The organism is Paenibacillus sp. GCM10027628 (assembly GCF_042676385.1).
In the GTDB taxonomy this organism is placed as follows: domain Bacteria; phylum Bacillota; class Bacilli; order Paenibacillales; family NBRC-103111; genus Paenibacillus_E.
In genome coordinates this window covers 230,686-288,356 of sequence record NZ_JBHTHA010000033.1, presented here as the reverse complement: position 1 = coordinate 288,356, position 57,671 = coordinate 230,686, and the positions used below count along the sequence as shown (strand labels likewise).

General features: G+C 46.1%; 52 protein-coding genes (2 of these 52 only partly in view). 17 read left to right on the top strand and 35 right to left on the bottom strand.

The window, feature by feature from the left end; genetic code table 11:
• Window positions 1-442: the 5' portion of an amino acid ABC transporter substrate-binding protein gene (locus ACFQZT_RS22210; protein ID WP_379303165.1), read on the bottom strand. Its footprint begins 362 nt before the window's first position; only the first 442 of its 804 coding nucleotides appear in the window; its start codon is at window positions 440-442; its stop codon lies off the left edge, out of view.
• Window positions 443-550: 108 nt separating this feature from the next.
• Here ACFQZT_RS22210 and ACFQZT_RS22205 point away from each other — a divergent pair, with 108 nt between their 5' ends.
• Window positions 551-724, top strand: a complete 174-nt coding sequence (locus tag ACFQZT_RS22205; RefSeq protein ID WP_379303163.1) for a hypothetical protein — start codon at window positions 551-553, stop codon at window positions 722-724.
• A 68-nt stretch (window positions 725-792) separates the two neighbouring features.
• On the opposite strand, the gene ACFQZT_RS22200 is transcribed toward ACFQZT_RS22205, so the two are convergent.
• The 3 genes from ACFQZT_RS22200 to ACFQZT_RS22190 all read right to left on the bottom strand — a co-directional run bounded on the left by ACFQZT_RS22200 (window position 793) and on the right by ACFQZT_RS22190 (window position 3,010).
• Window positions 793-987 carry a hypothetical protein gene (locus tag ACFQZT_RS22200; RefSeq protein ID WP_379303161.1) on the bottom strand — a complete coding sequence of 65 codons (195 nt, stop codon included), beginning with the start codon at window positions 985-987 and terminating at the stop codon, window positions 793-795.
• 343 nt (window positions 988-1,330) lie between these two features.
• Window positions 1,331-2,548, bottom strand: coding sequence for an MFS transporter (locus tag ACFQZT_RS22195; protein WP_379303159.1), 1,218 nt, complete (start codon window positions 2,546-2,548; stop codon window positions 1,331-1,333).
• Between the two features lie 12 nt (window positions 2,549-2,560).
• Window positions 2,561-3,010 (bottom strand): MarR family winged helix-turn-helix transcriptional regulator, encoded by a 450-nt coding sequence (locus ACFQZT_RS22190; protein WP_379303157.1) that lies wholly within the window; start codon window positions 3,008-3,010, stop codon window positions 2,561-2,563.
• A 159-nt stretch (window positions 3,011-3,169) separates the two neighbouring features.
• Between ACFQZT_RS22190 and ACFQZT_RS22185 the strand changes: the two genes are divergently transcribed.
• Complete coding sequence (locus tag ACFQZT_RS22185; protein WP_379303155.1) at window positions 3,170-3,895, top strand: polysaccharide deacetylase family protein; 726 nt, start codon at window positions 3,170-3,172, stop codon at window positions 3,893-3,895.
• 278 nt (window positions 3,896-4,173) lie between these two features.
• Window positions 4,174-7,626 (top strand): CBM96 family carbohydrate-binding protein, encoded by a 3,453-nt coding sequence (locus tag ACFQZT_RS22180; RefSeq protein ID WP_379303153.1) that lies wholly within the window; start codon window positions 4,174-4,176, stop codon window positions 7,624-7,626.
• A 99-nt stretch (window positions 7,627-7,725) separates the two neighbouring features.
• Here the strand turns inward: ACFQZT_RS22180 and ACFQZT_RS22175 are convergent, their stop codons facing one another.
• The 6 genes from ACFQZT_RS22175 to ACFQZT_RS22150 all read right to left on the bottom strand — a co-directional run bounded on the left by ACFQZT_RS22175 (window position 7,726) and on the right by ACFQZT_RS22150 (window position 15,052).
• A complete protein-coding gene (locus ACFQZT_RS22175) occupies window positions 7,726-9,219 on the bottom strand; it encodes a response regulator transcription factor (RefSeq protein WP_379303151.1) in 1,494 nt (497 codons plus the stop codon).
• A gap of 4 nt (window positions 9,220-9,223) precedes the next feature.
• Complete coding sequence (locus tag ACFQZT_RS22170; protein ID WP_379303149.1) at window positions 9,224-10,960, bottom strand: cache domain-containing sensor histidine kinase; 1,737 nt, start codon at window positions 10,958-10,960, stop codon at window positions 9,224-9,226.
• Window positions 10,961-11,032: 72 nt separating this feature from the next.
• On the bottom strand, window positions 11,033-11,848 hold the full coding sequence (locus tag ACFQZT_RS22165; protein ID WP_379303147.1) for a carbohydrate ABC transporter permease: 816 nt from the start codon (window positions 11,846-11,848) through the stop codon (window positions 11,033-11,035).
• A complete protein-coding gene (locus tag ACFQZT_RS22160; RefSeq protein ID WP_379303145.1) occupies window positions 11,845-12,792 on the bottom strand; it encodes a carbohydrate ABC transporter permease in 948 nt (315 codons plus the stop codon). The genes ACFQZT_RS22165 and ACFQZT_RS22160 overlap by 4 nt, the downstream gene beginning before the upstream one ends.
• Window positions 12,793-12,872: 80 nt before the next feature.
• The gene (locus ACFQZT_RS22155; RefSeq protein WP_379303142.1) at window positions 12,873-14,195 is read right to left on the bottom strand and encodes an ABC transporter substrate-binding protein; all 1,323 of its coding nucleotides are present in this window, start codon (window positions 14,193-14,195) and stop codon (window positions 12,873-12,875) included.
• Window positions 14,196-14,383: 188 nt separating this feature from the next.
• Window positions 14,384-15,052, bottom strand: a complete 669-nt coding sequence (locus ACFQZT_RS22150; RefSeq protein ID WP_379303140.1) for a CBO0543 family protein — start codon at window positions 15,050-15,052, stop codon at window positions 14,384-14,386.
• Between the two features lie 162 nt (window positions 15,053-15,214).
• Between ACFQZT_RS22150 and ACFQZT_RS22145 the strand changes: the two genes are divergently transcribed.
• The 7 genes from ACFQZT_RS22145 to ACFQZT_RS22115 all read left to right on the top strand — a co-directional run bounded on the left by ACFQZT_RS22145 (window position 15,215) and on the right by ACFQZT_RS22115 (window position 22,960).
• Window positions 15,215-15,826: a DUF2238 domain-containing protein gene (locus ACFQZT_RS22145; RefSeq protein ID WP_379303138.1), complete on the top strand. Its 612-nt coding sequence runs from the start codon at window positions 15,215-15,217 to the stop codon at window positions 15,824-15,826.
• Between the two features lie 172 nt (window positions 15,827-15,998).
• Window positions 15,999-16,199 carry a PspC domain-containing protein gene (locus ACFQZT_RS22140; RefSeq protein WP_379303136.1) on the top strand — a complete coding sequence of 67 codons (201 nt, stop codon included), beginning with the start codon at window positions 15,999-16,001 and terminating at the stop codon, window positions 16,197-16,199.
• Between the two features lie 72 nt (window positions 16,200-16,271).
• On the top strand, window positions 16,272-16,871 hold the full coding sequence (locus ACFQZT_RS22135; protein ID WP_379303134.1) for a C40 family peptidase: 600 nt from the start codon (window positions 16,272-16,274) through the stop codon (window positions 16,869-16,871).
• Window positions 16,872-17,054: 183 nt separating this feature from the next.
• Window positions 17,055-18,179 carry an amidase domain-containing protein gene (locus ACFQZT_RS22130; RefSeq protein WP_379303131.1) on the top strand — a complete coding sequence of 375 codons (1,125 nt, stop codon included), beginning with the start codon at window positions 17,055-17,057 and terminating at the stop codon, window positions 18,177-18,179.
• A gap of 83 nt (window positions 18,180-18,262) precedes the next feature.
• Window positions 18,263-19,774, top strand: a complete 1,512-nt coding sequence (locus ACFQZT_RS22125; RefSeq protein ID WP_379303129.1) for an oligosaccharide flippase family protein — start codon at window positions 18,263-18,265, stop codon at window positions 19,772-19,774.
• A gap of 78 nt (window positions 19,775-19,852) precedes the next feature.
• On the top strand, window positions 19,853-20,776 hold the full coding sequence (locus ACFQZT_RS22120) for a S66 peptidase family protein (protein ID WP_379303127.1): 924 nt from the start codon (window positions 19,853-19,855) through the stop codon (window positions 20,774-20,776).
• Window positions 20,777-20,986: 210 nt separating this feature from the next.
• Window positions 20,987-22,960 carry an N-acetylmuramoyl-L-alanine amidase gene (locus tag ACFQZT_RS22115; RefSeq protein WP_379303125.1) on the top strand — a complete coding sequence of 658 codons (1,974 nt, stop codon included), beginning with the start codon at window positions 20,987-20,989 and terminating at the stop codon, window positions 22,958-22,960.
• A gap of 171 nt (window positions 22,961-23,131) precedes the next feature.
• Here ACFQZT_RS22115 and ACFQZT_RS22110 read toward each other — a convergent pair whose 3' ends face one another.
• From ACFQZT_RS22110 to ACFQZT_RS22100, 3 genes are read right to left on the bottom strand one after another with little or no spacing between them, the layout of a single operon-like run.
• Complete coding sequence (locus ACFQZT_RS22110; protein ID WP_379303123.1) at window positions 23,132-23,776, bottom strand: DUF2306 domain-containing protein; 645 nt, start codon at window positions 23,774-23,776, stop codon at window positions 23,132-23,134.
• 1 nt (window position 23,777) lies between these two features.
• The gene (locus ACFQZT_RS22105) at window positions 23,778-25,301 is read right to left on the bottom strand and encodes an MDR family MFS transporter (RefSeq protein ID WP_379303121.1); all 1,524 of its coding nucleotides are present in this window, start codon (window positions 25,299-25,301) and stop codon (window positions 23,778-23,780) included.
• Entirely contained in the window at window positions 25,298-25,684 is a 387-nt protein-coding gene (locus ACFQZT_RS22100) for a DUF6220 domain-containing protein (RefSeq protein ID WP_379303119.1), read from the bottom strand. The genes ACFQZT_RS22105 and ACFQZT_RS22100 overlap by 4 nt, the downstream gene beginning before the upstream one ends.
• Window positions 25,685-25,867: 183 nt before the next feature.
• Here ACFQZT_RS22100 and ACFQZT_RS22095 point away from each other — a divergent pair, with 183 nt between their 5' ends.
• Window positions 25,868-26,560, top strand: coding sequence for a response regulator transcription factor (locus ACFQZT_RS22095; RefSeq protein WP_379303117.1), 693 nt, complete (start codon window positions 25,868-25,870; stop codon window positions 26,558-26,560).
• Window positions 26,557-27,876 (top strand): sensor histidine kinase, encoded by a 1,320-nt coding sequence (locus tag ACFQZT_RS22090; protein WP_379303115.1) that lies wholly within the window; start codon window positions 26,557-26,559, stop codon window positions 27,874-27,876. Before ACFQZT_RS22095 ends, ACFQZT_RS22090 begins: the two co-directional genes overlap by 4 nt.
• Here the strand turns inward: ACFQZT_RS22090 and ACFQZT_RS22085 are convergent.
• From ACFQZT_RS22085 to ACFQZT_RS22075, 3 genes are all read right to left on the bottom strand, one after another.
• A complete protein-coding gene (locus ACFQZT_RS22085; RefSeq protein WP_379303113.1) occupies window positions 27,835-28,197 on the bottom strand; it encodes a winged helix-turn-helix transcriptional regulator in 363 nt (120 codons plus the stop codon). The genes ACFQZT_RS22090 and ACFQZT_RS22085 overlap by 42 nt on opposite strands.
• A gap of 569 nt (window positions 28,198-28,766) precedes the next feature.
• Window positions 28,767-29,198, bottom strand: coding sequence for a hypothetical protein (locus ACFQZT_RS22080; protein WP_379303111.1), 432 nt, complete (start codon window positions 29,196-29,198; stop codon window positions 28,767-28,769).
• A gap of 83 nt (window positions 29,199-29,281) precedes the next feature.
• On the bottom strand, window positions 29,282-31,939 hold the full coding sequence (locus ACFQZT_RS22075) for a family 78 glycoside hydrolase catalytic domain (RefSeq protein WP_379303109.1): 2,658 nt from the start codon (window positions 31,937-31,939) through the stop codon (window positions 29,282-29,284).
• Between the two features lie 136 nt (window positions 31,940-32,075).
• On the opposite strand from ACFQZT_RS22075, the gene ACFQZT_RS22070 reads away from it, so the two are divergent.
• Window positions 32,076-32,951 (top strand): helix-turn-helix domain-containing protein, encoded by an 876-nt coding sequence (locus ACFQZT_RS22070; protein ID WP_379303107.1) that lies wholly within the window; start codon window positions 32,076-32,078, stop codon window positions 32,949-32,951.
• Between the two features lie 13 nt (window positions 32,952-32,964).
• A complete protein-coding gene (locus ACFQZT_RS22065; RefSeq protein ID WP_379303105.1) occupies window positions 32,965-33,915 on the top strand; it encodes a stalk domain-containing protein in 951 nt (316 codons plus the stop codon).
• A 250-nt stretch (window positions 33,916-34,165) separates the two neighbouring features.
• Here the strand turns inward: ACFQZT_RS22065 and ACFQZT_RS22060 are convergent, their stop codons facing one another.
• From ACFQZT_RS22060 to ACFQZT_RS22020, 9 genes are all read right to left on the bottom strand, one after another.
• Window positions 34,166-35,533, bottom strand: coding sequence for a PDZ domain-containing protein (locus ACFQZT_RS22060; RefSeq protein ID WP_379303103.1), 1,368 nt, complete (start codon window positions 35,531-35,533; stop codon window positions 34,166-34,168).
• A 206-nt stretch (window positions 35,534-35,739) separates the two neighbouring features.
• Complete coding sequence (rpmG, locus tag ACFQZT_RS22055; protein WP_379303101.1) at window positions 35,740-35,889, bottom strand: 50S ribosomal protein L33; 150 nt, start codon at window positions 35,887-35,889, stop codon at window positions 35,740-35,742.
• A gap of 35 nt (window positions 35,890-35,924) precedes the next feature.
• Window positions 35,925-37,133 carry a GTP-binding protein gene (locus tag ACFQZT_RS22050; RefSeq protein ID WP_379303099.1) on the bottom strand — a complete coding sequence of 403 codons (1,209 nt, stop codon included), beginning with the start codon at window positions 37,131-37,133 and terminating at the stop codon, window positions 35,925-35,927.
• A gap of 59 nt (window positions 37,134-37,192) precedes the next feature.
• Window positions 37,193-38,212 (bottom strand): metal ABC transporter substrate-binding protein, encoded by a 1,020-nt coding sequence (locus ACFQZT_RS22045; protein WP_379303097.1) that lies wholly within the window; start codon window positions 38,210-38,212, stop codon window positions 37,193-37,195.
• Window positions 38,213-38,231: 19 nt separating this feature from the next.
• Window positions 38,232-39,128, bottom strand: a complete 897-nt coding sequence (locus ACFQZT_RS22040; RefSeq protein WP_379303095.1) for a metal ABC transporter permease — start codon at window positions 39,126-39,128, stop codon at window positions 38,232-38,234.
• On the bottom strand, window positions 39,074-39,781 hold the full coding sequence (locus tag ACFQZT_RS22035; RefSeq protein WP_379303213.1) for a metal ABC transporter ATP-binding protein: 708 nt from the start codon (window positions 39,779-39,781) through the stop codon (window positions 39,074-39,076). Before ACFQZT_RS22035 ends, ACFQZT_RS22040 begins: the two co-directional genes overlap by 55 nt.
• Before the next feature lie 365 nt (window positions 39,782-40,146).
• Window positions 40,147-40,398 carry a hypothetical protein gene (locus ACFQZT_RS22030; RefSeq protein ID WP_379303093.1) on the bottom strand — a complete coding sequence of 84 codons (252 nt, stop codon included), beginning with the start codon at window positions 40,396-40,398 and terminating at the stop codon, window positions 40,147-40,149.
• Window positions 40,385-40,828: a Fur family transcriptional regulator gene (locus ACFQZT_RS22025; protein WP_379303091.1), complete on the bottom strand. Its 444-nt coding sequence runs from the start codon at window positions 40,826-40,828 to the stop codon at window positions 40,385-40,387. The genes ACFQZT_RS22030 and ACFQZT_RS22025 overlap by 14 nt, the downstream gene beginning before the upstream one ends.
• A gap of 83 nt (window positions 40,829-40,911) precedes the next feature.
• Window positions 40,912-41,286, bottom strand: coding sequence for a (2Fe-2S) ferredoxin domain-containing protein (locus ACFQZT_RS22020; RefSeq protein WP_379303089.1), 375 nt, complete (start codon window positions 41,284-41,286; stop codon window positions 40,912-40,914).
• Window positions 41,287-41,486: 200 nt separating this feature from the next.
• On the opposite strand from ACFQZT_RS22020, the gene ACFQZT_RS22015 reads away from it, so the two are divergent.
• Window positions 41,487-42,494, top strand: coding sequence for a CobW family GTP-binding protein (locus ACFQZT_RS22015; protein ID WP_379303087.1), 1,008 nt, complete (start codon window positions 41,487-41,489; stop codon window positions 42,492-42,494).
• A gap of 6 nt (window positions 42,495-42,500) precedes the next feature.
• On the opposite strand, the gene ACFQZT_RS22010 is transcribed toward ACFQZT_RS22015, so the two are convergent.
• On the bottom strand, window positions 42,501-43,418 hold the full coding sequence (locus ACFQZT_RS22010; RefSeq protein ID WP_379303085.1) for a DNA-3-methyladenine glycosylase family protein: 918 nt from the start codon (window positions 43,416-43,418) through the stop codon (window positions 42,501-42,503).
• Window positions 43,419-43,634: 216 nt separating this feature from the next.
• Here ACFQZT_RS22010 and ACFQZT_RS22005 point away from each other — a divergent pair, with 216 nt between their 5' ends.
• Window positions 43,635-43,916 (top strand): hypothetical protein, encoded by a 282-nt coding sequence (locus ACFQZT_RS22005; protein ID WP_379303083.1) that lies wholly within the window; start codon window positions 43,635-43,637, stop codon window positions 43,914-43,916.
• A 49-nt stretch (window positions 43,917-43,965) separates the two neighbouring features.
• On the opposite strand, the gene ACFQZT_RS22000 is transcribed toward ACFQZT_RS22005, so the two are convergent.
• Window positions 43,966-44,145, bottom strand: a complete 180-nt coding sequence (locus ACFQZT_RS22000; protein ID WP_379303081.1) for a Spo0E family sporulation regulatory protein-aspartic acid phosphatase — start codon at window positions 44,143-44,145, stop codon at window positions 43,966-43,968.
• A gap of 110 nt (window positions 44,146-44,255) precedes the next feature.
• Complete coding sequence (locus ACFQZT_RS21995; RefSeq protein WP_379303079.1) at window positions 44,256-46,133, bottom strand: beta-L-arabinofuranosidase domain-containing protein; 1,878 nt, start codon at window positions 46,131-46,133, stop codon at window positions 44,256-44,258.
• A 196-nt stretch (window positions 46,134-46,329) separates the two neighbouring features.
• Between ACFQZT_RS21995 and ACFQZT_RS21990 the strand changes: the two genes are divergently transcribed.
• Entirely contained in the window at window positions 46,330-47,187 is an 858-nt protein-coding gene (locus tag ACFQZT_RS21990) for a helix-turn-helix transcriptional regulator (protein WP_379303077.1), read from the top strand.
• Window positions 47,188-47,205: 18 nt separating this feature from the next.
• Here the strand turns inward: ACFQZT_RS21990 and ACFQZT_RS21985 are convergent, their stop codons facing one another.
• From ACFQZT_RS21985 to ACFQZT_RS21955, 7 genes are all read right to left on the bottom strand, one after another.
• Entirely contained in the window at window positions 47,206-48,171 is a 966-nt protein-coding gene (locus ACFQZT_RS21985; protein ID WP_379303075.1) for a proline dehydrogenase family protein, read from the bottom strand.
• 229 nt (window positions 48,172-48,400) lie between these two features.
• Window positions 48,401-49,408: an AraC family transcriptional regulator gene (locus tag ACFQZT_RS21980; protein WP_379303073.1), complete on the bottom strand. Its 1,008-nt coding sequence runs from the start codon at window positions 49,406-49,408 to the stop codon at window positions 48,401-48,403.
• A gap of 220 nt (window positions 49,409-49,628) precedes the next feature.
• Window positions 49,629-51,377 carry an ABC transporter ATP-binding protein gene (locus ACFQZT_RS21975; protein WP_379303071.1) on the bottom strand — a complete coding sequence of 583 codons (1,749 nt, stop codon included), beginning with the start codon at window positions 51,375-51,377 and terminating at the stop codon, window positions 49,629-49,631.
• 19 nt (window positions 51,378-51,396) lie between these two features.
• Window positions 51,397-53,139 carry an ABC transporter ATP-binding protein gene (locus ACFQZT_RS21970; RefSeq protein WP_379303069.1) on the bottom strand — a complete coding sequence of 581 codons (1,743 nt, stop codon included), beginning with the start codon at window positions 53,137-53,139 and terminating at the stop codon, window positions 51,397-51,399.
• 713 nt (window positions 53,140-53,852) lie between these two features.
• The gene (locus tag ACFQZT_RS21965) at window positions 53,853-55,511 is read right to left on the bottom strand and encodes a DUF4091 domain-containing protein (RefSeq protein ID WP_379303067.1); all 1,659 of its coding nucleotides are present in this window, start codon (window positions 55,509-55,511) and stop codon (window positions 53,853-53,855) included.
• A gap of 130 nt (window positions 55,512-55,641) precedes the next feature.
• Window positions 55,642-57,336, bottom strand: a complete 1,695-nt coding sequence (locus ACFQZT_RS21960) for an ABC transporter substrate-binding protein (protein WP_379303065.1) — start codon at window positions 57,334-57,336, stop codon at window positions 55,642-55,644.
• Between the two features lie 126 nt (window positions 57,337-57,462).
• Window positions 57,463-57,671: the 3' end of a carbohydrate ABC transporter permease gene (locus ACFQZT_RS21955; RefSeq protein WP_379303063.1), read on the bottom strand. The gene runs 688 nt beyond the window's last position; the window shows 209 of its 897 coding nt (coding positions 689-897); its start codon lies beyond the right edge, outside the window; it ends in the stop codon at window positions 57,463-57,465.

Sequence of the window (57,671 nt, the reverse complement as noted above, 5' to 3'; positions counted from 1 at the left end):
CATCCAGTGTTTTTATTGCCGTGTTATCGGCCTTTACGACAAGAACAGCGCGAGAGACAATGTAAGGGTCGGACATATCATATTTCTCCAGACGATCCGGTCGAACCGCCACTTCATTCGCTACCATGTCATAGCGTTTGGCGTCCAGCCCGGCGATCATTCCATCCCATTTCGTTTCAATAAAACGGGGTGTGCGATTGATTCGTTTACACACTTCTTGGGCCATTTCAACGTCAAATCCAGTTAATGTTCCCCCTTTGTCGTGAAACGTGAATGGCGAATACGTACCTTCCGTCCCGATCGTTATTTCGCCTTGGCCTTGAGTTTGACCGGTTGGCGCCGGGGCGGTGCTTTCAGCCGCTTTCTGCCCTTTATTCGTACTGCAGCCTGCGGCCGCCAGGATCAATACACAAATCAGGGATGCTGCAATTCTTGGTTTCATGTGATTACCCCCATATAGGATTGATCTTTTCTTATCTCCTACTATTTTTTCTTTAAATGGTTAATGCTATTCACCTGAAGGCTACTTCAATGAGAGGACGGTGATAAGGTGACCGATAGCAAACCGAAGGGGCATGTAGAGTTTCATCAACCAGCGGTGAAACTTGCAGCGGATATACTTGGAGACGCAATCATGCGGGAGCATCTGGAGGAAATGATAGAGAATGACGGATATCCGGGCAGCTGCTCCATCATCAATACCAAGCAACCGGATAACGAATAAATGCCCGGAAAACAAAACAAGAGCGATAACGGAACTATCCGTTATTGCTCTTGTTTGTATGCGCCATATTAAACGACTACAAATTGATTGACCGATCTTAGCAGTTGTTTTTCTTCGATCGTAACTTGAATCGTACCGTATGCACGAATTTTCCCTGGTCCAAAAACCCTCAAATTCGCTTGTCTTGCCTCGATGTTGCATCCTTGATTTCGCGCTTTCTCAAAATCAATATCCTCAACGAGAATAGTTCCTGGTGTCAGCATATGATTACCTCCAAGTTTATTTACCTTCTATATCTTATCAAAAGATGCTTGATAAATAAAATGGTAGCTTTTCATATACTAAAACTTTTGCGGAAATTGCTTAATTATCCCTTCAGATAAGGTATCCGCCAGTTTAATAATATGGTCTACACCGTGATCATAGGCTGAAATATCTGCGTCCCAATCCTTTTTAAGTCTAGCCTCGACAGCATCGATGGTCATTTTCAAATGTGTATATAACAAATCTTTCAATACGGGTTTCGACCAATTCGGATTGGCGCTGCTTAAGAATTGGGCAATATCGTCGGCATTTCAGTGCCATTCGGCATCATACTTTTTAAGTCTACATATTTGTAAGATTGCCTATCTTTACGTATTTTTTTCCGTGTTGGACCCGAACCAGTTGAACCCATGCATAGATAACAAGGAACAACAGCATAAAACCAGCCGAATAACGATACATCATCGCGTAACCTGTTACGGAAGATATCGCTCCGAGCAATAGAGCTCCTATAGCTACGCCAAGATCCGTGGAATTGTAAAACATGCTATTAGCCATGCCATGCTGCTCTTTGGGGCTTAACCTGAGCATCCAGGCCTGCAAGGTCGGTTGTATGGAACCGAAACCCAGACCATATAGAAGCGCGGAAAGAATGAGCATCGGCAATGCAGTCGTAAATGAGAGTAAAGTCAAGCTCGCTAGCACGCAAATCGCCGCAGGAATAAGAACAGCTGCATGCCCTTTTTTATCAAACAATTTACCTGAAATGGGTCTGATCAGAATGATCGTGAACGCATTAAACAAGAAAAATAACCCTACTTGCTCCAGATGCACCGCTTCTCCAAACAAGGCAATAAAACTAAGCAGACCGCTATAGGTTACAGAAAGAAGGACATTCAACAGCGCGGGAAACAATAGTTTGGTATTAAAGGGTTGCTTGTTGGAATTTTGACTACCGGCAGTTTGCCCTTGCTTGGAATCTTGCGGAATCGACCGCGACAGAATAAGAATTGGAAAAATCAAGAGGGCGGTTGCCGTTCCAATCATGGACAACGTACCGAATCCGTAATGCCTCATCACATTCAGACCGATCATCGGTCCCATTGACATGGCTAGACTGGTTGAAAGGCCGAAGTATCCAATACCTTCCCCCATCCTTTTACCCGGAATAATTTGTGAAACCAAGGTGGGAATGATCGTGCTCGACATCCCGAATCCAATTCCATACCCAACCCGCATAACCAGCAGCGAGCCTATGGAATCCGCCCAGACATAAACGGCAGTAATAATTGTGGCTACAGCCAGCCCGATCAGCAAAATAACCTTTCGCTGAAACTTCCGTATCAGCGCCGCAGTCAAAAATCGTGTCGCTATTGCGGATAACGCGAACACACTTGTTACAAGACTGACCGTTAAATCCCCGGCTAAAAATTTGCCTTTCACATAGGCGGGAAACGAGGACAGCAGCATTTGCAAATTTAAAAATAATAAGAATGAGCAAATTGTCAAACAAATAAACGCTTTGGTCCAAAGCTTGTGTGATTGTTCGGGATTATTCATGATGTCATGCTCCTATTCACCCTCTGACAGTTCGTTCACATGATTGTTGATCCGCTGAAGCAGCTCCAGCAGCATATCGTATTCGGAATCCGACATACATCGTTTCACATCGTTCACGACTTTCAGTTCGATCGGAAGCGTTTGTTCAATCAGTGATTTGCCTTTGTCCGTGATATAGACTGCAAAAGAGCGGCGATCATTTTCACCGGTCTTCTTCGTAATGAAGCCCTTTCCCTCCAGTTGATCGAGAATTCGTGTAGTTGTCGGTTTGTCTTTGGCGGTACGTTCGGCAATCTCTTTTTGAATTAACCCGTTTCCACGTTCTACCTGATAAAGTACGGACCACTGCTCGGGTGTAATTTCATATTCCTTCAACCGATTCTGCAGTAGGTTCGATAATTTACGGTAGGCTACGCCCATATTAAAGCCGATGGATCGGTCCAACCCGCTATCTTTTATCATCAGCCACCCGTCCTTTTTTAATTAGTTGTTATAACAACTATAGTTAAAACAACTATGTTTTGTCAAGCAGATGCATCCAATTGATTATATATCCGCTGATTAGTTTTCGAGAAATGGAGGTAAAATAACCTACAGAAAAATGAACAATCAGGAGGCATTATGAGAATACTCGCAGCGTTAAGCATCTTTTTATTTTTGTTTCATTCTGTTGCTGTCGCGGCCCCTAGAAAAGACCGCGCGTATTATGAGAATCGCGGGGAAGTCGTCTGGGAAATAACAACCGATGAGAAAGTGATCGCACTTACATTTGACGATGGGCCTCATCCCGAGTACACCGCGCAAATTCTGGATTTATTAAAACAGTATGACGCTAAAGCGACTTTTTTCGTTGTTGGCAATAAAGTAAAACTATACCCCGACCTTTTAAAGCGGGAAGTCGATGAAGGTCATGAGCTTGCCAATCATACATACAGCCATGCCTATTTAAGCAAAAGAACGAACATGAAAAAAGAAATCAACAAGGCTGAAGAAATTATTTATGCCACGACAGGGCGGCATTGCCAATTATTTCGGCCGCCAGGCGGCTTTTTTAATGAAAGACTCGTCTCCACGGTCAGGCAAGAGGGATATAAAATGGTTATGTGGTCATGGCAATTGGATACGAAAGATTGGAATACGCCGGGGGTTAATCGAATTGTAAACAAAGTCCTGTCGAACGCCAGAAACGGGAATATTATTTTATTCCACGATTATATCGAAGGCCCCACACAGACCATCGAGGCTTTAAAAATCATTTTGCCGGAATTAAAAAATAGGGGCTACCGATTCACGACCGTTTCGGAAATGTTGAATTATCAGAAAGCAATTCCTGCGAAAATACGATGAATAAACAAGTGGAGCCTTTTTTAAGAGGGCTCCTCTTTCGATTTTGTTTGCCTTTCTTGCGGCATGTGGAATCATTTATTAAAAATAGTCTAAATCTTACACAACAATGTAAAAATTATTCCTGTGATTACTTGATATATATGGGTAGTATTTTGTTATCATCATCAAACTAATATGTAAGCGCTTTCCGATTAATTAAAGGAGGTGATTCTCAGTTAGGTTTTGATCCGACTTGAAAACAGTTTTAGCTCATCACTTTTTTTAGGAGGAATCGTTAGATGATTTTACGACCGAATGTAAACCGTATTTTTTCAATTACCGTCATTGCGCTTTTGCTTAACGGCCTTATTTTCGCCTGGCTCCCGAAGCCGGTCATGGCAGCAGGAACTACTTATTATATCGATTCGGTAAACGGTAACGACAGTTATAGCGGCAGCAGCGAGTCGCAAGCCTGGCAAACGTTGAACAAGGTCAACGGGACAACGTTCCAGCCCGGGGATCGCATTTTGTTCAAAGCGGGCAGCGTATGGACCGGTCAACTATGGCCGAAAGGCTCCGGAGCGGATGGAAAACCGATCGTCATCGACCGATACGGGACAGGCGGAAGGCCGATCATCCATGGCGGCGGGTCGAACTTCACGCAAACGGTGTATAACAGCACTGCGACTTACAACACAGGAACCGTACTGCTCAAAAATCAGGAGTACTGGGAAATCAATAACCTTGAAGTAACAAACGACGATGATTTCCAATCGGAAAATAACGACTCCAACGCGCTTCGGGCCGGCATTTTTTTCGTCATCGATTCGAATGAGAGCGATCGAATATACAACCATATCTACATAAGGAACACTTACGTTCACGACATTGACGGTTACAACAATGCGGGTGCCAAGGAAAACGGCGGGATTATCGGCGTTATCAAAGGAACCTACGCGACTTCGCAACCAACGGTAGCCAGGTTCAACGATGTGCGCATCGAAAATAATACGATCCGCAAAGTCGATCGGGTCGCGATCCGCGTTGCTGCGCATGCGAATTATGTTCAGGACGATTCGTTCTCGACTACAGGTGCCAGAAAATACGGCAATTGGAACACGAATTTTTACCTCGGTCATAACACAGTGGAGGACATCGGAGGCGACGGCATCATTCTGCGCGATACCGACGGCGCCATCGTCGAGAGCAACGTCTTAACCAAGTTCGGTACCAGGGTGGCGGGAAGCAATGCGATCGCCGGCATTTGGCTGACGGTCGGGAAAAATAATACGTTGCAATATAATGAAGTGTCCGGCGGACCGTTATACAACCAGGACGGCTGTGCCTTCGATTTTGATTATTATCTGGAAAATACGGTTTACCAATTCAATTACAGCCATGACAACCCGATGGGTACGATGCTGCTCATGGGCGGTAACATTAACGACGTGATGCGCTACAACGTCAGCCAAAACGACGGCGCTTTCATCCGTCACTTCGCTTCGGACGAAGCGACGCCCGCTTCCATTTATAACAACGTCTTTTACTATGACGGCGCCAAGTTTAAAGTCAGTCTCGATAGCGACGGTCAAGTGCAAAACGGGTATAACTTCTATAACAACATTTTCTATAACGCCAACCCTTCCGCTCCGACAAACTGGGGCACTGAAAACTGGGGACAGCTGAAATTCAGCAATAATGTCTTCTATGAAGCGGGCGGCACGCATCCGGCCAAGGAACCGTTCGACCCGAACAAAATAACGGCCGATCCGAAATTCGTCAAACCGGGCGGTGCGGGCGTAGGCTTACAGACGGCATACGCTTACGAGCTTAAGGCAGATTCTCCGGCGATTAATGCCGGTCTGGCTATGGACAATAACGGCGGCAAAGATTATAAGGGCAATCCATTGTATAACGGGCTGCCGGATATTGGATCGTTCGAATATCAGGGCGATACTTCAGCGGTCAATCATCAGCCATATGTCACCAATGCTGAGTACAACGTGAAGGAAGGCAAACAAGTAACCGGCAGGCTGTCCGCGAGCGATCCGGACGGTGATATCCTGCAATTTTCGATTGTGAACGGAGCAACAAAAGGTACTGTAAAGCTTGCGGACAGCAACACCGGCGATTTTGTATACACGCCGAATCCGGGCGTGTGGGGCAGCGATAGCTTTACGTTTAAAGTATCTGACGGAAAGCTCGAATCAGCGCTCGGTACCATAACCGTAGCGATTTCGCCGGCGCATTTAGTTCAAATCGGCGCTTCTGAAGATGCTTTTGTTCGCGACGGATCATACGCCAATACGAAATATGGAACCGGCAATACACTCGAAGTGAAGGCGGATGCCTCGAGTTATAACCGGCAAGCATACTTGAAATTTGATCTTTCCTCGTTCACCGGGGCAGTCGAGAGCGCTAAAGTTACGCTTGTTCCAGTTGCTGTAGGTACGTTAGGCGTTGCGAATGAAGCGTACCTCGTAAGCGATAACAGCTGGCGAGAAACAACCCTGACTTGGACCAACAAGCCTATAGCCGGTGCCCTCGTAGCCAGTTGGTCTGCTCCCGCGGTCGGGACACCCGTACAGTTTGATGTGACGGATCAAGTCAAATCGGCGATTGCAGCCGACAAGAAACTGTCGCTTCAGATAATAACTCCGCCATCCAGCAAAGGTTCAGGTTCTCTAGTTACTTATGCTTCTAAAGAGAACGAGACGGCCAACTACAGGCCATTCATCGAGATTAAGCTGGCAAACGACAAGCCTGTAGCAGTCGGATCAGAATGGAATACTTGGCAAGATACGGCTGTAAATGGGGTTTTGAACGCGAGCGATCCGAACGGAGATCCACTGTCGTATAGTATCGTAACAAACGGTACGAAAGGAACGGCAATGATCACGGATGCGACTACGGGAGCGTTTGTATATACGCCAAATCCGGGCGTGGTTGGTACTGATTCGTTTACGTTTAAAGCGAACGATGGCATAGCCGATTCGGAAACCGTTACGGTAACGGTAAGCATCAAGGATACGCTCCCTCCTGTGACGACGGATGACGCGAAGAGCGGCTGGCAGAAAACGGTGCAGACGATCCATCTATCGGCTATAGATGCGGGAAGCGGTGTAAAGTCGACGTTTTACAGTGTGGACGGCCAGCCGTTTACGGAAGGAAATACAGTAGCAGTGGACAGCGAAGGCTTACATGAGGTTAGGTATTACAGCGTGGATGCCGCAAATAATCAGGAGACGATCAAATCTGTAGAGGTTAAAGTCGACCTGACTGCACCTGTCGTGAGTCCGACTGTGTCGATGACGGTTTATCAAACGGATACGGCCAAGGTTGCCTTTGACATTACGGACGCTTTGAGCGGAGTAGCGGGAACCGTCATCACCTTGGACGGCGCGGAAATTACGCAACCGATTGTGCTCGAACCGCTTTCACTGCACATAGGCGAACACAACATCCGGGTGACGGCAGACGACCTTGCAGGAAATGTGACAGTTCGTGAATTTACGTTAAATGTAATTATGGATACCGCTCATTTGAAGCAGCTTCTGCAAATAGGGAGCGACAAAGGGTGGATCACGAACCAAGGCGTGCTGAACAGCCTGATGGCAAAAGCGAATCATAACAGCTTGAACGCTTTGGAGAATGAAGTGCAAGCGCAAGCCGGCAAAAAGATTGCAACCATGTTTGCGAATTTGCTCTTGACCGATATTGAGTATTTGAAAAAGCTTGATTCACAAAAATAGGTTGTCCTGTTCATAATCAGGCACATATGAAAAATAGCTCATTGGCGGAATATTATTACCGCAATGAGCTATTTTTCTCACACTATAGGATTTCGGCCGCTACATTTGAGATGTCATGCTTTTCTTAAAATCGGACGGGTAGACCCCAACGATTTCTGTAAACAGCTTGGTAAAATGCCGTGTGCTGTAATATCCTACCTGTTCAGCGATTTCTTGAATGTTCAGCTTGCTTTCCATTAGAAGTTCTTTGGCTTTCAGGATACGGATTCGCGTCAAATATTTCACAAAGGTCGTTCCCGTCTTTTTATGGAATATCGTGCTCAAATAGCTTTGAGTCACGTTGAGTTCACCGGCGATTTGTCCGATACCGATATTTTTCATATAATTGCGCTCCGTGTAAGCCAGAACATGATCGACAAGATCAAATGAATGCGCCTCGTGCTGCTTTTGCAGCAAGAGCTGATCCCCCATTTTGCGTAATTTGCGGAAGAAATCATCAGCTTCCTGCTCACTGCCCTCACCACCCGGAATTTGAAAAACGGTTTGCAGGTAAGGCCATAAGTCTTTCATCCTTAACGTTTCTTTTTGCCAAAGTAGTTCCAATTCTTCCAGTGTCGTCTGAAAGTTCATATACAACTTGTTCTTGTACGCTTGAGCCAGCTGGCACAATTTTTTACCTGCCATCAGGGATGCGCTTTCGGAAATGGCCGCATTTTGAAGCTCTTTAAGGAGCCATCCCCGGTTCATTCCCGCAATAATCCGATAGCATGATATCTCTTGGATTTGCCCGATTTGCCTATGAAAGCCCAAAAACCCGCCGATTTCTTCCGTATGTACGATCGTAATTGCAGTGGAATCAGAGCGAAACTGTCTCACCACCGCTTCAAGCGCATGAAAATACGCGCAAATACGCTTACGTGCTTCCGGTTTCAGCGGATCCCAGACGCCAACTGTAACCATCTCGCCTTTTGGCAAAGTGAACAAAGCGATATGGCCGCCGTAGACAACGTGCTGCTGAATACATCGCCTAGACGCTGCTATTAATTGTCCTTGTATGACTTCCAATTCCTTAGGAGAAGCTGAGCTATCGATATAGCATACAGATCCCTGAAACTTCCCATTCCGAAGCAAGCTGTCTTCCGATTCCGCCTCCAAAGGCACTAACCCATGGAAGAGCGCATAGAGCTGATTTTCAAATTGCTGATTCAACTGGTATAAATACTGCTTGTTGTCTCTGCTAATACTGGAGATCGCTTTTTCCAAATCAATCGGATTCACCGGTTTTAGCAAATATTCGGAAACACCAAGCCCTACAGCCTGTTTCGCGTATTGAAAATCCGAATAGCCCGTTAAAATGATCCACTTGGTCTGTGGCGCGCTTATCTTCGCCCTGCGAATCGCTTCAATTCCGTTCATTCCAGGCATCCGAATATCAACGATTGCCGCATCCGGCTGATATCTGGTCACGAGCTCCACCAGTTCCTCCCCATCCGCCGCCTCGCCCATAACCTCCCACGAAGTCTCCATTTCATGAATCATGCTGACTAACCCTAACCTCACCAAATGCTCGTCGTCTGCAATGACAATCTTCATCCATTTACACCTCCTGGCAAGGTATAAGAATCTCGGCGCTCGTCCCTTGATGAATGACGCTATGCAAATTGAATTGGGCAGCCGGCTGAAAGATCAGAAGTCTCTCTTGGACGTTGGTAATGCCTACGCTCTTCGCGGCCTTATCGGTATCGAAACCGACACCGTTGTCCACAATGGTGATTTGCAAGGTCAGGCTTTCACGGCCTTCGCTTTCCTCAAGCATTCGCACTTGAATCAAGAGACTCCCCTCCCTTTTCAATGGCTCGATTCCATGAATAATGGCATTTTCCACTAGCGGCTGAAGCAAAAGCTTGGGAAGTCGGATGGATTCCGTTCGCGGATCCACGTCTATCGTGACGGTTAGCTTCTCTCCGAAACGGATTCGTTGAAGATCGCCGTATTTTTGGAGAAAGGCAATCTCCTCTTTTACAGTTGCCATATCTTGATGCTCCAGCATATACCGCAGCATACTGCTGAGCGATAAAATCGCATTTTCCAACAGGCGACTCTGCCCGGAGCGGTTTAATCCGATAAATCCATTCAAGGTATTATATAGAAAATGAGGCTGAATTTGCGCCTGCAGGGCTCGGTACTCCGCATTTCTCTGCCCCAGCACGGCGCGATACTCGCGATCGATCATATCTTTCAGCTGTGTAATCATCATATTCAGCGTCATCCCCAGCTGCGCGGTCTCATCCTTGCCGCGTACGACAAGCTGGCGATCCCAATTGCCACGCTGCACGCTTTTCATCACATGCACCATATCCCGAAACGGTTTGATGATCCATTGCGTTAACGAGATGTTCAAGAACAGGGTCAATAGTGTTCCTCCGGCAGCGAAAATCGCTCCGATCAGATATATCCACGTTAATTGCGATTCAAATTCGCGGTTCGAAAATAATACGGCGATGCTCCATCCTGATTTCTCCATCGTCTTGATGACAACCCGGTAAGTGTCCCCGTCATCCGCGACGTTGACCTTGCCGTCAACTAATTGCAAACGCATTTGCTCCTTCAACGGATAGTTGGAATAGAGCGGCTGCTTATTCTCATCCAGAACGGCAATAATCGTCGTCACATTGAACTTCACGTCCCCAATGATCTTCTCCAGGACAATGTTGGCCGCGTCTGCCATGATCACGCCTAACGGCTTTCCGGAATCGGGATCCTTGATTAAGCGAGATATGGAGAAAACTTGTCTAGGGGGGTCCCGCTCCAAATAATCTTGCTTATGCTTGCTGATGTAGGCGACATTGCCGTCCTTTTCCAGCGCCTTCTGATACCATGATTGCTGCTTGTAAGCATAATTCGGGACAGGAATCGAACTGTCAACGGAAGTGACGACGTACACCGAGCCGTCTTCAGGCAGCAGGATCGTTCCCAAAATGTCCTGCCTCGGATTTGTAAACTGTTTCGGCAGCGTTTGCCGAAAAGCTTTTTCCGCCATATATTTGGAATATTCGCTGGCTTCCCCGTATCGGTCGCTGGCTTTCAGTTTCAATGCTGTCATCACATCATCGTTCAAATAAGGCGTAATCGTAAGCCGCTCCAAATCATCCAGATACATTTCCACATTGCGAGTCAACGATGTTAGAGTTCCTTCGGAAAGTAACGTCGTCTGCTTGACGAACAAATTTTTATAGTAGTAGGGCAGCACAAAAATGATAATGACAACGGGTATGATAACGGTTATCAAATACAAAATGATCAGCTTCGATCGAATTGACATTGTCTTTTTCATCTGGGTGTCTCCTCCTACTGGATCTATTTTCATATTAGCCTAGACAGATCAAGTAGGAAAGAGCGGGTTTGCTTATCCTTTAACGGCGCCGGATGATAGTCCGCTTATGAAGTATCTCTGCAGGAATAAATAAACGAGGGTAATCGGTATGGCGCCCATCAACGATCCGGCGGCTACCCAACCGATATTATTGTTGTATTGGCCGAAGAAACCGGACAGTGCGACAGTAATCGTCCTAATTTCGGGCTTTTGCAGAAAGAACAGGGATAGCTGGTAGTCGTTCCAAATTCTGAGGCAATTAAGGATGATAACCGTAGCCGTTATCGGCTTCAGCAGAGGCAAGAGGATCCGATAAAATAAAGCAAAGCGCCCGGCCCCATCAATCAGTGCGGCTTCATCAATTTCGAATGGAATGGAACTGATAAATCCGGTATAAAGAAAAATGGTCATCGGCAAACTGAAGGTAACATGAAGCAAAATGATCCCCCAGAAATGGTTCATGCCTCCGATATCCACCATGAACTTATAGAGAGGAACCAATGTCATTAAAGGCGGCACAATCAAGGCGGAGACGAAAAGCGTATACATGATTTTATTGATACGCGTTTGATGCCGTGCCAAAGGGTAAGAAGCAATGGAGCCAAGCAAAACAATAAGAACCCCTGCACATAAGGTAATGAACAAATTGTTGGTAAAGGCTGTTCCCAAGTGGGCTTCTTTCCATGCGTTAGTGAAATTATCTAAATATAAATATCCGGGAGAGATCCATTTGGAGGTTAGATCGTCGACAGCTTTAAAGGAAGTAGTAAGCAGAATATAAAAAGGAAGTATATGAATGAAACATACGGACAGGGCAACCATATCGAACCAAATGGAACGCTTTTTCATGATGCCCCTACCTCCCTGCGTCTTAAGTACAACAATATCACGATGCTGATGACGGATATAATCACAAACATGAGAATGCCAATTGCAGCCGCATAGCCGGCGTCCTCTCTGCCGAAATAGAGCAGATAAGTGAGTGTGGAAAGCGAGGCCGACGAATAACCTGGTCCGCTATTGGTCAACGCCGATATCACATCGAACAATTGCAAGCCTCCTATCACATTAAGCACAATACTAATCGTTACGGATGGAGCGAGCAAAGGCCAAGTGACATGGATAAATTTATAAAATGCGTTTGCGCCATCAATGGTCGCCGCCTCGTAATAATCCTTGGGGATGGTTTGAAGCCCGGCAAGATAAATGACCATGGCTATGCCTAAATACTGATAGGTGTTCACGAAAGTGATGAGCCACACGTTCAGATTGGGATTTCCCAATAAATTAATTGGCTGGTCTGTAAATAACAAAATGATATCGTTAATGGCTCCTCCCTTGAACTGAAAGAAGAAGTACCAGATGTATCCCATGATCAGCGGGCTAATAATTGCAGGCAAATAAACGATTGTTCTCGTTAATCCTTTTAGCCGTATCTTTTGGTTTAAAAACAGCGCGTAGGCGAGGCCGATGATATTTTGCAAGAACGCGCTCCCTAAACCGTAAATGAACGTATTCCGGATGACTTTAGCAATATCGGGATCGGATACCATGCGATGATAATTAGTAAAGCCCACCCATTTATAGGTCTGGGAATAACCGTTCCAATTCGTAAAGGAGATCTGTATCCCCTTGAAGAACGGATAAAAAATGAACATACAAAACAAGACGAAGGCCGGTATATATAAGATATTCAAAATGGATGCGGAACCCAATATTCTACTCAAACCGCTTTGTTTCTTCCGATTCACAGCAGCCGGTATATTTACTTGAATCGTTTCTTTTACCGACATGTTCACTCCTCCGATATTCGTTTAATCGTGTTCGTCAAGAGGGGGGACAATCGCCCCCCCGCCTTAAACATGGATCCCTGTTACTTGTTCCTTAAGCGCTCGACTTCTTGCTTCATTTTGTCCGAATATTGCTGTGGCGTTACTTGACCGGCCAATAGGGCAGATCCAGTCTTGCAAAGAACATCCCACATGCCATTGGGCAGGTACACCCGGTCAAAGTACGGGAATACACGTACATTTGCATATTTATCGTAATACTCCGTAAATTCATGCTGGGCCGTGACACCCTTCAGACCCGGAGGAAGCTTGGTCACATTAGCGAATTTCGCCATATTTTCAGGCTTTGCAAAGAAGGCGACCAATTTTTTTGCTTCATCCAAATTTTTGCTGTCTTTGAAAACACCCATCGTATATCTTTCCCCGCCGGAGAAGTTAGGCTCGTCTCCTGCTGCCATCGATGGAACCGGCATAAATCCGATTTTTACGTTCGGATTCACTTTATGCACTTCATCCGCAAAGGAAGGTCCTAGAAGGGTGAAAGCAACTTTTCCTTGTGCAAAAAGAGTCGACAGATCGCTATATTTGGCCGTCAAGACATCTTTATTCATATAACCTTTCTTCGACATCTCCAGGAATTTCTCCGGCAGCGGGTTCCATTTGTTCCAATCCACTTTATTATCGAGCAGGTTTTGTGCTTCATTTTGCTTCGGACTTACAAGAAGTGAGGTTGCAAAATAGTCGAAAAATTGTCCGATCATCCAGTCGTCGATGCCGGAGAAGTAAAATGGCGTCACCTCGCCGTTACTTTCCGCTTTCAGCTTTCCGGCAGCCGCCATCAATTCATCGAACGTTTTCGGCGGCTCGATATTGTATTTTTTCAAAAGATCGACATTGTAGGTTAAGCCGTCCTTCGCTTCGCTCAAGACTAGCGCATGGACTTTGCCGGCTTTATCCGTAACGACATCCTTAATCGTATCGGTCATTTGCGACGTCCACGGTTGATCCTTGAGATCGGCCAAATATTTGCCGTATCGGATGACGGCCCAGCCGTGAGTATCGAATATATCCGGTAAATCGTTAGCCGCCATTTTTACTTTCATCATATTTTCATACTCGCTGCCCGGGAATTCCAAATCAACATCGATATTCGGGTTATCCTTGATGTAATCGTTTGCAATTTGTTTATACACTTCTTGAACAGGCTTATCGTTCGTTGTACCGTAAACAGTAATTCTCTTCTTAATGCCACCACCTGCTGCTGCAGCTGTGCTTTTCGGCGACTCCGCCGGTTTCGTTGTATCTGCGGGCTTGGTTGATGCCGATTCCGGCCTTTGGGAACATCCTGTCAAAGCGATGGACAAGGATAGCGCCGAAAGTATCGCGGCACTTGCTAGTTTCTTCATCTTGTTTGAACCTCCCTAATTTTGTTTCAACATCTGTATATTGTTGATATCCTCATGCTATCAAATTTGATTGCGCTTACATATGCCATGGATATTAGATGCATGCGCTCATTTATTTACTCCCTCTAACTTAGCACAAAAAAAGGCTGACAACATGTTTCCCCTTGCTCGTTGTCAGCCGGATGATCTTATTTTGCTTTCTCTTTTTTAAACAACCTTTTAATACTGAACCTCTCACTATTCATGATTGTAGCTTCGATCGGATCAGCACCTCTGGCTTGATCGATTTGACGCATTTCTTTTTGAAAATGTATAAAAAGATTCGTTATCCATTTGGCGATTACAAAGACTATCACGTAAATCATAAATATGTAAAAATAATTCATCCCTTTGTAGATACGAAAAAGTCCAAAAGTGATTAATGCCGGTTTAAACAAAAATGAAAGAAACAACGAATATGCGGTTGCATAGAGGTAATAATTTTTGTTTTTATTCAAAGTCCATTGATACAACAGCATAAATGTCACTGGAATTAAGGATGTATCCAATGCCACACTTGCAGGAAAGAAAGGCATCATTTTATACGGGTAAGTGACCAAACCGTGCATAACGCAAAATATATCTGCGTAATGGAACCATACGTGTATATTTAACCCAAAGAACCCAATGAGTAAGGCCTTCCTTCTGTCAATTAAAAAGTACAACGCCACTAATGGCACGATGAGAAATGCTACTGCGACCCAAAATTGCCATGTATTCAAGTTGGAATAATGCATCCAATAATCTTTAGAAACGTTAGTTACTCTCTCATGGAGTTTGGTGATCTGCTCCAATTGCTGTAGTTGCCCTGTACCCACGGTAGTTCCTCCTCACCAAATTTGTAGTTATTATACCCCATGACTTCCACTCTCAATCCAATTGGTTATTGAGATCTTCCTATTTCGGATGATTGGATTTTCGATTTTTGCAAAATATAAAAGCAGGAATACTATACTAAAACTGGTAAGGGAGGGGTTCATATGATCAAGCATTCGCCAAAAGACAAATGGAATGATTACTTGGAGGTTGCGTTATACGCGCTTGCAGCCGTTTGCTTTTTTTATTTTCTAGTTAAGGGCATCCATGCAAAGGTTTTCGAGGCGATATTAATTATTGCCGTATTGGCTCTAATCCGGACTTTAATTAAATATACGAAGGCCAACATGTTTCCCGCACTGCGTTTTTCCATATTGCTCTTCATCTTTGTTGCGATGTTTTTGGGAAATGAGTTTGGATTTTATAGCGTCATTCCTTATTTGGATAAAATCGAGCATTTGTTTTCGGGGGTGATCCTTTGCTTTGTCGGACTTCTGTTTTTCATAAAAATCAATACGAATGCAGATATACTCAGGTTCCAATCCAAAATCGCGATATGGTTCAGTTTCTTTTTCGCCGTTGCAATGGCCGGTTGTTGGGAAATTTATGAGTTTACCACAGACTGGTTATTCGGGCTTAATTCCCAACAAGGAAGCCTCCTCGATACAATGTGGGATATCATTTGCGGGACAATAGGCGCTGTTGCAACGAGCCGATATTTAACTTATAAAGCAAGGAAAAAAGAATTACCCCTTATTGATGTTGATAAATCATAAATCAACTGTCTTCGCCCCAAGTCAAGCGCGATCCCCGACTTAGGACCAGCATGCAACACCGTCGTCAGTCTGTTTTCCCGAACTCGCAGATCCCTTACAATAAAGACATGAAAGACAAGATGTTACCGACTCTTTCACAGTCGAAATCATAAATTGAGAGGAGAAAATGAACATGAAAAAAATATTTCGTTCGACAACAGACAGCCGATTGACAGGAATTTGCGGAGGGATCGCTCAATATTTAGGTGTTGATTCTACGCTCATCCGTCTCGTTTTGGTAATTTCAGCATTCTTCAGCTTTGGTACCACAGTGCTTCTTTACTTCATCGCCAGTTTGCTGATCCCAAAAGATTCTTATCTGCCTTATAGTTAAATATCCACCAATTACTCAGAATAGATTTTCACCTGAATAATCACAATATAACTACCCGTTGGAGGTGGTTATATGATCAAAAGATTATGTAAAAATATAATTAAAATGGTAGTAGTCCCTACGATTCTCTTTGGAGGATTATCCGCTTGCAGTTTAAAAAAAGGAACTGATGGAACCGATGGGACTAAACCCTATGCCGCTAATGATGTGAGACCTATAAAGATTAATGAAGCGACTGATCAGGCTCAATGGGAAAAAACCGCTGATGCGATTATTTCGGAGGGGGTTCGTTATATCGGAGCGCCCTATGTCTATGGTGCAGAGAGATTTAATGACAAAGCATTCGATTGTTCTTCTTACGTACAATATCTTTATGCGAAGCAAGGGATTAAATTAGGCTATAACGCTAGAGAACAGGCTGTGCAGGGACAAGAAATTCCATTTATTAATTTGCGCAAAGGGGATGTCATGTTTTTCTCCGATGAAGATTTCCCCAACGAGACTGGATTAAATAAAGTGCGGCATGTCGGCATTTATATGGGGGATGGGCATATTCTTCATACTTATGAACAAGGAACTGGAGTCATCATTAGTAATATTCATAAGGATAAAAAAGAAGGCGAATATTGGTACCAGCATTACCTGCTTGCCAGAAGAGTAATCCCTGGCTAGACGCGAATATGTTCACAGACAAAGGCAGTTCGGGACGAATTTTCCCCGGCTGCTTTTTTGTTGTCAGCAGCTTTACTCAGAGGCTATTTCGATTTTCATGGATAAGATCCCTTGGTAAGCGTCAAAATAAGATGCGCTATTCTCGATATTATGTAGCTTTCTACCGGAGGATCTGTTGGGATTATGAAAATCAAACGATTGAATTGGATTATGATCATATGGTGTATGCTTCTTTGTCCTGCTCATCTTTTTGCTGCCGACACAGATCAGGAAACACGGGATATACAAGCTTTTTTAAGCAAACTTTTCAATGAAAGAACCCGTTTGTTAATTGATCGGCAGCCGGAAGCTATTCATCATTTTTATGAGAATACGGACAAAATAAGCCAGTTTGCTTATGAACAGGAACTGCTCCGGAGCAATTATATCAACACTTGGGCGGAAAAAAGGAGCATCGTTTTTTCCGCGGCAAAAAGCAATATCCAGATTAATCGCATCAAAAAAGAAGGGGACTTGGCGAAGGTTTCATTAAAACATAGCTTACAATTAAGTTATGTCTACAATACAGATAAGTATAATCCGCAGTTGTTCGGCATAGGAACAAGGCATGCGTTGACGCTAAAGAAAATGAATGGCGAATGGTTCGTGCACCGCGAATGGTATACCGATCCGCTGACGGAAAATCCGAAATTAATTCCTGAATTCAATGGTTTCCCGAATCCTGCTTTCTTGAAATCCAAAACGTATACCGTTCAAAAGGGCGATGTTGCAAAGAAGGGCTACAATAGAGAACGGGCATTAGTATACGCCAATAAATATGCAGGAGCCGCATGGGGGGCCGGTAACGATCATCGGTACAATAAAAAGTATATGGATTATACATATCAAGGAGGAGATTGCACCAACTTTGCTTCGCAAGTGCTCGGGGATAAAGACGAAGGCGGCGGACTGCGAATGAAATCGGGATGGCATTACCGTTCAGAGGGGAGCCAAGCTTGGGTACGGACGGATTCATTTAAAGATTTCTTATTGCATTCCGGGTACGGCAGACTCGTAGCCAAAGGCTATTTTACGGATGTAGTTAAGCCAAATGACAAATTTTCTGGCGGAGCCGTTGCGGCATTAAAGCCGGGAGATCTAATTGCTTATGAAATGGATGGGGATATCGATCATTTTTCGATCCTGGTTGGCTTTGACTATAATGGGTATCCGCTTGTCAATTCCCATACAGCGGATCGATATCGCGTGCCTTTCGACCTCGGTTGGGATAAAAACACGAAATATTTATTAATTCACATTAATGACTGACTTGTCTCACCTCCAATCATATCTGAGTGGCTTGTGCAATAAGATAATTAGGACAAGGCGCATAAGGATATTTGAGGTGATCCATGATCGTACCCAAACTGGCAACACAGATGGCACTTCGTACGGGTGCCATTTTTCTTGTAAAGGTCATAGGTTTTTTTGCCCGGATTGTGTTATTCCGGTTGCTTGGATCCGAAGGCATAGGACTTTATCAAATGGCGTATTCCGTCTATGCGCTAATCCTTACTGTTATTACAGGAGGATTTCCTACAGCAATTTCCCTTGCTACAGCAAGTAACCGCAAGCAAGGATGGCTGTTATTTAAAGGAGCCGGTATTTTTCTGGCCTTTTCAGGTATTGTGTTGGGATTTTATTGCTATAGCTATGCATCCCCTCTTTCTCTCCTGCTGGGTGACGCTCATCTAGAATTCGCCATACAATGTATTGCTCCGGCAATTGCAATCGTACCCTTCCTTAGTTTTTTACGCGGCTTTCTTCAAGGTTTGGAATATTACGGGTATATTGCGGTATCAGAGCTTATTGAACAGTTGTTCCGCGTAGCTGCAATGATCACAATTACAACAATGTGGTTAAGGTTCGGTATCCCCAATGCAGTCGGGGGCTCAATGTTAGGAGCCCCTGTTGGCGCTCTAATATCATTATGCTTTTTACTGATCGTACTCATAAGTTCAACCATTCACAAACTAAATGTTAACGATAACAAAACGACTTTACGGCAGTTAAAAAAGTCAGATATATGTTTGTTTATCTTCTCGGCACTTTCCATTCTTGCCACACGTTCTATTGTTCCCGTCTCGGATTTTCTCGATGCCATCATTATTCCGCATCGGCTGCAAGCTGCAGGTATGAGCGTCTCAGATTCAGTTTCGGTTTACGGTATTATTTCAGGCATGGCTGCAACGATCGTGTACATGCCTACACTCGTAACATTCGCTCTTGCCTACACGTTGTCCACCAAAATTACAACAGATTGGCAAGCCGGACGGCGGGACCGATTTGTTTGGCGTATCCAATCAGCGTTGCAAGCCGTTTGGCTCTGGGGATGCGGTTCTGCTATTGTTTTGTTCTTTTATGCCGAGGATCTTTCCAATTTATTATTTTCGAATAGTTCGGCGGATTCCTGTATTCGTTATATGTTGTTGATCCCCTTATTATCAGGAATCCGGGAACTTTCCACCATTGCTTTGTGGGGAATCGGAGACAAAAAAAACCCTCTAATCGGGCTAATTATCGGAGTAATGATTTCATTGGCGCTCAATTATTATTTAATCGCCATACCTGGAATCACCTATGTGGGAGCTGCTACAGGGATGCTTTCTCTAGAAATGATTGCGGCCTTATGGAATATGAAAAAGCTAAGAACCTATATGAAAGGGCTCCTAAATGGATTAACTTCCAGCACGATCGTCATCATCTTACTTTTTGCCGCAACTTTGTTTTTAACCAGACTAACCTCTCAAGCTGTTCATCTGCCCCGCCTCGTACAATCTATTGGTGAAATGACGTTAATATACGGTTTCTTAATCGTCTATATTTTAATTCGTTTCTTGAAAAAGGAACGTCGCCTTATATGATATGGCGGATTCAAAGTCATGATTTATTCGGCAACCGCATATAAGGCAACAGAGTGTTTTTAGAAAGGAGGCATCACTATGGCTGCAAAGCCGCCCCTATTACAAAGAGGAGATACCGTTGGAATTGTTACGCTGGGAAGCCCACTCGACGCCAGTATCATTGATGCGCGAATTAGTTTCCTTGAAAGTATGGGGTTCAATGTAGCTTATGGAAAATATGTCTACTACTATGATGGGATCGTTGCCGCTACAGCTCAGCAGCGTGCTGAAGACCTTATGAGTATGTTTAGGAATCATAATGTTAAAATGATCCTGCCTGCAAGAGGAGGCACTGGGGTTGCGGATATATTTCCGTACCTTGACTTCGGATTCATAAGAAATAATCCTAAAATAGTAACTGGGTACAGCGATATAACCATTTTATTAAATATCCTTTACCAACTCGCGGATTTAATTACTTTCCAAAGTCTTTTGTTAATTGATTTTAATGCGGACACTCCAGCTTATAATTTCAACCAATTTTTTTCCGCTACATCAACCTTAACCGCTCCAAGAATCATTCAGAATCCGCCCGGATTGCAATTGACCAGTTTAATAGGAGGAAATGTTACCGGACCAATCGTAGGAGGAAATCTTACTTCACTGGTTGGTACTCTTGGGACTCCATACGAAGTTAATACCACTGGGAAAATATTATTACTGGAGGAAACACACGCACCCTCCAATACGATTTACCGTTATTTGACTCAATTGAGGATGGCGGGAAAGTTTCGTGATTGTATCGGCATTGTGATGGGCCAATGCACGGGCTGCACTATATCGTACAATACGTCTTACGAGAAATTGATCCAGGAGTTAATTGTTCCTTTAGGAAAACCCCTCATGACCAACTTAAGCACGGCACACGGTTACTATAAAGCAGCAATCCCAATAGGGGCCAATGTCAACTTAAATACAAACAATAACATGCTTACCGTACTCGAGCCTTCGGTCAGAATGTAAAGCTCAATATTTACACCATAAGGCTGCCAGGGATGAGACGATCCGGCAGCCTCATTGAGCTTCAGAAAAAATATTTCAAATTTCATTTAAATATTTGAAATTTTAATTCTAGCAAATTATAATAGAAACGGAGTCCCATTTTATGGAAGGAGGATTGAAGAAGGCTTTTTGCCAAGTTGTAATCATCATCTTCATTCGGGAGGGAAATTGTTGAAACTAATACTAGGATTTCATTGGAAAAAGCTGTCGATCTCCCTGGCAGTCGCCCTACTAGCGGCTACCGGATTCACACCTGGGCTTGCCGGTTCTTTCCAAGCCCCGTCTAAGGTCTACGCCGAACAAGTCAAGACGGATTCGTTGCAAGAGGCCTTCGCTTCCGCCGCCAAGGAGTTCGGAGTGCCCGTGAGCATTTTGATGTCCGTCTCCTACAACCTTTCAAGGTGGGAGCACCATAATGGACAGCCCAGCACCTCCGGGGGATACGGTATCATGCATCTGACCGACTTTACGCAGCGGGAAAAGAATGATGAGAAGGGGAACGGCGACGAGGATAAGACATCAGCTTCGTTGAACGATCCGAATCTGCATACGCTGTCTGCGGCTGCCCAGCTATTGAAAGTCGATCCGGAATTATTAAAACGAGATCCTGCCAGCAATATCCGGGGCGGAGCCGCACTGCTGGCAAAGTACGCGCAGGAAACGCTCGGTAAACTACCGGTAGCGGAATCTGATTGGTATGGTGCCGTTGCCAAATATAGCGGATCTTCAGAATCGGCGGCTGCCCTGGATTTCGCTAATGGCGTGTATGAAACGATTCAGCAGGGAATGGCTAGGAAAACTCCAGAAGGACAACAGGTAGAGCTGTCGTCCAAAGAAGTAAAGCCTAATCTCGAATCCGCCAAAACACTTCATCTGCGCGAAACCAAACCCGATGCCGCCGAGTGTCCGCGCAATCTCGACTGCAGATTTATTCCTGCTGCCTATCAGCAGAACGGAAACAACCCGACGGACTATTCCAATTATGATCTTGCCGACCGTCCCAAATTCGGTCCCGATATCCGTTATATCATCATTCATGACACTGAAGTAAGCTACCAGGGAACGATTGACTTATTCACCAACCCTAACGCTTCGGTTAGCGCCCACTATGTTCTCCGGTCGTCCGACGGTCAAATCACGCAAATGGTCAAGACCAAGAATGTAGCATGGCATGCCGGCAACTGGTACTTCAATATGCATTCCATAGGCCTGGAGCATGAGGGCTTCGCCATGCAAGGAGCAACCTGGTTCACCGAGCGGCTTTATCGTTCTTCTGCTGCCCTTGTTCGCTATCTGGCTGAGAAATACGATATTCCACGCGATCGTGCCCATATTATCGGTCATGATGAAATACCGGGTCTATCTCCGGCGCGCCAACCGCTTATGCATCAGGATCCCGGTCCTTTCTGGGATTGGGAACATTATATGCAGTTGGTTGGAGCTCCAATCGTTTCCAAGCACGGCTCCAAAGGCATGGTGACCATCAAGCCCGATTTCAAGAGCAATCAGCCATACATCAAGGATGCGCCTGCTCAGCCGTCCAACTTCGTTTATTTATATAAAGAGCCTAGCTTTTATGCTGACTTGATTGATGATCCGGCCCTTGTCGGTCAAGACAAGCATGAAGGTCTCAGTATAGGCGCCAAAGCTTCCGTAGGGCAGACTTTCTCACTCGCAGACAAACTGGGTGAATGGACCGCAATCTGGTACGGGGGGCAAAAAGCCTGGTTTCATAACCCGCAGGGAAAGAATACGGTCTCAGGCAAAGGGATGCCAATCACTCCGAAAGCCGGCACGGTTTCCATTTCGGTCTATGGCGCCGCTTATCCGGAAGCAGCAGCATATCCTTCCGATATCTCGCCTAAAGTGCTGATTCCACTGCAGTACACCATTCCGCAAGATCAGGTCTATGTTGCCGTGGAAAAAGTAAAAAGTGATTATTATTATGCCTCGGTATTTACGAATGACCCTTATGCGACCCATAAGCTGGTCAAAGGAAAGGAAGAGTTCTACCGGATCTACTTTAACCACCGCTTCGCATTTGTTAGAGCCTCGGATGTTGAGAAAGTCCAGAAGCAGCGGGGGTATGAAGAGGAGAATCACGACGGAAACGATTCCGGCGATTCCGATTCTTCGGCCGAATAGCTGAACTGTGACAGGAGAATTACACGCAAAAGGACCGTCGGGTTTACCCTTACGGTCCTTTTGCGTATAAATTCATACGTTTGTGTATGAGAAGGAAATTAGGTATGGCATCTGCCCACTTCAAATCTGACATTTCAATAGTTCAGCATTTATTTCTTGGCTGCCGCTATGTTATTGTTTTCGAAAATAGCTCTGCAGGGTCCACTCTGAAATCACAACATTTATGACCAAACCTAACCAGATGTTTACCTCAAGCACTTTGCCCAAAACCATTGCAATATCCCCACCCGCGGAGTTCCCGTGCGCCGCGAAATACAATAAGATGCAAATCGGAGTTACGATGCGTGCGCTTACTGCGACCATAGTCATGGCATAGTTACGTATCATCCACGACCTGTGCGCTTCAAAATTGCGCCTCAGCGCAGAGCGATATCCTTTCCACCCGGTGAAGAGCCACAAGACCGCCAAGGTCCAAAAAGCCAATTGCCGAATGTAGCTTTCCTCAAACAAGCCCACGACAATACCAGTCGCACCTCCAATGGCTATGCATCCCAGATAAATACGACCTACAAAGCGATGAATGCGCGCTTGCTTTTGGCGCAAGCTTGGGATGAATTGAATCCAACCTATGCCAAGGGCGATAAACGAAATAAAGATATGAACGAGCAGCAATGGAAACTGGTATGGAACAGCGCTGTTCAGCTTAATGCGACTGAGTGCGGGATCAAACAGCAAATACGGGGCAATGGCAAATCCCCCAACGCCTAAAATAATGACTACGAATAGGATCCAACCGATCCTCTTTTGTCGCACCATTTTATACCGTCTCCCTTTTTGGCTCTGAAGACTTCGCCGCATGCTTAAAAGAAGCTGGCATACGTTCATTTGTCATGAAGAAAATAGAGATTGCGCCCAGGGCTGCGGGGATTAAAGCCCACAGAAACGTTTGAGAAATGGATGACGATAGCGCAGATACGATAGAATCCAGCGTTTCCTGCGGAAGCTTTAGCCGCTCTGCCGGTGTCAATAGGCTGTTCGTGTTCCCGATACCTGAACTCACGTCCCCGATACTGCCCGTCATTTTGTTCGTAAAGAGGCTGCGTTGAATGATTCCGAATCCTGTAATGCCGAGTGTCGTACCAAGCGATATCATAAATCGGTTGGTACCCGTCGCTGAACCGCGCTGGCGCATATCGAATGGATGTATAGCCGCCATGTTGAGGACCGAAAATGAGAAACCTACACCGAATCCGGTCAAGATCATCGCGCCCATAACTGCCATCCGTGTCGTTTCCGGCGTCAGGGTGCCCAGTAAAGATATCCCGCCGAGAAAGAACAAACAGGCTCCGAGCATGATATTCCGGTAACTGGTTTTACTTGTGAGAAATCCTCCGATCTGGCTGCCCGCGACTGAGCCCAGCATCATAGGAGTCAAAATCGTTCCGGAGTTCGCCGCGGTACCGCCGAGCACGCCCTGAACGAAGATAGGAATATAAACGGTAGCTGCAATAAACGTTATCCCAATACATAATGAGGCGACATTACTTGCTGCAAATAGCCGATTCTTAAACATTTGAAAAGAAAGGATCGGATCTTGAACTTTGGTCTCCACATACAGAAAAAAGGAAAGAAATACAGCAAACGCCGCGAACAGACCGATGATTTCTACCGAATTCCACGGATACTCATTACCGCCCAATTCCAGTGCAAACATAAGGGAGACAACTGCCGCAACAAGGGTAACCGCCCCCCACCAGTCAATCTTTTGTTTGGAGCGTTGCAACGATTCGTGGTAAAAGCATACGATGAAGACCAGCGATAGAATACCAAGTGGAAGGTTGATGTAAAAGATCCAGCGCCAATTGAGCGTCTCTGTCAACAATGCGCCAAGCAACGGGCCGAAAATACTTGAAACGCCGAAGACAGATCCGAACACCCCGCTGACTTTTCCTCGTTTCTCAGGCGGGAAAATATCAAAAATAATCGTAAAAGCGATCGGCATAATTGCACCGCTTCCGATTCCCTGCACAGCCCGGTACACGCTTAGCTGCACAATGCTTTGGGCGGTTCCGCACAGAACGGAGCCGAGAATAAACAGCGTCAAACCGGTTACGAAGAACATTTTACGTCCGTACATATCGGACAATTTACCAAATATCGGTGTCCCGGCCATCATGGAGACCATATAGGCGGAAGTAATCCATACGAACTTGTCGAATCCGCCAAGTTCTCCTACGATCGTCCCCATCGCTGTAGCGACGATTGTATTATCCATAGCCGCCATAAGAATACCAAGCAGCAGTCCGGCGACAATCCATCCGATTTTGTTTTTATGGTTCATCGCGCCTGCCTCCTTGGTATCCGTCTCAGCGTTGTAATCGAACCCCAGAACAGCAGCAACGCAATGACCGGATGAAGCGCAGCCAACACAAAGACGGATTTAAACACTTGTACAGTAAGAAATTGAAAAATAATCAACGCGAACAAACCCAGACTTAACCAGCGAACTTTTCCATTCATTTTCCCTGCAAATGTAAGCAGGAACATAACCAACGGCGTTAGCGCGAAACTCCGCACGAACGTCCTGTGTATTTCCCAATCGGTCGAATCTGAAAAGGTTGCCATGCCGGCGATAAATACTTGAACGATGATACAGAGTAAGAAAAGCCAAGCCAGTATTTCAAAAATGAGCCGCCCCCACCGGGCGAAAGTACCAATCTCCATAATCCTTCTCCTTTTCCGTTCGTTTTTCCTTACCACATCTCCTACATTAACCGTTAATTCTCACGAATTCATGCTGATAATAATCACAAAACGCTCAACAAAGAATACCGTTTCAGTCAAATCGGCAACTCGAGACACGGCATATGGTACAATTGAAGCCAGATCCGATTTGGAGGTTTATTTATGAACATTAAGCGCACGGTAATGATCGTCGACGACGATAAAACCATCGTGGAATTGATGCGCGATTTTCTCGAAGATGAACAGTTCACCGTAATCGGCGTTTACGACGCCGCTAGCGCTTTGGAAATATTAAAACAAACGAGTGTGGATTGTATCTTGCTGGACGTAATGATGCCTGGTCAGAACGGCTTCGACCTTTGCCGCCAAATCCGCCGCACAAGCGATACGCCTATTTTGTTCTTAAGCGCACGTGGCGAGGATGTGGACAAAATACGAGGTTTGAGTTTAGGCGGAGACGATTATATCGTGAAATCCGCGACGCCTGAGGAAGTCGTAGCACGTGTAAAAGCCGTGCTCCGTCGTTCAGGTAAGAACGAGAAAGAGCAGCAGTTTGAATTAAACTTCGATCGGCTGGTTATTGACTTAAAAGCACATGAAGCAAGGATTGACGGCCTACATGTGCCGTTTACACCGAAGGAATTCGAAATCTTGTGTTTATTGGCGGAATACCCGCGCCAAGTCTTTACTTATGAGCAGCTGCTGGAGCGATTTTGGGACGGAGTCGGCGACAAGCATACCGTCACGGTACATATCGGTCGGATTCGCGAAAAGATTGAAGACGATGCCAAGAAGCCCAAACTCATTGCCAATGTATGGGGAGTCGGGTACCGCTTTGAAGGAGTAAGAAGATGAAAACGCTAAGAATACGCCGCTTGATGCTTGTCGGCATGTTAGTCATCCTTGTCATTCCCCGTTTGTTCTATGAAATTCCTGGCATGCTGGATCGATTCGTGTTCGAGAGAGCCTTACATGAACAACAACAAAATGCATTAATATCCATTTTAAATAAGGTTACGATGAACGCATCTCATTGGCGGGAGGCAGGCTGGCAAGCGGATTTACGTGATCAAACCTCTCGTTCTCAAGTAAGAGTTTTGCTTCTGGACGCTGCGGATCACGAAATTTTCCGTTCCGCGGATATCAAGTCCGGGTCCGATCCCACTCGCGAAGCAACCGTGATAGAAAGCGGTCAAGTGCTGGGGAATGTGCTCTTATACATCTCCGATCCAGGCAGTGTTGCGGCATCAATATGCGCCGTACTCTCCACGGTATTGGTTATTTTTTTTATCGGATATCAAATGGGCCGTGTGGTCGTAAAACCGCTTGAGGCCATGAGCGCAGCAGCCAGACGGATTGCCGGAGGCGATCTGGATTTTGAACTTCCCGGATCGACCGTCGCTGAAGTCGCTGATGTCAGGGCGTCCTTCCAAGTCATGGGGAAAGGGCTTCGGGATTCGCTTGTACGACAGTCCCAGATGGAAGAAGAACGTCGTTTCTTTCTCAGTGCGATCGCACATGATCTTAGAACGCCGCTTTTTGTCCTGCGTGGTTTTTTAACAAGGCTGGAACGCGGGCTTGCCGAAAGCCCGGAGAAAACGGCCAGATACATCACAATATGTACGCAAAAAGCCGACCAGTTGGAGCGCCTGGTCTCCGATCTCTTTGCTTATACGAAAATGGAATATATGGGAGGAGATGCCCGTCGTCTCGAGGAAATTGAGTTTAGCTCATTGCTGTCGGCTGCTCTAGAGGATTATCGAGCGATTGCCGGTGAAAAAGAGGTGGAAATTGTCTTCGAGTCTCCAGATGCCAGCTGCACGCTTCACGGTGACTCCCATTTGCTGAGCCGCGCGGTGAGAAACGTGCTTGACAACGCTCTGAGGCATACACCAACCGGCGGATCGATCAAAGTGAAGTGGCGCAGCGAGCAGAGTCAGGTCACTTTTACCGTTGAAGACACGGGACCAGGCATCTCTGATCAAGATTTGCCTCATATTTTCGAGCCTTTCTACCGGGGAGATGAATCGCGAAATCCGGAAAGCGGAGGAACCGGTCTTGGCCTTACGATCGCACGACGAATACTGCGCGCACATGATGGCGATCTCATCGTCCGGAATCGGTCGGAATTAGGAGGAGCGATTTTTACGGGCTGGATTGCGGCTATCTAAATGCTGCTGTTCTTGATTGCCCCATTTCTGCACCCATTTGTCCATTTCTTTCAGAGCGGTTTGAAAATCGCTGCCTTTCTCGGTCAACGAATACTCTACCGTCACAGGTACAGTAGGAAACACTTGGCGGCTCACAAGTCCATTTTGTTCCAGATGGCGGAGCGTGTCCGTTAGGGACTGGGTCTTAATGATAGACACGCTTCTTTGAAGCTGATTAAAGCGCTGCGGCCCCTTAAGAAGTTCGTCCAGCACCAGGAAAGCCCATTTGGCGCCAAGAATTTGCAGGACCTCACAAATGCTGGATCTAGCTTTTTCCGTCATACGCTCACCCTCTCCAAAATACTTACAAATTATAGTATGATGCCCGCTCCATCCTGTCAATGATTCGCATGTACTCACGTTATTCGATCCCTGACCGAAAATAATTATAAATGAAAATGCATAAAAGGAGTCATAGAAATACCATTATCTAATACAATAAATAAGGAGTCAGGGATAAAAGTCCCAGACTCCAACAAATGGATTCCTTCCATAGTTACAAATAAAGATCACCTGCGTGGCCGCTAAACCTATAGGGTGGTCTTTGTTTGTTTCGAACGCCTTTTACTTTTAAGCCATCGGATAAATTTGCGCATTGTAAACCAAAAATCAATAATTGTTGAAACGTTGCCTAAAATAGAGATGATAATTATAATAAATCTCATTCGTCTCACCCCCAATCTTAGTAAGGCTGAGAACACTTAGAAAATAAATAACTTGTAACTACTATATAATAGTCACACAAGTTGTGACTTAGACCATTTTCATGTAAATATTATCCACAATATTCACAGTTTGACTGTCAGGGGCAAATAAAAAACCATCCAATTGAGTTTGGATGGTTTTATTCGTTAGTACCTCTCCGGGTCCTGATTCATTTTTCTTCTTTGATAGAAGTAGGCTGCGACCTTTTTGATAAGGACAAACAAGAGGACAATAGCAAGAATGTTTACGAATAAACCGAGCATATGACCGAGTGCGCCCATACCTCCAAATAAGCCTCCGAACAATAGGCCAGCCAAACCTCCGAGTAACAAACCTTTCATTAAACCGCCGCTAAAAAATCCGGGTTTGGCATTCGGTGATGTAACACCGGGCGTTCTTGTCGTCGTTCCCGCAGGTTCATGTTTAGAAACATCGTGGGGTGACGTTTTATGCTGTACTGCCGGTGTGAAGCTTTTGCGCGGCGCCTTAAAGGAAGTTTTGGCTTCTACGAGCATTGGAACTGAAAAGGAGAAAACCAGCATACTTGCCATTAGCATCAAAACTATTTTCTTTAACATGTTGTCGCTACCCTCCTGGAATCATCCTTCAATTGAATAAAGATAGGATTTCCAATCGGGCTTTTTTTATCCAAGATTTTACTTCAATAATTAAAAGTGTAACTTCCGGAACCGACGCGAATGATCAATCCATCTTCGCCTTCTGCGACGGAATGCAAACCTTCCATGCTCATGAGCGGGCTGCCACTTTCCATTACTGGATTGATTGGTAGAGGAGATAAAATGATTTCGGCTGTCGTATTGGCTGGAATCACGACAGATAATTCAATGCGGTTGTGATCCTCTTTCTTCCATCCTGCCTGAATCTCCCCGTACATCGTCTGATGCGTGGCCTCTGCAAAAGAGAGCTGCTCCCCCATATGCGGTTTGATGCGGATCGCTTTATAGCCGGGTTCTGCTTCCATTGTATCGATCCCGACAGCGACCCGGTACAACCAATCGCCGATTGCGCCGTAGGCATAATGGTTGTAGGAGTTCATATCGTCATTCCAAAACGAGCCATCCGATTTAATGCCATCCCAATGCTCCCAGATGGTCGTTGCCCCTTTCGTAACCGAATAAAGCCATGACGGATATTCCTTTTGAAACAACAGCTTGTAGGCCAAATCCGTATAACCGAACCGTGAAAGCACATGGCACAAATAGGGCGTTCCGACAAAACCGGTCGTAAGATGCGTTCCATTCTTCTCGATATGGTCAGCAAGCATCCTGGCTGTGCGGGCTCTATCTTTTTCCTCGAGCAGATCGAACATCAGCGCAAGCACGTACGCCGTTTGCGTTGGAGAGGCTACGCGTCCATTAGGCGTAACGAACTCTTGCCTGAAAGCTTGCGCGATATGCTCCTGAAGCGCCGAGTAGGACAGCGCATCCTCGTGCCTCCCAAGAATTCGGGCAGTTTTAGCAAGTATACCGGTTGAATAAGCGTAAAAAGCCGTCGCAATCAAATCATCCGGAGTGGCACCGATGTAGCTGTTTTCCTTCGCATCCAGGGCTAGCCAATCGCCGAAATGCTTGCCCGTGTTCCAGAGGTACTCATTCTCCCCTTGAGCACGCATATATTCCACCCATGCCTTCATGCTTGCATATTGACTCTCAAGTATTCGCGTGTCGCCATAGCATTCGTAGACCGTCCAAGGACAAATGACAGCAGCGTCGCCCCATGCGGCGGAAGCATAACCGACCTTAGGTATATTCGGTATGACGTGAGGAACGCCGCCATCCGGCTTTTGATCCGCTGCCAAATCCTTGAGCCACTTCTCGAAAAACGGGGCTACATGCATATTAAAAGCAGCCGTTCGTATGAAAACCTGAGCATCTCCGGTCCATCCGAGCCGCTCATCGCGTTGCGGGCAATCCGTTGGGACATCCAGGAAATTCCCTTTTTGTCCCCATACAATATTATGTTGCAATTGATTGATAAGCTCATCTGAACAACTAAAAGTACCGCTCGCTTCCAAATCCGTATGAATCACACATCCAATAAAATCGTTCATTAGCCTATCTTTTGGTACCCCGTCTACCCATACATAACGAAATCCTTGGAAAGAAAAGGAAGGTTCGTAGGATTCAGGACCATCCCCACGACATATATACCGAATCGTTTGCTTGGCGGAACGAAGGTTGCCCGTATAAAAATTCCCGTCACGATCGAGAACTTCGGCATGCTGTAAAGTAACGACGGATCCCTCCGGCAAGTTCACGGTAAAGCGCATCATTCCGACCATGTTTTGCCCAAGATCGAGCACCGTTTCTCCACGCGGTGTCGTAATCACCTCAATCGGCTTCAGCGTTTGGATGATTCGCGTCGGTTCGTTCTCCTGCGCAAGCAATGTCGCTTTGGTATGTTCGTGATGGCTAGCGGCCTTCCACTGAGCATCGTCGAAGTCTGTCGTGTTCCAGCCGTCCTGTTTTTTCCGCGCGTCAAATATCTCTCCATGATAAATCTCGGACATCAATAAAGGGCCCGAATGCCCTTTCCATGTCTCATCCGAACTGAATATTTCCTCGGAGCCGTCTGTATAGATCACATGTAGCTGCATCAATAACGCCCGCTCAGATCCGTATACACCCTTTTGACTCGCCCATCCTAAATTCCCTTTATACCAACCGTTCCCGAGCATTGCTCCAATAACGTTCTCTCCTTTGGATAGCAGCCCTGTCACATCAAATGTTTGGTATTGCAGCCGTTTCTCGTAACTCGTCCAACCCGGTTTAAACAACGTATCGTCGGCGATCTGCCCATTCAGAAATAATTGATATAGGCCCAACGAGCTTGCATAAATGCGCGCTGTCGCTACATGATCACGAAGTGAAAAAGACTTTCGTAAATAGGCAATCGGCTCGTTGCCCTGGTCGTCTTCAGGCAATCGCAGCTTGATCCAATCAGCTTGCCATTCCGTTTGCGCCAGGAACGCTGTCTCCCAGTAAGCCGTATCGCTCCAGTTTGAAACGCGATCCTCCCGATCCCACACTCGGACTCTGTAAAAGTAGCGCGTTCTAGATTGAAGCGCGGAGCCGTCGTATACATGATGCGTACTTCGATCGCTATGCACCTTTCCCGTATCCCAGAGCAGCGGTTCAAGGAAATTCGCCTCTCTAGCAACTTGAATTTGATAGGCCTTTTGAATAAAACTTCTGGCATCCGCCGTAATTTTCCAGCTAATCCTCGGCTGAACATCGTCCATGCCCAGTGGGTTTCTTTTATAATTGCAACGTACGTCATACACACTGAATGAGCTCATTTGTCAGCCTCCCTCCTTATGATCAACTTCATTGTAAGACTTTTATTTTTGTGCGAATACTTGTATTCTTGACATAACTATATGGTAAAGTTGACAATCGATTAGGAAGATAGTTCGTTGGTAAAGGAGCCTTGCTATGACCCGTCGTCATATAAGTAAGTTGGCTGGAAAAAACTTGTTTCAAGAAGGAATGCGCATTCATGTGAATCGAAACGAAGAAGGGTTTCAGTTGGACTATCACGAGCATGATTTTTTCGAAATCGTATATGTTTTATCCGGAAAAGGCTACCATCATATTCATAACGAGGTCTTCCCTGTCACCAAAGGGGACTTATTTTTCATACCTGTAGGAACTTCGCATGTATTCCGCCCTTATACAACCAAACGTGAGGACAAGCTTATCGTCTATAATTGTCTATTCACAGAATCGCTGCTCGATGAAATAACCGAGTTGATTCCTGAGTTCCAATTGAAATCCCTATTGCTGGAAAACAGTGAAATCGAGGGATATTTGACTGTCCGGGATCGCCGTTTGACATTAGAGTCCACGTTTCAGCGCATGCACGAAGAGCATACATTCGGTCGACCGGGTTCTTCCACCTTTCTATTCGCACTTCTCCTTGAGCTATTGATCGAGCTTGCCCGCCATCTCATGCATTGCCCTCAAATAGATGTATTCGCTGCTGAGAAAACCGACGATCCGATCGGTCAAGCTTTGGCCTATATGCAAAATCATCCGGCAGAAAATTTCACACTGCAATCGATGGCAGAAAAGTACCAACTAAGCGAGAGACACTTCTTCCGTTTGTTCAAAGCGCGAATCGGGCAATCGTTTCATGCGTATTTGCAGCAGTGCCGCATTCGGTTAAGCTGCGAGCTGCTGCGGGGTACACCGGAAAAAATCGATTCTATCGCGAGTATGGTGGGATATCGGGATACGCAGTCGTTTTACCGGGTATTTAAAAGAATTGTGGGTCTGACACCGGGGGATTATAGGAAAACAAATAAATAGGTAGAAGCACACAATGAAAAAAAGCCTGGCCGTACTCGCATTATCTACCCTAATGACAACTGGAGCGGCCTATGCGCAAACGAATGATAACCCTCAACCAAATACAACGGATATAACCGTTTCAACCCAAGCCGCGGTATCCCCTATAACGATATCCATTAACGGAGAGTCGATTCATGAGCACGGTTATTTGCCATTGAAGGGGACGGAACCGATGCTGCCACTCCGCGCCGTTGCTGAGAGATTAGGATTCACGTTAGTCTGGAACCAAGAAAACTTATCTGTTGATCTAAACAAAAACACCCTGTTTACAACCGTAAAAACCGGTGAAGACCACTACACGATCAATAAAATGTTTAATTCCCTCGGTGCGGCGCCTGAACTATTGGATAACAAATTATATGTGCCCTCTTTTGTAAACAAAGTACTGCACGGTTCTGCCTCGACGCAGGGCAATACGGTTTCCATCACGCTTGAGGAACAGCAAAAGAAAGTTCAGACGACAGGCGTTATCACTTCGATTAAACCGTCCGGCGACCAGGCCTCCATTCACACCAAAGGTGTGGGTACCGAAGGCATCGTGCTAAATGTCAGCAAAGATACGGTTTATCGGATGCTTGACGATACCAAGCTCGGTCTCTCCGATCTTCATGTCAGCCTGACTGTCTCTACAGAACATTCCATGGCAGCAACGCTCAGCTTACCGCCGCAAACACCTGCTTCGAAAATCACCGTCTTGGATGCAAAGCTGCAAGCGGATCTCATCGGTACGGCCGGTGAAATTGCAGAAGTTCGTAGCGACAATAACGGGACAACAGGTATCCTCATTAAAGGTGTCGGACTAACCGATCAGTCCCCAAGCGGGCTGCTTCTTAAGCTAGTCACAACTAAAAGTACTCATTTTGGCCCGCTTCGAATGCACATCATGCAACCATCGGCCAATTTCAAAGAAATGAGCGGGTAACCTTCGGGTTACCCGCTTGACAAAGAACAAAGGTCGTTAATAGTGTATAAGTTTGACGCTAAATTTCGGAGAAATCGCCATTTCGGGGCTCGAAAGAACAAAAGTCCATAAACAGCGAACGATCTTCGCTAATTATGGACTTTTATTCGTTCGAAGCCTGATTGGTGGTCATTTGCCCACCAGATGCGTCAAAATGTTCTCTATTTAGAGACCTTGGTTCTTTCCCTCACAATTCAGATCAATTCGTTCATTATGCACCGGGCTTGGGATGATCCCGCAACCAATCTAAAATATCATCTATTGAACGTACAGGCACGATCAGCAATCCAGAGGCTCCTTTCCTCGCCTCAGCTTCATTGCTAACGGGAACAAAAAACACATCCGCATCCGTTCTGCTAACCGTATACGCTTTTTGCTCCAAGCCCCCGACAGGCCCAACTATTCCATCAAGTTCCATCGTTCCCGTTCCGGCTACCTTATGCCCATTCAATACGCCGCCTGGCGTTAGTTGATCGATCAAGGTTAGCGCAAGCATCGCGCCATGCGACGGCCCTCCTTCATGAAACAAATAGTTATGGTAGTTGACCTTTTCGGGTATGTCATATTGCAGTTCATTGCTCACATAGATGCCAAATGCCGCCCGTCCCGGATTATCCGGATTGGCACGGGTCCCCGCCTTTAGCGTCAAGGGCTTGCCGGCTCGCAACACCGTGACTTCCACCTGATCCCCCGGTGTCGTCATCGCCATGCGGTCCGTTAATTCTTGTACGGATTTTACACTCTCTCCTCCTACCTCCTCAATCACATCGCCTGGCTGCAAAATGCCCTCAACAGGACTGTTTTTGGCGATTCCCGTGATGAGAACCCCAGTGGAAGTAATCCCCTTGCCTCTTCCTAACTTTTGCAAAGCAATTGCACTTCCCGCTTCATTGGCATCCACTTTCATAGTCCTAACTTGTTGATTATAATCGCCTATCGACATGCCCAGATTATTAACTTCAAAATAATAGTGAGGGAATAGCTTGGCATATACCCAGTCCATCGGGAAAGCCGGTCGATCAAATACGAGTACCCCCGAAATCTCGCCATGCGGAATGCCGCCATTCACTTGCGCATAACGGTTCATGTTCAATGTAATCCCGGGATAGGTGACCAAATACCTGGTTGGAAAAAATAAAACAAACAATAAACACAACGTTAGAACAAAAACAGACATGCTCCGAACGGGAATTTTGCGCCATTTACGCTCACTGAAAAATAAATCAACAAAGACGAGCAACCAGGACAGCGCAAAAGCACTCACCGAAAACTGAAGTTGCTTCGGTATCGTCAGGATAACGATCATGGCAATTCCTCCGGAAATGAAAACGGCTCCGGATCTTATTTTAGCCCATCTCAAGTGGCTCTCTTGCCTTATGTTAAAAAGCTTTCGTATAGACGCTATCATCCAGATCAGCGGGACTAACGCAAGTATATAAACGAGCAGATCAAGTGCATCAATCCAGTATAACGCTTTCCCCAGTCGTAACGGATCAGGCAGCCAGATTAACTCTCCCGCCACACATAATAACATGGCTAGTGCCATGCCCGAGTAATAAAGTCTCTGAACCTTTTTCATAATAAATAACCCCAGTCTAAGTCTTGGTTATAACTGACACTATAGTAAGTTTTGCAGCATGTTCGATCCCTATCCATTACCCAGATCATAACATAATTCAAATCAGTCTCAATGAATAAATGTTTATGATCCAACGCAACAACAATAAGCCGAGTCTGACCGTAAGAGCCGGCCTGACTTGGCTTATTGATTTATCGACTTAGAACCTATCTTGTCTCACGATGAAGCGTATGCCGCTTTAGACGAGGACAATATTTTTTCAGTTCCAAGCGTCCCGGATTCGTTTTCTTATTCTTCGTCGTCGTATAGTTGCGATCTCCGGTTTCGGTACATGCTAATGTGACGATCACTCTCATGTCAAACTCACCTCCAAATGGTATTCGGATCCTTATCAGGCAGTAGTCGTAAATTCTTCCACAACATTCGGCAGCTCATCCGGAAAGCGGGCCCAATCCATGCTCATCTCTTCATCCGTCAGCAAGCATTGATCCAGCTCTTCCGAAATGAGTCCACGGTTCATTTCGATTCCGATGAACACAACCTTATTGATGCGATCTCCATACGCTGGATCCCAATGTTGGATTTGTTCCGCATCTTCCTCGAGAACAGCCTGCTGCTCCGCTTCTGGAAGTGCCGCGACCCAATAACCCGCGGGGCCGAATCGGATGGAAGGACCGGCTTGACTAATATTTTGTGCGTAGGCATCTCTGGTCGCTAGCCACATGATGCCTTTCGCTCTAACAACTTCCGCCGGCCAATCGCTCATCCACGCCATCAGCCTGCCCGGATGGAAAGGCCGGATTCGTTCGTATACAAACGAAGAGATGCCGTATTCTTCCGTTTCCGGCGTATGAGCCGGCTTTTCCATTTCTTTCATCCATCCTGCAGAAGTACTTGCCTCATCGTAATTAAACAAGTGCGTGTTCAGAATCTCGCTCGGATTCACCTTGCCTTGAACCGAACGGATGAATTTGGCTCTAGGCTGAAGTGTACGTAGCACACCTTCCAATTCCTCCAGTTCCTCGTCGGCCAGCATGTCGCATTTGTTCAGGATAAGCACATCGCAGAATTCAATTTGGTCGATTAATAAGTCGACCACTTCGCGCGTGTCATCTTCGCCAACCGCTTGATTACGATCAAGCAAGGTTTCGCCGGAAGAATAATCATGCCAGAAACGATACGCATCAACGACAGTCACCATGCAGTCTAATCTGCAATACTTCGATAAATCGATACCCTGCTCTTCATCCACATAAGTAAACGTTTGTGCAACCGGAACGGGCTCGCCCACACCGGTAGATTCAATCAGAATGTAATCGAACCGACCTTCCCGGGCTAACTTTTCAACTTCCTTCAATAAATCATCCCGAAGCGTACAGCAAATGCAGCCGTTCGACATTTCAACGAGTTTCTCGTTCGTATGAGAGATGCCTCCGCCATCGCGAATGAGATCCGCATCGATATTCACTTCGCTCAAATCATTGACGATAACGGCGACACGTAGGCCGTCCCGATTATTTAATATATGATTTAACAGGGTTGTCTTCCCCGCTCCTAAGTACCCGCTTAACACGGTAACTGGAATCTGCTGCTGCGTCATTTAGCTGCGCTCCTTTTATTGTAATTATTACGATTTGAACCAATGGTTAATGAAGCCTCTTATTCATTTAAAGCTTTCTTCAGCCCTTCAAGATTCTTTTTCATAATCGCAATATAGTCCAGGTTGTTTTTCTTATCCTCGTCCGTTAATCCTTCAAGCGGATTCAGTACATCGGTCTTAGCTCCGACCTCTTTTGCAATCGTGGAAGCGATTTTGGGATCCACTAACGTTTCAAAAAAGATCGTTTTCACTTGATGTTCCTTGGCAAATTTCACGACATCAACCATCTTATCAGGCGACGGTTCTTCTTCAGGTGAAAGACCTGCAATCGGAATCTGCGTCAATCCGTATTCTTTGGCCATGTAGGCAAATGCCGCGTGCTGAGTAATAAAATCTTTACGCTTGGCGTCTTTTAGCCCTGATTTATAGAGTTCATCCAGCTCTTTAAGCTTGGTGATGTAAGCTTCGGCATTTTTCTTGTAATCCTCTTTGTGGGCCGGGTCCGCTTGTTCCATCGCCGCTTGAATGGCCGCAACCTCTTTCTGGGCAAGAGCAGGATCTAACCATACGTGGGGGTCAAGTGTAGATTCTTCATTCGCTTGACCCTCTTTGCCGGCAGCACCGTGATCATCTCCCTCTTCAGGCAAGCCTTTCAATATTGCTACCGACTTGCTTGCCTCCACCACGACACGCTTGCTATTCGCAGCACTCTCCAGCGCTTTAGGAGCCCAGCCTTCCACGATTCCGTTATATACAAAGACGTCCGCTTCTTTCACTTGAGCGATGTCCTTCGCACTTGGTTCCCAGTCGTGCGGTTCGACGCCTGTCGGAATCAGTGCAGTCACTTCGGCACGATCTCCGGCTACTTGCTTGCTGAACTCATACATCGGATAAAAAGTAGTCACCACTTTTAGCTTCTTGCCGCTATCAGTGGCCGTAGATACCGCTCCCGAGTTCGTTGTGCTCGGTATAGCCGTCGTGTCCGTTTTCAAATCTTGCTTAACGTTCGTGCTGCAACCGGAGAGGATAAGTGCGGATGCTGCGGACAGTACCAAAGATTTTTGAATCCATGCTTTCATGATTTGATAACCTCCGAAATTAGTGTAGGGTTGAATCCTTTGATAAACGGGGAATGCTGGTATACATGGAGCCTTCTTGATCCTCATTGTTGATCTTGTTTCTGCTTTGGCCCAACTTCCTCAACAGCTTTTTAAGACTGATCCCAGTCACAAGTATGAATAAAAGCACAAGTGCAATGGTCCCGCCCGGCGGCGTACTGAGACTATAGGAAGCCGTTAGTCCTGTAAAAACACCCCCCAATCCGATAACCATCGCCAGCAGGATCGCTGCATGAAAGCTCGATGCGATCCGCGTCGCCAAGGCAGCAGGGAGCACGATAAGGCTACTTACCAAAAGAACCCCGACAATCGGCATCGCCGCCGCAACAATCATGCCCGTCAGTATGCTGAAGGAAAGCGAGATCCATTTTACAGGCAGTCCATTGGTCCTCGCTGTTTCCTCGTCGAACGTAATCTGGTATAAAGGCCTACGGAATAAGATAAAAAAGAGCCCGCCAATCAACGCGACAACAAACATCAGCGTAAGCTCAGTTCGATTCACAGCAACTACTGAACCGAACAGGTAGGCCGAAAAGCTTTTATTCATCCCCTGGTTCAAGCTCATCAGCACAACAGCACTAGAGAGGCCGCCAACCATAATAATCGCGATCGACATTTCGCTGTATGTCCGATATGATCTTCTGACAAATTCAACGACGATAGCTCCGATGGAAGCGACGACAAAGCCGCTTAGGGTCGGATTCATATGTAGAAAGGCTCCGCCCGCAATGCCGGCCAGGGAGACGTGGGATAACATGTCTGCCATCAGCGCCTGACGTCGAAGCATCAAGTATACGCCAAGCACCGAACCAATCAATGCGATTAACCCACCGGCACAAAATGCCCGCTGCATGAAGTCGTAGTGCAGCATTTCCATCCTCCTCCCTCCTTTCTTTCCAATTCAATGATGCGATCCAAATATTGGCTGACCTCGGATAGACCGTGAGTCACCATCACGACGGTACGTCCATGGTCCTTCACTTGATGATGCATTAATTCATAAAAAGCTTCGCGGCTCCCTTGATCCATCCCCGTCGTAGGCTCATCCAGAACAAGCAGATCAGGCTCCTGAGCAAGAGCGCGGGCGATGCAGATCCGCTGCTTTTGACCGCCGGAAAGCTCGCCTATTTTCCGGTGGCGCAGTTCCCACATCCCAACTTGGCGAAGCGCCCTCTCGGTCCATGCATGATCCTCCGCATTCAGTCTGCGAAACCAGGAGCGCCGGACGAATCTACCGGATCGCACGAATTCCAGAATCGTGCTTGGGAATCCGCTATTGAAAGCGGCGATTTGCTGCGGCACATAACCTACGGAAAGTTTTTGCCCCTGCTGATTATGGGACGACAGGAACGTACTTCCCGCCCAGGGCTGAAGCAAGCCAAGAGCCAGTTTAAGCAGCGTTGTTTTGGAAGCGCCATTGGGTCCGGTAACAGCTACGAATTCCCCTGAATAAATTTCGATACTCGCATTCTGCAAGCATGGAACATCGCTATAACCGAACGAGACGTCTGTCATCGCAGATAGAAGCATATCTTCAATTCCCTTCCTTATTCTCATTTTCCATTTTTGGCAGCTTTGACAATATCCGTACACCGACATGTCACAAAGCACCTTTTCCAAGTCAAGCCCTGTCAACCGACCCCACGCCTTTGAAATTATACGTAATAATTACGATTTTAGAATAAAAAATAAAAGCGGACTACGCTTATTAGTAATTATTACGTTTATGAGTGTAGCAGGTATCCGGGTTTCCGTCAACGTTGGTTTGGAAGAAGTCTATGAAAACGCAAAATGATCATCAGGATCTTCCGATCTTCCTTGACGGTCCTTTTGCGTGAAAATCCATAAGTTTACTACTTAGGAGGAAATGAGGTATGACATCGGCACACTTCAAATCAGTAACGATGGAAAACATCATTATGGGGCTCGATTCCATTTTCTCTTACGTCTGCAACGTTGAAAAACATCGCTATTGCTTCGCTCTGGCTCACCATAATGCCATCTTCTACTCTGTAACGATGAGAAACATCGCTATTCACTCGTTTCCATTTTACTTTTACGTCTGTAATGATGAATAACATCGCTCCAGCTTCGCTATTAAAACGAAAAAAGCCGTTCAAAACCCCGGCTTTTTCATTCATTAACATTTGAATTTTCCTGACAATCCTCACAAACACCATACACTTCAAAGCGATGGTTGACAATTTTGAAGTGCCCGGGCAATTTTAAGGTTGTTTCCATAGGGCAATAATCGAACGTCAAGGTTTTTTCGCAATTCATACAGATCAAGTGGTGATGGTGGTGATTCGAGCAATTCATTCGAAATTTTAAGCCGCCATCCATAAAATAAAACTGCTCCAGCGCCCCCATCTCGCTCAGTAATCGCAAATTACGATATACGGTATCGAAGCTGACGCTTGGATAATGAACGGTCATTTGATCATAGACGTATTTAGGCGATAAATACCCATCTGTTTTGGCGAATATCTCTGCCAATACCCGGCGTTGGTCCGTGATCCTCCACCCATGCCTGGACATGACCTTGATCATCTCTTCGACGCTATTGGTTTCCGACATGTTTCTTTTCCTTTCAACGTTAAACTATACCTTCATAGTGCCGTAAAGGAGCAACGCAGTCAAGGGAAACAGTCGGAAACACATCATTTCGCAGGCGGATGATGACGACTAATTCCTGCCGCGCCGCTTCCTGTAGGTCTGAAATGACCATCATACGAATAGATCATCGATTCCTTCAGCGGTTCTTGATTTAACAAATGCTCCCCTACAATTCGTCTGCCCGTTTCGGGCGTCACATTTTTATACCATACGCCTTCAGGATAAACGGTAACAACACAGGCGTCCTCACAGCGCCCATTGCATCTCGTTCTCGTTGTGTGAACAAGATATTCCAGACCTAATGCCGATAGCTCATGACGTATAGCTGCCGTCGTTTCGTCCCCTTGATTGCGAAGGCAAGATGCCCCGTTGCAGATCAGTACATGATGCTTGACTGTTGATAAATCCCAAGTGGTCATAACAAGCTTCATCCTTCCAATTCATAGTGACTAAAATAATCCCGCTCATTAGCCGTAAATTTTACATATTAAATCAAAATGTATCTCTTTACATTCATTGTGTCAATAGGAGCTAGGAGCCGTGCTCGACGTTCATTTGACAATCTAGAGAAGAGTCGCCTATACTTTAAATGTAAAAATTACAATTAAGGAGCGATTGCATGCCAAACCTTACCCAAGAGGCCGACTTACGCGTACCGGTTACCGTCTTAACCGGATTCTTAGGCGCAGGCAAAACTACGCTGCTCAATCATGTCATGACTGCTGATCATGGCGAAAAAATCGCCGTCATCATTAATGAATTCGGCGAAGTAGGCATCGATAACCAGCTCGTTGTGGGAGCCGATGAAGAGATATTCGAAATGAACAACGGCTGCATTTGTTGCACCGTTCGTGGGGACCTGATACGAATCTTGAATGAGCTCATGGAAGCGCGAAGCGGCAGCAACAACCGTAAGCAAGTCCACTTTGACCGTGTATTAATCGAAACTACAGGGTTAGCTGATCCTGCGCCTGTGGCTCAAACTTTTTTTGTTGACGAGCGCATTGCCGAACATTATAAGCTTGATGCGATCGTCACAGTTGTTGACGCCAAACATGCGGAAGCGCAGTTGGATAAAGGCCACGAGGCTCAGGAGCAAGTCGCTTTCTCGGATGTTTTGCTCGTGAACAAAGTGGATCTTGTTACCGAAGAAGAATTGCTTAAGCTTGAAAACCGCCTCAAACATATGAATCCCGCGGCCAAATTGTACCGGACAGAGCAATCCAGCATTGACCTTCGACACATACTCGGCATTCATGCTTTTGAATTAGACAAAAAGCTTGAACTCGATCCCGATTTCCTGGAAAGCCATGATCACGATCACGACGACGATGTCAAATCGATCTTTTTCCGTGAGGACCGTCCACTGGATTTGAACAAAATGGAACGTTTCCTGCAAGTATGGCTATCCGAACATGGAGCCGATACGCTCCGGTATAAAGGCGTTCTCCATATCCAAGGCGTCAAGCAGAGAGTCATCTTTCAAGGTGTCCATATGTTATTCGCCTCTGCGCCTGATCGGACCTGGAAACAAGATGAAATTCCTTGCAGCGAGTTCGTTATTATTGGCCGAAATCTCGATGAGGCATGGTTCAAGTCGCAGTTTGCCGCTTGTGTCGCTTCCTAGCCGTCTCTATCCATGGTTTATCCTTAGATAATGAAGCCAATAACCTTGGTAAATCCCATAATAGTCCGCAATTTCCTGGAGCCTTTGAGGAGACATGCGTTCATGGTAAACAGCACTCGCGGCCGCTAAGGCCGCTTTTTCATTCCAGGGGATCTGCTCCATTCTTCCGAGCCCGCGGATCAGAATAAATTGTGCGGACCATTCACCGATACCTTTAATCCCGAGAAGCCATTCTCTCACAGCTGCGTAATCGCCTTGCTTCATGAAACTCTCCTCCGTCTGTGAGAAAGCTGCAGCAACGGCTTGTATATACTCGGCGCGCCTTGAGCCTAAAGTTTCAACAAGCTGCTCCATATTCGCTTCGAGCAAATCCGCCGGCTCCGGGAAAGTTGCGTATTGCTCTCCTCTGACTACGAGGGATCGGCCATATGTTTCGTACAAATAGCGCTTTAATTGGCGAGCCGCCGGCATCGGATTTCGCTGTACAAGTATGGACCAGCACGCATTCTCAAACGGGGTCATAAATTTCACTTGGTGATATCCGTAGTGCCTCTGCAAGACCGGTTCGAACTCGTCGTCTTGTTCCGCTAATGCGTAGAATGCAGATAGGTCATCAGATAAACTTAGAAAAAAATCCATCCGCTCTATGGCTTCGTCCCGAATACGATCCGACAACGCTTCTTCCGAATACAGCACATAGCTAAGTTTGGGAGAGTCGACGGTTCCCGTGGAGCTGAGCTCCATAACTACAGGTATTTTCCGGACGGAGAACGCTTTGACCATCGTACTGGACTCTAAAGACTGCTCATTTTTCATCGGACTAAACCCGCCAATAAACGAGAGAGATTTCTCAAAATCAAAGGGGGCTTTTGGATACAGCTCTCCTCTTGTTTCTTGTATACGACTTTCATTATTTGTTTTCATCGGCAAATCCTTTCCAAATTCATTTTTACATTGAATATACAAAAGCGCTACTGACACCTTTATGTCAGTAGCGCTAATTGGTTTTTATAAAGAAATATATTTCATCTCACTATGTTATGCGCCTAAGCGGATATGGATGCTTGTCAGGTACATCCTGCTCCCCCGAACCATATAATATGGTACGCAAGCAAATCCTCCTAAAGGTGGTGAGACGAAATGACACTTACGCTTACAGGTTGGATGCTCTACTCAATGTGGGTTGTACTCGGTTTAATGGGCCTTAGCTTCTTGATGGGCTTATATCGCTCCCTCAAAGCAGGCAGTTTCTCTTCCAAACTGATTCTAGGGTATCTCCAGGACATGCTCTTTTATGTATTCCCATTATTCTTGATGGCCAACATGATGTCCCTGGATCATACAGGCTGGTTGCTGCAAATTGCTTATTACATTGGCGCATTGGGAGTTGTTCTCAAATATTTGGAAGATTTTAAAAAATAAAATGAAATCGCATTCAAACAGGCTGCCGATAATATAGGCAGCCTGTTTATTAATTCGCAGCAGCGAACTGGGATGTTTTCTTTTTTCGCTTTTGATAGAAAGCAATATATCGATCCAATCTTCTACTAAGAGCAATCACATTCTCATGTGTAAGGCTTCTTTGTACAAATGCTTCTTCGACCATTAGAAGGCGTAAGGATTCGATTTTTGCTAAAAGGATTTGTTCCACATTACTTAGCTCCGTTCCTGATCAATGACAAGACAAACCCTATTATATACAAGTGAGCTGTAAAAGGGTGTTACTATTTGTCGTTGATGCCGTGAACAAAATGAACAAAATTATTTTTTTGCATGTGGAATGAGCGGAAACTCTCCAATTCGAAGCCTTGCGCTGCCATATGGGACGAGCTCGAGCTCTTCAATGGGCTGACCGTCCGTGTTAGGAAACATCGGAGGCGTACCAGCATTATGGCCTTCCATCTTCCAGTCGCGAATCCGCTGCCCATATGCTTTCAATCGGACCGGCGCTAGCTCCGCATCGAATGGCTGGTAAGGCACGTCATCTTCTTTGGCCTCGAAGTTCATATGTGCGATGATCCCATACTTCCAAAATGAAGCCGGGTATAGCTCCCAATCATGAAACCTCTCCCGCTTCGTTAACAATTGCCAGTTTTCCTTGATGGGCAATACGTACACCAGCGGACCTCGCTCGATGCTTACCGCGTATAAATTACGCGTATTGGTTCTGACTTGCATGGGCAGACGCAGCCTAACGACATCTCCGTTTTGCCATTCACGCTCAACTTTTGCATACCCCTTTTCGACGGAAATGCATATGATCTCATCATTCACTTGCAAGACCGGCGCTTCGCACCAAGCTGGAATTCGCAGGGAAATGGCAAATTTCTCGGAACTTGTTTGCTCAAGGTTCAAATCGATGCGGACTTCATCGCGAAAAGGATACGCTCCACTTACCTCAAGATGTGCTTGAACACCAGTTCCGACATGTGCACTTAGCCTGCACGGCGCATAAGAAACTGCCGCAAGTCCGCCTTGCCCATCCGACATCCACAAATGGCTGACCAACTTGGGCCACCCCTGGTGCATATTCGCCGTACAGCAGCCAAAGTTCGGCTCCAGCCCGAATACATTCGCATCCGGACCATTGCTCCAATCCCGCGGGGCGATATTGCATAATATTTGATTCACCTGCTGGTCGTACTGATGGGAGGTCCAGTCCTTTGAAATAGCGGCCGGCAGCGCATTAAACGCAACCTTTTCCAAAATATCGCCGAACCGTCCCTCTCCGAAAATACGCGTTAACTGTTCCATCGTGAACATATATTCCACGACTGCGCATAGCTCCACACCTTGACTCGGATGTGTACCTGACAGCCATTCGTCTCCCGAAAACATACCGTGAGCTTGGCCATGGTAGGTCATCAAACTGTCAATGCCTCTGTGAACGGCCTCCCGCTCCCTCTCATGACCGGTGTGCTCATAACGAACTCCCGGAGTTTTCAACCCCATCGCGACATTCACCACGTGCGTCCGCCAATCCCATTGCTCGACTTTGCGCCAGAAGGGGAACTCATAAAAGATGTCCGTCCATTCGATCGTTTGCGCTTCTACCTTTTGGAGCAAATCCATCAAGAAATTTTCACCCGTTCGCCGATGCAGCCAATGAATGCACAGCATCATTTCCGCCCCTCTTGCCGCTGCCCAACCATCCAGCGGGAACGTATCGATCATGCTGTTGACATAACGAAAATAATTCGAAAGAAAAGGGACAATGCGCGCATCCCCCGTTACTTCCGCATGCTGAATCAGCACTTTGAGCATGATCATGTAGTGCCACCAGTCCTGCTGCTTATTGACATCGTGGTTAACGGTTTGAATGCGATCCGGACCAAATAGCCCATTCTCCTGCTGGCTTGCAAGCGTCCACTCGATCCATCGATTGGCCTTGGCAATTAATGCCGGATCCTCAAGAAGATGAGCTAGAGGCAGCAGTCCGTCCAAGTAATAGGGACCTCGCTCCCAACTCTCGCCTTGGCCGCCAATCCAGCCGTTCTCAGGACCCACATCGGGCCAATGCTCTTCCAAATGTCCGGTCAAGCCGTCTGCCTGAATCCGAAGCTGATTCAGCAACCACCCTGCCGGCTTGATGCTGCCAAGCGGCAAATTTTGAAAGACGCTGTTCGCTGTCATCATCATCTCACTCCTTGTTTTCCGTTATGGTGCCGCGTTACAAGCTCCCCTTCAATATACCATCGAATGCACGCTGTTTGAGATAGCTAATCGCAACTAATATTTATACAATCACAACCTTGAGTATACGAAAATCATCTATGTAAATAGCCATTTATTTGCTATGATATATCCAAAATGAACATGAGGAGCACCGCTGTCTATGTTCCGATTTATTTCACCACCGTTGCCCCATATGACCGTTTGCGGGGAAGATACGTACCCGACCGGAGGGAAACATCCTGACCGTGCCAACATCGGCGTCTTTGATCTGTTGATCGTCACGAACGGTGTCTTATGGCTCGAAGAAAACGGACAAGGCTTCACTGTAAAGGCCGGAGAATTTCTTATTCTTCGTCCCGACCGATCCCATCGAACAGCCAGACCATGCAGTGAGGAGACCCATTTCTTTTGGCTGCACTTCCAAACCGTTGGGGAATGGCAGGAAACAGAGGAACCAGAAAGACAGGTACCGATGGATAGCGGTCATCCTTTTGCGCAAGTCGAATATTTCTCCTTCTACCTGTCCAGATATGGGAAACTAAATTCACCCCGTGATGTTTTTGCTACCCTTCGGCAATTGATCCTGCTGCAGCAGGAAACCGCCACCGTTTCCAGGTGGCAGCAGCAAATTCTATTTCAGGAACTTTTGGTTGCTTTGCAAGCTGAGGAACTTCTCGCCAAGCAAAACCACCATCTTCGTATTGCAGAATCTGCGGCATCCTTTCTCCGCCAACATTACAAAGAGCCCCTTGATTACAAGAGGCTCTCCGAAGAAATTCATTTTCACGCCAATTATATTGCCATCTGCATGAAGAAGGCATTCGGCTGCACACCGCTCGATTACTTAACGCGCCATCGCGTCGCACAGGCCAAACAAATGCTGATCCATACGGATGAGCCCGTTGGCCGGATTGCCGAAGAAACGGGATTTCGTTCATTTCCTTATTTCATCCGCTGTTTCGGCAAACAAACGGGCATGAAACCAAGTGAATTCCGATCACAGCATCGAACGAAATAAAGCCGTCTTTTTGATTTTTTAATACAATTGGGATGAACTCCTCCCGCCGTTAATTATATCGGTGATGGCCGTATATAGATTCGGCGGGAATTCTGCAATCCGATGGCAGAGGTACAAGTACCATTCAGCACCATAAGTGAGGTAGATGCGTACCGGATAACCGCTTTCCTTGAGCTGTTTGCCAAGATCGGGACGAATGCCGTACAGCATTTCAGCTTCAACCCAAGCTTGTTGGAAGTAATCCCGCCCAGCAATATGGCGGACGATCTCCTCATCATGCGTAGCTATGGATACCGGATGTCCTGCTAGCACGCATCTGTCTACAAGTTCCAAATATCTCTTATTAAGCTCTTCAGAGCGCGGGGTATAGCAATCATCAGACTCTTGGTAGGCCCCCTTTACCAGCCGAATAGCACCAGGATACCCTAGCAGCTCCGATAGATCTTGAGGCGTGCGGTGAAGCTGTGCTTGAAGCGTTATGCCAATATTCGGATAGTCGACGACAGCTTTTTTGTAGATGGACAGAATACGGTCCGTTTTGGCCGATTCTTCCATGCTCAGCATCATAGACAGCCCGTATTTCTTCGCTTCTTGAGCCAGTTGCAGAAGATGTTCATAGGCCAGATCAGGGTCGATTGACATACCAATGTGCGATAAATCAAGGGAAATACGGGAAGCCATCCCTCGTTGGCCGCACTCTTGAATAAGACCTTTAAACTCTTGAACGGCAAGTCGACATTCATCGGCATTCGTTGTGTTCTCCCCGATATATTCAAGAGAAATGGCGTAACCTTTGCCCATGAGGAGTTCCCCAACATCTATCCCATCCTTGCGACCTTCTCCCGTCACAAACCGCTGAGCAGCTCGCAGAAATAATGGATAAAGCTCAGGTGACTGCTGGATATATTGTTTCATTTCCAGATTGCGGGCGACAGATTTTAGAGCTGTTGAGAAATCCTTCTCTATGGATGCTAACTTATTCATTTTGCATTCCCCTTTCGTTCGTTACTATCACCATACCTCACTAAGCCGAAAGGGTATTGTACAAAATTGCTGTTATAGTGTTGAGCTTTTAAGTCCGCTTTCAGAACCGAGAAGGTTGGACGATATCCGGAGAAGGAGGAACGGAGCGTAGAGATGTACTACGTGAGTACCGGACTTCCCGGATTCGTTCAAGATTCGACGCCGATTAACTTCTCGAATTACTTCGTTATCAAAGTGGACTTGGGTATTTTTGAGGGGTTACGCCTACAACCTGCTTAAATACTCTTGTAAAATGACTCTGGTCATAAAAGCCCGCTTCAATCGCGATCTCCGCGATGGGCCTCCTTTTACACAATTCTTTTTTGGCAAAATTGATTCGTAATAAATTCTGATAAGCATGCGGCGGTATCTTATTTGCTTTCTTAAATAGATGGACTATATAAAATTTGCTAAGGCCCGATACGCTTTCCAGCTTTTCCAGTGTAATCGGCTCCAAATAATGTTCATGCAAGTAATCTTTAATCTCTTGCATATCTTTCTTTGCTTTCGCAGAGTCATGGATATGTAACGCTTCGACTGTTTCTCTTTGAATGATGGTATGAATCAAATGAATGGCGACGGTCTCCGTCTCTAGCGGTGTTTTCAGACTCGACATACAGTGAACAAACTGGTTCAGCAAATCCTTGCAATGAGGGTTGACCTTGTTCTCAAGCAAGAAAGGCGCATGTAACCTCGCCTCATCACCCAACAGATGATGGACCCAATCCATGTGAAAAAAAAGCATCTTATATTTCCAGTCCGAGCCTTCCTCTGGATTACAAGCATGCGGCAAGTAGGGAGGGATTACGATGATCCTTCCCGCTTCAACTTGAAGATGCTGACCATCGCACCAAACTTTGCTTTCACCTTTATCTATAACGCCTATGGATAGTTCTTCATGAAAATGTTTCTTATAGGAAATGCTCTTTGAACTGCATACCTTCACCTCGAAAAAAGCTAAGGAAGTGTCGCGATAAAAAGAAACATCTGACAAATGGCAGCACATCCAATCTACTGTAAATTCCGATCTCATAATGGTGAGATACACCTCGCCGATGACCAGGTCCTTGTCTAAAGCCATTCGTTTGGGAACGAACTTGTCTTTGTCAATCCTCCCATCTTTTCGTCTGTAAAGATGAAAATCATCGTTTGAGACACGATTGCAACATCCCCACATGCCTGTTACGATGAGAAACATCTTTCCAGCCTCGCTTAGCGTACAAACCTGCTTTTTTTCTCGTCTGCAAGCATTCAAAACATCGTTAGTGACACGACCTCATATCCAACTCGCCACTGTAACGATGAAAAACACCTTTCCAGCTTACACTTGCTGTTTGTTGTTTATCGCTGTAAAGAACTTAACCATACTGGCGAAGTAACAAAACAGGCTACCCCTGTTATCGGCAGCCTGTTTACGTTTATACCTTCAATGCCTTCTCCCCGGTTTGCAGCTGATACATCTTATGGTACCTGCCTTCTAGCGCCATGAGCGTTTCATGATTGCCCCGCTCGACGATCTCACCGCGATGCAGCACTAAGATTTGATCGGCATCGCGAATCGTAGACAGTCTATGTGCGATGACTAACGTAGTCCGGCCTTCGCTGACGACTTTCAGCGCTTTTTGGATTAACCCCTCAGTTTCGCTGTCGATGCTGGCCGTCGCTTCATCCAGGATAAGGATGGACGGATCGAAAGCCAGCGCTCTGGCAAAGGAGATCAGCTGCCGCTGGCCGGATGACAACGTGCTTCCCCGCTCTACCACCTGCTCATCATAGCCACCCGGCAGTTGTTCGATGAAAGGCGCGGCGCCTACATCTTGAAGTGCGCTTTTCACACGATCGAGCGTGATGTCTCCATTATATAGGCTCACATTGAATTTAATATCACCTGCAAACAAGAACGGATCCTGCAAAACAATGCCCATATGCTTACGCAACGCTTGTTTGGAAAAGGTTGAAATGTCGCGGCCGTCGATCGTGATTTTGCCATCATCCGGTTCATAGAAACCAAGCAGCAGGTTGATGATCGAGCTTTTGCCTGAACCCGTATGGCCGACAAGCGCCACCGTCTCCCCTTTATGCGCTTCAAAAGAAATTCGCTTCAGCACATTTTCCCCTGCTTTATAGGCAAACGTCACGTTGTCGAATTTCACGACACCTTCCGGGCGGCTTACCTGATCCGTCTTTTCGACCTCACGGCCTTCCATATCCATGATCGCAAACACTTTTTCAGCGGATACAAATGCTCTTTGCGCGTTCGTAAGCTGATCGAAAATCCCGATAATCGGCTGAAAGATCCGGCCCAAATAATCGATAAATGCATAAAACACACCGAAGGAAATCGCCGTTGTCAGCGACTCCCGCCCAAAATACCAGATGACTAACGCCGTCACCAAGCTGCCGATCGTTCCCACGATATTGCGGGAAGACAAGGAGAACACCCGAAACTGTTTGATTTGATTCACATAGCGGTCTTCATTCAACACTTCAAATTCTTCAATCGTCACTTTCTCCCGGCGAAAAGCCTGAATAATCGGCATGACGACAATCGATTCATTAATCATGGCGTTCATATCGCTGAGCCGGGCGCGCATGATGGTGATAAATATTTTAGAATACTTCAGATGGATTTTCATGATCAACACAAACAGCGGCAGAAGCAGTAAACACAATAGGGCCAGCCGGACATCCAAAATAAATAGGGCTGTGAAGATGCCTGCCAGCTGCACCATGCTCACGACGAATGTCGCCATAAAGCTCATGAACAGATCGCGAACGGCCTCCGTGTCGTTGGCAATTCTTGATACCACCTGCCCAATCGGCGTATTGTCAAAATAGCGCAGCGGAATCCGCTGAATGTGGCGCATCAAATCCATTCGCATGTTTTTGATAATTTGCAGCGCTGTGGATTGGAGAATGTATGCTTGTGTAAAGTTGCCGATGCTCGCGATTAGCAGCAGTCCCATATACAAAGCTAGCAGCCCAAGAACGGCTCCCAGATCGCGCGCACCTGTGCTCAAATGCTGATCGATAATCGTTTTGGTAATATAAGGTCCGCCAAGTTCAGCACCGACCGCACAACAAAGAATAAGCAGCGCGCCGATAATTCTAAATTTATAGACGAGAGCATATGCGAATAGTCTTCTCGCCGTGGATTGCTTAGGCATCTCGGTACTCCCTTCCTCTTCATTCTTCCAGGCTGGCTTCCATCTGCTGGCGTTCCCACTGTTGCTTGTACCAGCCGCCAAACAGCATCAATTCATCATGCGTGCCTTCTTCGATAATCCTTCCGTCGTCCAACACAAGAATCCAATTCGCATGACTGACCGCAGATAGACGGTGCGTCGTAATGAAAGTCGTTTTACCTGCCCGTTCCATTCGGATATGATGTAGAATCCGGCTCTCCGTCCGTGCATCCACCGCCGAAAGCGAGTCGTCGAGCAGCAGAATCTCTGAGTCTATAAGCAGCGCTCTCGCAATAGCCAGACGCTGTTTCTGCCCGCCGGAAAGCATCACGCCATTTTCACCGACGATCGTCTCCAGTCCTTCAGGCATTTGAGCGATGTCTTGTGTAAAAGAGGCCATTTCTACCACTCGGGCAATTTCATCCGGTGTCGCCCCGGGCTTGCCCAGCGCGATATTGTCGCGAATCGATTTGGACAGCAGCAGATGCTCCTGCGGCACGTAAGCGACCCAGCTCTTCACCTGATCCAGAGCGATTTGTTCGACAGGAATCCCGGAGATGAACAGCTTCTCGTGTTCAACCGGATATTGGCGCAGCAGTTGTTTAATCAGCGTACTCTTTCCACTGCCCGTTCTTCCTACAATGCCTAGCGTCTGACCTCGCTCTAAATAGAAAGAAACGCTATCAAGACTTGGATGATTAGAGGTCGGATACGTAAAAGTTAACTGTTTCATCTCGATTGTCGTTGGAACCTGGATAGCTGCCGGTGCTTCAACGTCCAATAAATCAGGTTTCTGTGTAAAAGACTGTTCAAGCCGATCCGCCGAAGCGCTTCCGCGCTGCAGCACATTAATAAATTCGCCAAAGGAAATCATGGGCCAGATCAGCATGCCCAGATAAATGTTAAAAGAAATCAGTTGGCCAAGCGTAATTTGGTCATGAAAGACCATGTAAGAGCCATAACCGATCCCGATCGAATAGCTCACTCCTACAATTAGCGATATGAGTGGCTGAAAAAGCGCGTTCAATATCGAAACGCGTTTATTCTTGTTCATAACGTCCGAGGTCACTTTATCAAAAGCGGTAAGATCGTGATCTTCCTGCACATAAGAACGAATGACGCGGATGCCGGAGATCGATTCCAGCGCATGATCGTTCATTTTGCCGAAAGAAGCCTGGGCGGCGAGAAAGCGGGTCCTTACTTTTTTCCCCAACTTACTGATGACGATAGCTAGAAAAGGCAGTGGAATCAATGCGGCCAGCATTAATTTGAAGGAGATGAAGGAAATCATCGTAATGATCACGATCGAAGCTCCCACCAGCGTATTGACCAGTGTCATGACGCCATAACCGGCTGTCTGGCCGATAGCCAAAATGTCGTTAGTCGCCAGCGCCATCAATTGCCCCGTACTGTTGCGCTGAAAAAAAGCCGGCATCATCCTGGTCAAATGCGCGAGCAGCCTTCCTCTAAGCAGCTTCTCGATCAGCGCTGAGTTCCCGAACAAGGTCGTGATCCATACAAAGACCATCCCATATAAAAGCAAGGACAGGCATACAAGCAAAAGTACGGTCTGGCTTAAGCCAGCTGAGGTTAATTCTCCTTTTGAAATATGATCAATTGTATTCCCGATCATTTTGGGCGGGATCGTCGTCAGCAGGCTGACACACGCCATCAACCCGATGGCTAGCGCATAACGACTCCATCTCCATTTGAAAAACCACTTTAGCCGAATTACAAAAGACACGCGCTGCACCTCTTTCCCTATTCCGATATACACATTGATTTTACAGTTTTACCCACAGCAAGTCTACGCGAACACGTAAAAGATCCGTCATTCCGATGGATAGCCAAACCTAAATAGATAAACTTCTTGACGCTATCTGATTGCGATGTTTTTCATTTTTACGGCATAAATAGGTTTCTTAGGTTTCTTCATGACTTGAGGCGAGTTTCGCTATAAAGAGCATGGGGCGGGTTTCGCAACATAGAACATGAGGCGCTAATAGTGTACTAGTTTGACGCTAATTAAATGAAAAATGGTCAAAAACGAGCTCGATAGAATAAAAGTCTATAATTAAAGAACCCTATTAGTTAAACATGGAATCTTGTTCTCTATGCGATCTTTGGCGGTTGAATCACACATTTTTAGAGTCACTTGAGTGTCTTATTAGAGAACAACGGGCTTTGGAGTAGACAGGGAGGGGCAGAGTTAGAGGCTTGAGAAGGAAGATACCATGTAACAACTCAATCAGAATGAATAAGGAGCGTTATGCGGAATCATCATCCATAAAGAAAGAACCATCCAAATAGATGGGGCTGTTGACATAAGCTTTTTTAAAAAAATATGACTTTTATAAACCTCGATTTATACGGATTTATTAAGCGTCAATTTCTTCAAAAAGGTGCTTTTTCAACAGCCGCTCCTAGATCTGGATGGCCTTAATTTTCCAAACTCATTTATGCATGTTCCGCAATAAGACGGTTAATTTGATCGCGTTTACCCAGCAGCCATTCGGCATCATTCGGATATTCGCTGAACGTGATCGGCTTCTCCAAGCCCGATTCCAGCAAGGCGATTACGGCATCGCGCCCAATCTTGCTTTCAAGAAGCTGAAGCGCCCGCAAGTCTTGAAGCGATTCGTAGAGGACTTCAAGCCGCAATGATTCGATTGGCCCTTCTTCACCGGGGTATACCAGAAAAGCGTCTCCGGAAGGGAAGCCTTGGCCTGCATCGGTTACACGGAAGGGATCGATCGCTTTTTTGGAGAATTGCGAGTACCAGAAATTGTAGCCCCAATGCAGGAATCCGGCCATCTGATATTTATACAATTGCATGCCAAGTATACGATTTCTAACCGAAGGAAATGTGAAAAAGCGATTCGCAACTTTCTGATATTGAGCGCAGCAGTAATAAGTCCATAAGTTTGGAACCTCGTTCTCAAGGAACGGTTCGATATGATTGTTGGCCGGAATCGGGATTTTCACCAGACCTTCTTCATAAAAATCGTAGTCCGACAACGCGTCTATGATCGGGAAATCTTTCAAATGCCCTTTGATCGTTTCGCTTGCGCTTAGGTACGACTCCAAATGGTCTACATGCGGCTCGTCGGAGATATGAAAATAGCTCCGTTCATCCAATCCGTTTTCATGAATAAATGCAACTAGAGCAGGTAAAAATTGGCCGAGGAACGACTTATACGCCTCACCGTGCGCATCTGTCTCCCAACCGAAAATCCGCTTGTACACACCGTTTTCCGTCGCCATAATTTTGGGGGCATGCTTCGCTCCCCACTGCGTGAAGAAATGGGAAAACTCGAAATAGCTGATACCTAATTCCGATGCCATTTCTACCCATCGTTTGAGATTGTCAAAGCCAAAACGGTAAATTTCCCCTTCTTTCTCCACGTCGACCAGCTGAACAGTCGGGCGTTCCCCGCCAACCTCCGTATCAAGAGGCGGTGTAAAGAGCGGGGTCAGCAGCATATTCATTCCATGCTTCGTCGCCGTTTGCACGAACTGCCTAATGCGCCGCCAGTGCTCTTCGCTCCACACTTCAACGCCATAGTAAGTGGCGATACAATCCGTATGGAACCATTCCGTATGTATCAATTGCTGCTTCGGCAGTACTGCTGGAATGACTTCCAATACAAAAATTTCACTCCCGAGCCGTTCGCCATTATCCCCATTGAACCGAATTTCGATCGAGTGACTACCTGGTTCCGTACGATCTGAAACTTCCACGCTCACCCAAACCGAACGCCACTGATTCGGCAGTGCATGAACGCCATCCTGGTCCATCGGATAAAGAGGATCCGGATACAACCCCGGTGTTGCTCGCAGCAAGTTACCGTCATGATTGGCATACATCGGAAACTCCGAAGGAGCAAGGCCAACGGATCGAATCGTGATTGCATCACGAAGCTCCGAAACCGCTGTTACTTGAATACCTCGAATTAGCTGCGGGCATCGGTATGCCACTTGAAACGCAAATGTTTCATTTTGCAATGCGGTGGAACCTTTGAATGGAACGTCATTTAATTCCACATCCGCAAACACTTTTACCAGTGAGTGCAAACATCTTGTTTCCAAATTTAATTTGTTTGAATCGCTGCCCATCTTAATCTCCCTTTCGTCATGTGTTTGATATTCAATATATAGTCCATTAAACCTTACATTTTCACTATGTAGAATAGCTTTAATGACCAGCTTCATGGACTATTTGATCAATTCAGGGCAGGTTCAAATCTTATTTTTTAAGCAACGCCTTTTGGTGGATGTCGAGATATTTTTTCAACTGAATGCCATCAAAGCCTTTTACATAGTTATCCCATTCCTTATCGATATCTTTGCTGCCGACAATGAACTGAGCCATATTCGATTTGACATAATCAACGATTGTTGTTTTCAGCTGTGCCATGATTTCTGAATCTTCCTGCGCGATAAAGACGCTTGTCGGATACATTTCTTTCGATTTGAACGGTTCCGACTTGGCGGATTCTCTCTTTAAGCGTACTTCATACGCGCCCTCTGCAAGCGGATCTTGAAGCGCCACAAACGAATCGCGGTACTGGTATGTTCTTAATGAAGGTCCGATCTGCTCCCAGCCATCGTTCTGAATGGTCTTATTCGGATCGCCAGGGATTAAGGCGTATTTCGCAGGCTTTCCGTTCATGTCGAGCTCGCCGTCTTTGGCCTTTCTCCACCCCTTCCCTTCAACTCCGTGTTCTTCGAGTAAAATCGCTTCTTCGGTATATAGAAAATCAGCCAAGCGGATCGCAGCGATCTGCTGTTCCTTCGTCGCCTTATTCGTAATGGCGAATTGCGATTTCGATACGCCGGCGTAGTAAGGCGTTTGCTGTACGCCGTTAGGTCCTTTGAGCGGAGGCACAGCCACGTAATCCTTGTGTCTCGGATGTTTGTCGTCGGGCGAGAAGGCATAGCTGATTAAAGCAGTCGGAAGCGCGCCTATGACGTTATCGGGTTCTCGGTTTCCAAGCTGTTGGACGGCATCGTCTTTTTGGGTAAAAGCGGCCGGATCCAGCAACCCTTCTTTATACAGTTTGTTCATATACTGCAGGCCTTGCTTCCACTCCGGTTTGTTAGCTGCAAAATCCACATTGCCGTCTTTCACCATAAGGAATGAAGCGGAATCTTTATCCTGGTGATCATCGATGATGAACGCGTTCATCAGGAACGTTTCAATCCCGCCTCCCCACATGAACTCGGAACCTGTGAGCGGAATTTCGTCCTTCTTCCCATTTCCGTTGGGATCCTTTTCCTTGAATGATTTCATCACTTCATAAAATTCGTCGGTTGTTGTAGGCATCTTTAAATTCAACTTATCGAGCCACGCCTGATTGATCCACATTTTATTGGCAAAATTGCAATGATAGCATTCGTTGACTTGGGGAATCGCATAGATATTGCCGTCCGGCGTCGTCATGGAACCCTTGAGATAGGGCAGATCCGCCATCGCTTTCTTAATATTCGGCGCATATTGATCGATTAAGCTGTTTAAGGGAATAAACACGCCTTGCTTCCCGTACTTCATCTGTTCGTCCTTGGTCAGGCTTCCCTGCAAAATGACCTCCGGATAATCGCCGCTTGCCAGCATGAGCTTCTTGCGATCGTCCAATGATTTGTCCGGAACCAGATCCCAGGCGATATGGATATTAGTCTTATCTTCAAGCCACTTGGTAAATGTATTGGTTTCCATATTTTCAATGCTTGCAAGCTGCGGCGCGAACATCTTGATCGTCATTTTATTCGTAACAATCGGCAGCGTTCCTACAGGGCTGAATGCATCCTTCTTTTCTACTGAGGTGTTTGGCGAGCTGCTCACAGATGCGCTATCTTTCGAGTCCGTACAAGCGGTTAGTACAACGGTTAAACTCACGACTGCGCTTAAAAGAGTAAAGCATGTCTTCTTACTATTTTTCAAAGTGACTCCTCCTCAAAAAATGGTTGCCAAACGATTCCACTTGAACCCCTTCAACGACCTGCTAAACCAAATGATTCGACACACCACCTCCTTAACAAATCCCCCGTTACCCGCAAAAGTATTGAGCTACCCTTTTAAGGAGCCAATCATGACACCCTTGACAAAATACTTCTGCACAAACGGATAAATCATCAGAACCGGCAAGCTTGCTACAACGATGAGCGAGTATTTCAACAAATCTTTCAGTCCTTGCTGGGCTAAAAGTGTTTTTACATCCGCAATCATGCTCGGATCAATGGTGTTTAAGATGAGAATATTTCTGAGCACGATTTGCA

Excerpts from the sequence above, each read along its gene's own strand:
- ACFQZT_RS22200 (WP_379303161.1), bottom strand. The coding sequence starts at position 987 with ATGCTGACACCAGGAACTATTCTCGTTGAGGATATTGATTTTGAGAAA.
- ACFQZT_RS21990 (WP_379303077.1), top strand. The coding sequence starts at position 46,330 with ATGTTCCGATTTATTTCACCACCGTTGCCCCATATGACCGTTTGCGGG.
- ACFQZT_RS22120 (WP_379303127.1), top strand. The coding sequence starts at position 19,853 with ATGGCTGCAAAGCCGCCCCTATTACAAAGAGGAGATACCGTTGGAATT.
- ACFQZT_RS22045 (WP_379303097.1), bottom strand. The coding sequence starts at position 38,212 with ATGAAAGCATGGATTCAAAAATCTTTGGTACTGTCCGCAGCATCCGCA.
- ACFQZT_RS22160 (WP_379303145.1), bottom strand. The coding sequence starts at position 12,792 with ATGTCGGTAAAAGAAACGATTCAAGTAAATATACCGGCTGCTGTGAAT.
- ACFQZT_RS22065 (WP_379303105.1), top strand. The coding sequence starts at position 32,965 with ATGAAAAAAAGCCTGGCCGTACTCGCATTATCTACCCTAATGACAACT.
- ACFQZT_RS21975 (WP_379303071.1), bottom strand. The coding sequence starts at position 51,377 with ATGCCTAAGCAATCCACGGCGAGAAGACTATTCGCATATGCTCTCGTC.
- ACFQZT_RS22110 (WP_379303123.1), bottom strand. The coding sequence starts at position 23,776 with ATGGTGCGACAAAAGAGGATCGGTTGGATCCTATTCGTAGTCATTATT.
- ACFQZT_RS22005 (WP_379303083.1), top strand. The coding sequence starts at position 43,635 with ATGACACTTACGCTTACAGGTTGGATGCTCTACTCAATGTGGGTTGTA.
- ACFQZT_RS22130 (WP_379303131.1), top strand. The coding sequence starts at position 17,055 with ATGAAAATCAAACGATTGAATTGGATTATGATCATATGGTGTATGCTT.
- ACFQZT_RS22040 (WP_379303095.1), bottom strand. The coding sequence starts at position 39,128 with ATGGAAATGCTGCACTACGACTTCATGCAGCGGGCATTTTGTGCCGGT.
- ACFQZT_RS22105 (WP_379303121.1), bottom strand. The coding sequence starts at position 25,301 with ATGAACCATAAAAACAAAATCGGATGGATTGTCGCCGGACTGCTGCTT.
- ACFQZT_RS22030 (WP_379303093.1), bottom strand. The coding sequence starts at position 40,398 with ATGTTAATGAATGAAAAAGCCGGGGTTTTGAACGGCTTTTTTCGTTTT.
- ACFQZT_RS22090 (WP_379303115.1), top strand. The coding sequence starts at position 26,557 with ATGAAAACGCTAAGAATACGCCGCTTGATGCTTGTCGGCATGTTAGTC.
- ACFQZT_RS22060 (WP_379303103.1), bottom strand. The coding sequence starts at position 35,533 with ATGAAAAAGGTTCAGAGACTTTATTACTCGGGCATGGCACTAGCCATG.
- ACFQZT_RS22095 (WP_379303117.1), top strand. The coding sequence starts at position 25,868 with ATGAACATTAAGCGCACGGTAATGATCGTCGACGACGATAAAACCATC.
- ACFQZT_RS22050 (WP_379303099.1), bottom strand. The coding sequence starts at position 37,133 with ATGACGCAGCAGCAGATTCCAGTTACCGTGTTAAGCGGGTACTTAGGA.
- ACFQZT_RS21980 (WP_379303073.1), bottom strand. The coding sequence starts at position 49,408 with ATGTTTCTCATCGTAACAGGCATGTGGGGATGTTGCAATCGTGTCTCA.
- ACFQZT_RS22135 (WP_379303134.1), top strand. The coding sequence starts at position 16,272 with ATGATCAAAAGATTATGTAAAAATATAATTAAAATGGTAGTAGTCCCT.
- ACFQZT_RS21985 (WP_379303075.1), bottom strand. The coding sequence starts at position 48,171 with ATGAATAAGTTAGCATCCATAGAGAAGGATTTCTCAACAGCTCTAAAA.
- ACFQZT_RS22010 (WP_379303085.1), bottom strand. The coding sequence starts at position 43,418 with ATGAAAACAAATAATGAAAGTCGTATACAAGAAACAAGAGGAGAGCTG.
- ACFQZT_RS22035 (WP_379303213.1), bottom strand. The coding sequence starts at position 39,781 with ATGCTTCTATCTGCGATGACAGACGTCTCGTTCGGTTATAGCGATGTT.
- ACFQZT_RS21995 (WP_379303079.1), bottom strand. The coding sequence starts at position 46,133 with ATGATGATGACAGCGAACAGCGTCTTTCAAAATTTGCCGCTTGGCAGC.
- ACFQZT_RS22175 (WP_379303151.1), bottom strand. The coding sequence starts at position 9,219 with ATGAAGATTGTCATTGCAGACGACGAGCATTTGGTGAGGTTAGGGTTA.
- ACFQZT_RS22020 (WP_379303089.1), bottom strand. The coding sequence starts at position 41,286 with ATGACCACTTGGGATTTATCAACAGTCAAGCATCATGTACTGATCTGC.
- ACFQZT_RS22185 (WP_379303155.1), top strand. The coding sequence starts at position 3,170 with ATGAGAATACTCGCAGCGTTAAGCATCTTTTTATTTTTGTTTCATTCT.
- ACFQZT_RS22125 (WP_379303129.1), top strand. The coding sequence starts at position 18,263 with ATGATCGTACCCAAACTGGCAACACAGATGGCACTTCGTACGGGTGCC.
- ACFQZT_RS22195 (WP_379303159.1), bottom strand. The coding sequence starts at position 2,548 with ATGAATAATCCCGAACAATCACACAAGCTTTGGACCAAAGCGTTTATT.
- ACFQZT_RS22075 (WP_379303109.1), bottom strand. The coding sequence starts at position 31,939 with ATGAGCTCATTCAGTGTGTATGACGTACGTTGCAATTATAAAAGAAAC.
- ACFQZT_RS22025 (WP_379303091.1), bottom strand. The coding sequence starts at position 40,828 with ATGTCGGAAACCAATAGCGTCGAAGAGATGATCAAGGTCATGTCCAGG.
- ACFQZT_RS22015 (WP_379303087.1), top strand. The coding sequence starts at position 41,487 with ATGCCAAACCTTACCCAAGAGGCCGACTTACGCGTACCGGTTACCGTC.
- ACFQZT_RS22140 (WP_379303136.1), top strand. The coding sequence starts at position 15,999 with ATGAAAAAAATATTTCGTTCGACAACAGACAGCCGATTGACAGGAATT.
- ACFQZT_RS22165 (WP_379303147.1), bottom strand. The coding sequence starts at position 11,848 with ATGAAAAAGCGTTCCATTTGGTTCGATATGGTTGCCCTGTCCGTATGT.
- ACFQZT_RS22145 (WP_379303138.1), top strand. The coding sequence starts at position 15,215 with ATGATCAAGCATTCGCCAAAAGACAAATGGAATGATTACTTGGAGGTT.
- ACFQZT_RS22070 (WP_379303107.1), top strand. The coding sequence starts at position 32,076 with ATGACCCGTCGTCATATAAGTAAGTTGGCTGGAAAAAACTTGTTTCAA.
- ACFQZT_RS22190 (WP_379303157.1), bottom strand. The coding sequence starts at position 3,010 with ATGATAAAAGATAGCGGGTTGGACCGATCCATCGGCTTTAATATGGGC.
- ACFQZT_RS22100 (WP_379303119.1), bottom strand. The coding sequence starts at position 25,684 with ATGGAGATTGGTACTTTCGCCCGGTGGGGGCGGCTCATTTTTGAAATA.
- rpmG (WP_379303101.1), bottom strand. The coding sequence starts at position 35,889 with ATGAGAGTGATCGTCACATTAGCATGTACCGAAACCGGAGATCGCAAC.
- ACFQZT_RS22080 (WP_379303111.1), bottom strand. The coding sequence starts at position 29,198 with ATGTTAAAGAAAATAGTTTTGATGCTAATGGCAAGTATGCTGGTTTTC.
- ACFQZT_RS22085 (WP_379303113.1), bottom strand. The coding sequence starts at position 28,197 with ATGACGGAAAAAGCTAGATCCAGCATTTGTGAGGTCCTGCAAATTCTT.
- ACFQZT_RS22170 (WP_379303149.1), bottom strand. The coding sequence starts at position 10,960 with ATGAAAAAGACAATGTCAATTCGATCGAAGCTGATCATTTTGTATTTG.
- ACFQZT_RS21965 (WP_379303067.1), bottom strand. The coding sequence starts at position 55,511 with ATGGGCAGCGATTCAAACAAATTAAATTTGGAAACAAGATGTTTGCAC.
- ACFQZT_RS22155 (WP_379303142.1), bottom strand. The coding sequence starts at position 14,195 with ATGAAGAAACTAGCAAGTGCCGCGATACTTTCGGCGCTATCCTTGTCC.
- ACFQZT_RS22180 (WP_379303153.1), top strand. The coding sequence starts at position 4,174 with ATGATTTTACGACCGAATGTAAACCGTATTTTTTCAATTACCGTCATT.